Source organism: Pseudomonas neuropathica, from assembly GCF_015461835.1.
In the GTDB taxonomy this organism is placed as follows: domain Bacteria; phylum Pseudomonadota; class Gammaproteobacteria; order Pseudomonadales; family Pseudomonadaceae; genus Aquipseudomonas; species Aquipseudomonas neuropathica.
In genome coordinates this window covers 170,073-226,441 of sequence record NZ_JACOPX010000008.1, presented here as the reverse complement: position 1 = coordinate 226,441, position 56,369 = coordinate 170,073, and the positions used below count along the sequence as shown (strand labels likewise).

The window sequence follows — 56,369 nt, the reverse complement described above, 5'->3', positions numbered from 1 at the left end:
TGGGTGCCTCTTTCTGACGCGCAGAAGCGGCATTAATTCCCAGGGCGTAACTATACAGAGGCTGCAAGCATCAATCTCGTTGTTTTGTGCCCATTTTGCGGGGCTCGCGAAGTATTTATGAATGATAAGATCGCGGCTTTGAGAATTTCGAGGAAAGCGTTGTGCGCAAATTGGTTTGGGTAGTCGCGGCACTGGTATTGGCAGGGTGTGGTGAAAGCAGGAATGTAGAGGCGCCAAAACCACAATCGGCTGCAGTAACCGCGCCGGCGGCGGCCGCTGCACCACAATGGGATCTCGAAGTGCGCGGTGAAACGCCACAGGCTGTCAGCGACCTGAGTGGCTGGCTGATCGAGCACGCCTTCGTGCCTACGGTGATCAAGGACAGCAGCGGCAAAACGCGAATTCTGATTGGTCCGTTCAACTCTCAGGCTGAAGCTGAAGCACGTAAGGTGCAAGTGGATGCAGCGTTGGTGAAGGCCAAGAAACAGAACGTTGAGTCGGTGCTGGTCGAGCATCCGCTCACGCCGTAAACGAACGGGCGGTGACTCTGCCAGTTGATATGGCAGCAGCGGGGCAAGCGATTGAATTGGCTGACGTTCATGGAAAAGAACATTCTCCGGGAAATCGTCGACACCGCCACTGACGGCTTTTACGGCTGGATTGCCGGAGAGTCGGCAGCCGTCATGAAGATTGCGCAGATACCTGATCAAAGAGCGTGGCATACCTCGCGAGTCACTTAACCTGGTGGGGTACAGGCGATACAACAAGTCGGTCATCCGGGCGCAAACAAAAAGGCCTCGAACATCACGTTCGAGGCCTTTATTGTCTGCGCTGCAATCAGCCGCAGGCTTTCATGTTCACCGGGCCGACAAACTCATTACCGCGTCCCATCACGCACGCGACGCTCTGATTACGCTGACGCTCCCAGTCCTGCACCGGGTAAGTCTTGTCCCACGCTTCATACAATTGGCGATCCTGCTTCGACAGGCGCAAGCCGTATTGCTTGCTCATGTAGAAGTACGTGCGGGCAATCATGCCGCGAATTGACGGGCGGGGCATGACCTTCTTCGCCTTGAAGTCGACCTGGGTCAGGCACGAACCGTATTGCCCGGACTGCACGGGCAACCAGCCGTAGCTGAAGTTGCTGCGATCGCCATTGACCTCGCCAATGCTTGGCACCAGGTTATGCAGATCGGCTTCGGCCTTCTGATAGGTCGGGTCGTAACGGGTGCAGTTCTTGCGTCCGCCTTCCTGCCAGCATTGGCGCTGATGACCGAACTGCCAGGCCGGCACAATGTGTTCCCACTCGATGCGTGATGCGCGCTTGGCATTTTTGCGCGGTACGTAACCGCAAGCCTTCAGATCAACTTTGTTGCCAGTGTACTTGCACCCGCAATAAAACTCTGTGGACTGCGGCGCATACAGTTTCCAGGCGACCTTCTTGGCTTCGGTGAATGTGCGGGGTGCGCCAGCCTGGGCACCCATGGCGAAAAACAACAACAGCAAAGCAAAACAGCGGACACTCATTGAATCAATCTTCCTTCGGCACAACCCAAAAAATCTGCACGCCACCGTCGTCGCGATAAGCGAGGGTGACGTTATCGTTCTCGTCGATTTCCTCAAGCAGGCGCTCCCACTCGTCCATCGGCTCGTCCGGAAGACGAAAGATCAGTGCGGCTTTGGCTTTCTGTGCGGTGGGGGAATTGATAATTTTCTGAACGCGCATGCCTATGCGTTCGTAAGCGTCAGGAGCATCAGGGGAGGTGGCCACGAGGTTATCCTTATTAAGCTGTACGTGCATACAGTATTTAACTGTAAGCATTTTCGCAACTGCTTAAAATTCAAGAAAATCCTCTGACAGCGGTTTTCCGGATTTGGTGTAGGTCGTGTCGAGTTTTTTGTAGGAAAAGTGCGAGAGCTTTGTGAGCGTTGCACCACCCGCCCGTCAGGCGAGTGGTGCAGGGTGCCCAATCAAGAAATGACCGGGCGGAAGTCCATCAGTATTCCCAGAACATCCGTTGCAGCTCTTTGCTGTCGTTGGTTTTGGTCAGGGCGACCATTGCCAGGATGCGGGCTTTCTGCGGGTTCAGGTCGTGAGCGACAACCCAGTCGTATTTGTCGTCAGGCTGCTCGGCGTTACGCAGAACGAAGCCGCCAGCGTTGACGTGGGACGAGCGAATGATTTGCACGCCATCCTTGCGCAGCGCTTGCAGGGCTGGAACCACGCGGGAGGATACCGAACCGTTACCGGTACCGGCATGGATGATCGCCTTGGCACCGGATTGCGCGAGAGCCTTGTAGGCGGTATCGCTGACGTTGCCGTAGGAATATGCGATTTCTACGTCAGGCAGGCTCTTGATATTTTTGATATCGAATTCCGAATCCATGGTGTGACGCTTGGCTGGCAAGCGGAACCAGTAGGATTTGCCTTCAACCACCATGCCCAGTGGGCCCCAGGCGCTTTTGAACGCTTCGGTTTTGATGTTGATCATCTTGCTCACGTCACGACCGGACTGGATTTCATCGTTCATGGTCACCAGTACGCCTTTGCCGTGTGCTTCTTTGCTGCTGGCCACGGCCACGGCGTTGTACAGGTTGAGCATGCCATCGGCGGACATCGCGGTACCCGGACGCATTGAGCCGACGACGATGATTGGCTTGTCGGTTTTTTCTACCAGGTTGAGGAAGTAAGCGGTTTCTTCCAGGGTGTCGGTGCCGTGGGTGATGACGATGCCATCGACGTCTTTGCTATCGGCCAGTTCGGCCACGCGACGACCCAGTTGCAGCAGGTTTTCGTTGGTGATGCTTTCCGAGGCAATCTGCATGACTTGTTCGCCACGCACGTTCGCCAGTTTGCTCAGCTCGGGAATGCCGGCGATCAATTGTTCGACGCCAACCTTCGCCGCTTGATAGGTGGCGCTGTTGGCGGCGCTCGCGCCGGCGCCGGCAATGGTGCCGCCGGTGGCAAGTACCACGACATTGGCGAGCTTGGTCTGGGTTTCGACTTCTTTCGCCTGAAGGGCGGTGGGCAGGAGCAGGAGAAGGGCCAAAGCACCCGGGACCAAAGTGTTGAAAGCAGATTTCATTATTTTTCTCTCTAGTAGTGAGACGGTGCTGATGCAGGTTCATCTAGATGCGCCCCGAGCCGATCTGAATGCTCGGGGTGCAGGCTAGGGAGCAGGATCTGTACCAGCCCTACTTTGCTTTGGAAAAATGTTTAACTTGATGATTTACATCAAGATTTTATGAATTTGCAAATGGTGGGGCAAAGCGTTTATCCGGGTTTCCGAACATTGGAGGCTTTCGCGTTCGGTTCACCGAAAGGGGCTACGGCTTTTGTCGAATGAAACCGGTTGCCGGCTCGGGATTCTTTGCTAAAGAAACCGGCCTTGAGGCCGATGGTTGTTCTGGGAAACGCTTTATTAGGGAGTTCACATGTCACTGACGATCGGTTTTTCAAACCCGGGTACAGTCACCATCGGCGGTAAAACCGCAGCGACGATCAATGCAATGAACCAGGCAGAAGCGGACGCTTCCGACGAGGCGCTGGGCGTTGAAAAAGAACCGAGCAAACAAGTCAGGACTGGCGGCCCTGCGCAAGAAGCCAGCCAGGCCGATAGCGCGGACAGCGGCGACAGTCTGAATGTCACCGTGAAAATGCTGCTCAAGCGGATGAAGGAGTTGCAGAAGCAACTGCAGGAGCAGCAACAGCAACTGGCGGCGGCTCAGGCTGCGAGCTATCCGACGCCTGAGGCCAAGTCGCAGGCGGTGATGTCCATTCAGGGTCAGATCGCGCAGACCAGCGGCGCACTCATGGAGGTCGCGGCGGCATTGCTCAAGGAAATGTCCCAGGGCTCCACCAGCGGCAACGTGGTCAACACCACAGCCTGAGCATCGAGGGACGAAGCAACGCATTCGTCCTTTATTCAATACCGATTTCTGATTGTTGACAAATGTCGGCGGGATTCGCATAGTTCGGTCTACGCAAACGTTTGCGCGGCGCTCTCGGGGCACTATGGCCCTGCAGAAAGCCAAGTAGCTTACGCCAGCGCAAGCGTTGCTCACAATAATCATAAGATCGGAGTGAACCCATGAAGCTGCCATTCGCTGGACGTCTTCTTGCTGTCGCTATGCTGGCTGCTACAGCCGCCGCACTACCTGTCTCCTCGGCATTCGCCGAATCCGCCGAAAAACCCAAAGTTGCGCTGGTCATGAAGTCTCTGGCCAACGAATTCTTCCTGACCATGGAAGATGGCGCCAAGGCCTATCAGAAAGAACACTCCGCCGATTTCGACCTGATCTCCAACGGGATCAAGGATGAAACCGATACTGCTGGCCAGACCCGCATCGTCGAGCAAATGATCCTGGCCAAGGTCAATGCACTGGTGATCGCGCCTTCCGATTCCAAGGCCATGGTGCCGGTGATCAAGAAAGCCGTCGATGCCGGCATTACCGTGATCAACATCGACAATCAGCTCGATCCGGCCATCGTCAAAAGCAAAAACATCAGCGTGCCCTTCGTAGGCCCGGACAATCGCAAAGGCGCGCGTCTGGTCGGTGAGTACCTGGCCAAGCAGCTCAAGGCCGGTGACGAAGTCGGCATCATTGAAGGCGTGTCCACCACGACCAACGCTCAGCAGCGTACCGCTGGCTTCAAGGATGCGATGGACGCTGCACAGATCAAGATCGTTTCCCTGCAATCCGGCGACTGGGAGATCGACAAGGGCAACAAGGTTGCCGCTTCGATCCTCAGCGAATACCCGGACGTCAAAGCACTGCTGGCCGGTAACGACAGCATGGCCGTCGGCGCCGTTTCCGCAGTACGTGCCGCTGGCAAGGCCGGTCAGGTTCAGGTGGTCGGTTACGACAACATCAACGCCATCAAGCCAATGTTGAAGGATGGCCGCGTGTTGGCCACGGCTGACCAGTTCGCTGCGAAGCAGGCAGTGTTCGGCATCGAAACCGCGCTGAAAATCATCAAGGGCGAGAAAGTCGACAGCGGCGCCAACGGCGTGATCGAAACACCGGTCGAGCTGGTCACCAAGTAAGTCTTCTGGCGACACAACGGCGCTCGTCCGTCCGGGCGAGCGCATGGAGAGTTTTTATGTCAGTTTCCGCCCCGAACGCTGTCCTCTCGGTCAGCGGTATCGGTAAGACCTATGCGCAACCGGTGCTCACCGGCATCGATCTGACGCTGATGCGCGGTGAAGTGCTGGCGCTGACCGGCGAGAATGGTGCCGGCAAAAGTACTCTGTCGAAGATTATTGGCGGACTGGTCACGCCGACCACCGGCCAGATGCAATTCCACGGCAAGGACTACCGTCCGGGCAGTCGTACACAGGCTGAAGAACTCGGCGTGCGTATGGTCATGCAAGAGCTCAATCTGTTGCCGACATTGTCGGTCGCGGAAAACCTGTTTCTCGACAACCTGCCAAGCAACGGCGGCTGGATCAGTCGCAAACAACTGCGCAAAGCGGCGATCGAAGCCATGGCGCAAGTCGGTCTCGACGCGATTGATCCGGATACGCTGGTCGGCGAGCTGGGGATCGGGCATCAGCAGATGGTTGAAATCGCCCGTAACCTCATTGGCGATTGCCATGTGCTGATTCTCGATGAGCCGACCGCGATGCTGACCGCACGTGAAGTCGAAATGCTGTTCGAGCAGATCACCCGGTTGCAGGCGCGCGGCGTTTCGATCATTTACATTTCCCACCGTCTCGAAGAGCTGGCCCGTGTCGCACAGCGCATTGCCGTGCTGCGCGACGGCAATCTGGTCTGTGTCGAGCCGATGGCCAATTACAACAGCGAGCAACTGGTTACGCTGATGGTCGGTCGTGAACTGGGCGAACACATCGACATGGGCCCGCGCAATATCGGCGCCCCGGCGCTGACTGTTACGGGTTTGAATCGCTCTGACAAAGTGCGCGATGTTTCATTCGAAGTCCGTGCCGGCGAGATCTTCGGGATTTCCGGATTGATCGGGGCAGGGCGCACAGAACTGCTGCGACTGATTTTTGGTGCGGACGTTGCCGACAGCGGCACCATCGCGCTCGGCTCCCCGGCCAAAGTGGTCAGTGTGCGCTCGCCGGTCGATGCGGTGCGCAACGGTATCGCATTGATTACCGAAGACCGCAAGGGTGAAGGCCTGCTGCTGAGTCAATCGATCAGCGCCAACATCGCACTGGGCAACATGCCGGAAATCTCCAGTGGCGGTGTCGTCAACAATGGCGACGAGATCGCTTTGGCGCAGCGTCAGATCGACGCCATGCGCATCCGCAGTTCGAGTCCGACACAATTGGTCTCCGAGCTGTCCGGTGGCAACCAGCAGAAGGTCGTGATCGGCCGCTGGCTGGAGCGCGACTGTTCGGTGCTGCTGTTCGACGAGCCGACCCGTGGCATCGACGTCGGCGCGAAGTTCGACATTTATGCCTTGCTCGGCGAACTGACGCGCCAGGGCAAAGCGCTGGTGGTGGTGTCCAGTGATCTGCGTGAGTTGATGCTGATCTGTGACCGCATCGGTGTGTTGTCGGTCGGCCGGTTGATCGACACCTTCGAGCGCGACAGCTGGACCCAGGATGACTTGCTTGCCGCCGCGTTCGCCGGCTACCAAAAACGTGATGCGTTGCTCAATGAAGCGGCGCCTAGGGATCTCCCATGAAAACTGCATCTCCTGCCGGCAAACGTAGTGGCAACTTCTACGGTCTGGGCACTTATCTGGGCCTGGCCGGCGCCTTGCTGGCGATGATTGCGCTGTTCTCGGTCTTGAGCAGCCACTTTCTGTCCTATAACACCTTCAGTACGCTGGCCAACCAGATCCCTGATCTGATGGTGCTGGCGGTCGGCATGACCTTCGTGTTGATCATCGGCGGCATCGACCTCTCGGTGGGGTCGGTGCTGGCGCTTGCCGCTTCAACGGTCAGCGTCGCCATTCTCGGTTGGGGCTGGAGCGTATTGCCGTCGGCGTTGCTCGGCATGGCAGTGGCAGCACTGGCCGGTACGGTCACCGGTTCGATCACAGTGGCATGGCGGATTCCATCGTTCATCGTCTCCTTGGGCGTGCTGGAAATGGCTCGGGGTCTGGCTTATCAGATGACGGGATCGCGCACCGCGTACATCGGTGATTCGTTTGCCTGGCTGTCGAACCCGATCGCGTTCGGCATCTCGCCATCGTTTATCATTGCCTTGCTGGTGATTATCATCGCTCAGGCCGTGTTGACCCGTACCGTATTCGGTCGCTACCTGATTGGCATTGGCACCAACGAAGAGGCGGTGCGCCTCGCGGGGATCAATCCGAAACCCTACAAGATTCTGGTCTTCAGCCTGATGGGGCTGCTGGCCGGTATCGCTGCGCTGTTTCAGATTTCCCGTCTGGAAGCCGCTGACCCGAATGCCGGTTCCGGTCTGGAGTTGCAGGTAATCGCAGCTGTGGTTATCGGCGGTACCAGCCTGATGGGCGGGCGTGGTTCGGTGATCAGCACATTCTTTGGCGTGTTGATCATTTCGGTCCTGGCGGCAGGTCTGGCGCAGATCGGTGCGACTGAACCGACCAAACGAATCATCACCGGCGCCGTCATCGTGATCGCGGTGGTGCTCGACACTTATCGCAGTCAGCGCGCCAGTCGCCGGGGCTAAGACATGGCAACGATCAAGGACGTGGCAGCCCTCGCGGGGATTTCCTACACGACGGTGTCGCATGTGGTGAACAACACCCGGCCGGTGAGTCGGGAGGTGCGGTTGAAAGTCGAGGCTGCGATCAAGAGCCTCGACTATGTGCCGAGTGCGGTGGCGCGCTCGCTCAAAGCCAAGACCACTGCAACCATCGGCCTGCTGGTGCCCAACAGTCTCAACCCGTACTTCGCCGAGTTGGCGCGGGGCATCGAGGATTATTGCGAGCGTAACGGCTATTGCGTGATCCTTTGCAACTCCGACGACAATCCCGACAAGCAGCGCAGCTATTTGCGCGTGTTGCTGGAGAAACGCATCGACGGTTTGATCGTTGCTTCTGCTGGCGGTGACAGCGGGCTGGCGCAGGGGTTGGCCGGGGTGAAAACGCCGATGGTCATCGTCGACCGAGGTCTGGATGGCGTCGATGCCGATCTGGTGCGTATCGACCACGAATACGGCGCTTACCTCGCGACCCGGCACTTGCTTGAGTTGGGGCACCGCGACATCGCCACCATCGGCGGCCCGGCCAGCACCAGTGTTGCGCAAATGCGTCTGGCCGGTTATTGCCGAGCGCTGAAAGAGGCGGGCGTTGACGTCCGTCAGGAGCGCATGCTGGAAAGCGATTTCACCAGTACTGGCGGGTACAACGCAGCGGCGATTCTGCTCGAGCGCAATCCGCCGAGCGCAATCTTTGCCGGTAACGACATGATCGGCATTGGTGTGCTGCGAGCGGCGGCGGAGCGCAATGTGCGAGTGCCGAGCGAGCTGTCGGTGATTGGTTTCGACGATATCCAGATGAGTCGTTACGTCTACCCGGCACTCACCACGGTGGGGCAATCAATCCTGCAACTGGGCGAGATGGCGGCCGAAGTGCTGCTGCGCAGGATTGCCACGCCGAGCCTGGGCACTGATCAACGGATCGTGACCCCGAGTATTGTCTTGCGCGAATCCACTGCACCGTTGTCCGGCGTGTTCACCGAATACCGCTGAAACCGAATTGACGAGTAATGATGTATGCCAGCAAATGTAGTGGTAATAGGCAGCCTGAACATGGATCTGGTGACCCGGGCGCCACGGCTGCCGGTCGGCGGCGAAACGTTGATCGGTCATTCGTTTGCCACGGTTTCCGGCGGCAAGGGCGCCAATCAGGCGGTGGCCGCAGCGCGTTTGGGCGCGCAGGTGGCGATGGTTGGCTGTGTTGGCAGCGACGATTATGGCGTGCAACTACGCAACGCCTTGTTAGCCGAACAGATCGATTGCCAGGCAGTGAGCACCGTCGATGACTCCAGTGGCGTGGCGTTGATCGTGGTCGATGACAACAGTCAGAATGCCATTGTCATCGTCGCCGGCGCCAATGGCGCCATGACGCCCGCAGTGATCGACCGGTTTGATGCGGTGCTGCAAGCCGCAGAGGTGATTATCTGCCAGCTCGAAATTCCGGATGCCACGGTGGGGCATGCGCTCAAGCGTGCGCGCGCGCTGGGTAAAATTGTCATCCTCAATCCGGCACCGGCCAGTCGTCCACTGCCGGCGGACTGGTTTGCGGCGATCGACTACCTGATCCCCAATGAGAGCGAAGCGACCGTGTTGAGCGGGTTGCCGGTGGACTCGCAGGAAACGGCAGAAAGTGCAGCCAGTCAGTTGATCGCCATGGGGGCGGGCAAAGTCATTATTACCCTTGGTGCGCAAGGCTCGCTGTTCGCCAATGGCCAAAGCTTTGAGCATTTCCCGGCGCCAAGAGTGAAGGCTGTCGACACCACGGCCGCAGGCGACACGTTCGTGGGTGGTTTCGCCGCTGCGCTGGCCAATGGCAAGTCCGAGGCCGAGGCGATTCGTTTCGGGCAGATCGCCGCCGCGTTATCGGTAACCCGCGCCGGCGCACAGCCGTCCATTCCAACCCTATCCGACGTACAGGCCTTTAAACCCGCATGAAAAAGACTCCTCTGCTCAACGTCGCATTGTCGCGGCTGATCGCGTCCCTGGGCCATGGCGACATGGTGGTCATTGGTGATGCCGGGCTGCCAGTGCCGCCGGGTGTCGAGCTGATTGATCTGGCGCTGACTCACGGCATCCCGGATTTCGTCAGCACCCTGAAGGTCGTGCTCAGCGAGATGCAGGTGGAAAGCCATGCACTGGCCAAAGAAATCTTCGACAAGCAACCGACCGCGCTGAATACCCTGGAGCAGTTGAGTGAAGGGGGCGCTCTGGGCCGTCGTGATCTGCTCAGTCACGAGCAATTCAAGGTTCTCAGCCGACAGGCTCGGGCGATTGTTCGTACAGGGGAATGCCAGCCGTACTGCAACATCGTGCTGGTCGCTGGAGTCACCTTTTAACTTTTGATTTCACAAGCACAAGGAATGCGCCATGCAACGCTATGCTCAGAAACTGCATCAATTCATCCGGAGCCTGCTGCTTTTGTCCGTCATAACTGCCACCGGCGCCCAGGCGGCGGAGAAAATCGACCTGATCATCGACACCGACCCGGGTGCGGATGATGTGGTTGCCTTGCTGTTCGCCCTGGCCTCGCCGGACGAACTGAACATTCGCGCGCTGACCACCGTGGCCGGCAACGTGCGCCTCGACAAGACTTCGCGTAACGCACGACTGGCGCGCGAGTGGGCAGGGCGCGAGGACGTACCGGTTTATGCTGGCGCGCCGAAGCCGCTGATGCGCACACCGATCTATGCCGAGAACATCCATGGCAAGGAAGGCCTGTCGGGTGTCACCGTGCACGAACCGAAAAAGGGGCTGGCTGAAGGCAGTGCGGTCAATTACCTGATCGATACCCTGAAAAAAGCCAAGCCGCACAGCATCACGATCGCCATGCTCGGTCCGCAGACCAACCTGGCGCTGGCGCTGATCCAGGAGCCTGAAATTGTTCAGGGCATCAAGGAAGTGGTGATCATGGGTGGGGCGCACTTCAACGGTGGGAACATCACCCCGGTGGCGGAATTCAACCTGTTCGCTGATCCGCAAGCGGCTGAAGTGGTCCTGAAAAGCGGCGTCAAACTGACCTACCTGCCGCTGGACGTGACCCACAAGATTCTCACCAGTGATGCGCGCCTGAAACAGATCGCTGCGCTGAACAACAACGCGAGCAAAATTGTCGGCGACATTCTCAACGAGTACATCAAAGGCGATATGGAGCACTACGGTATTCCGGGTGGCCCGGTGCATGACGCCACCGTTGTGGCGTATCTGCTCAAGCCGGAACTGTTCACCGGTCGCTCGGTGAATGTCGTGGTGGATAGCCGTGAAGGGCCGACTTTCGGTCAGACCATCGTCGATTGGTACGACGGCCTGAAGGCGCCGAAAAACGCCTTCTGGGTGGAAAATGGCGACGCGCAAGGCTTCTTTGACTTGCTCACCGAACGCCTGAAACGTCTGAAGTAAGCCACTCGCCCGCAGGTGCCAGCCTGCGGGTTTACCCTTTCTCTGCGTGTTCGTGTTCGACCTGTTCGGTCGGGTAGCGCTCGAAAATCTGCTTGATGAATTGCTTGGCCGCTTCTGTGCCCAACTCTTTGACCAATAAATCGATACCAATCAGCGCAAGCTCCTCGGTGGTTCCCGGGCTGTAAGAGCTGTGTCCGTCTGCCCATTTGGCATTAATGGCGGCGTCGATGCTGATCGTGGTCATGAGAGCGCTCGAATAGTCGGAAGATCTTGGGTTTGAGTTAACCATTTTGACGGGCATTTGGCACTGCGACTTAGGCATGAGCGGAGCGCTATGCGACACTTGGTCTTTTAAGGCTTCCAAGGATTGTGCTGTGCAGATCGATTTGAACACCCCTGACGGCCTCACGCTCGACGCGGTGCGCCAGTTGCTCGCCTCGGCCAGTGATGACGAACACACGCAGCTGCGCGTGACCAAGGGCGGTATCGCTTACATTTCCTCCGGCGTTACCGGTGGACAGGATATCGACGGCTTGCTGTTTCGCCTGGAAACCTGGGCCAAGGGCTCGGGCTACGTGGGCAATGTCGCGGCCAGTGACGAGGTATGGGTCATGCAGATTTTCAATGCGCTGAAGGACAACTGGCCGAACCCGCCGTATGACTACATCGACGTCTATTGAGCGCCGTTAATATTCAGTCACGATTGATTGATGAAGTGACGCATGCCCCTCAGGCACACTCGGCGTTTTTCCGATCGTGGGGCAGGGTGATGGTGATGGCCTTGGCTGTGAAACCAATCGCTTGAATGGCGGTCGCACGATCTCAGCTTAACCATTTTGAAAACAAGGAGGCTTCATGCCTTTGAAGTTCGCGACACTGGGTGCACTTATGGCCGCTGCCATGCTGGCCGGTTGCAGCACGACCTCCAGCGAGTCGGCAAAGGAATCTGCGGCAACCGAAGCCGGTCACAGCCGCTGTGAAGCATCGGCGGCGGAATTCGCCATTGGCAAGAAAGCTTCGCCAGAGCTTCTGGAGCAGGCGCGCAGCAAAGCCGGGGCGCAAAATGCCCGCTTCCTCAAGCCGAACGACATGATCACGCTCGAGTACCGCTCCGATCGCTTGAACCTGAACACCGACAACAATCTGGTGATCACTCGCGTCAACTGCGGCTGATCACGCGCCACTTTTGTTGCAGGCATAAAAAACCCCGTCACTTGGACGGGGTTTTTTTAGTGCGCGCAGAAATTACTCTGGGCGAACCTGTGCAGCTTGCATACCCTTTTGGCCTTTCTCAGCCACGAAGGAGACGGTCTGGCCTTCTTTCAGGCTTTTGAAACCGTCGGATTCGATAGCTTTGAAGTGTACGAACAGGTCGTCACCGCCACCTTGAGGAGTGATGAAGCCGAAGCCTTTTTCATCGTTGAACCACTTAACGGTGCCGGTTTGGCGATTAGACATGGTGTATCTCCAAGAAACATATATTTTTCAGTACTGTGCTGCTCAGGCCAACTGGGCACACCCGGGTATCATAGTCGAAATGTTCGCTTTGGTAGCCCCCCGGACGTGCTGTTTGCCAATCAGTCGTGTTTTCTTTACTGCCTTTATCGGCTGAAAGCCCCGGTTTACAAGGCTTTTAGCGGAACGTAAAGACGATAAAAAAACCTGTAAAACCTGCATAAAACGTCTGAAAAGACGCAAATTCAGCCCTTTTCAAGGGCGCTGGGCCGAGTCAGGACGCTTTTTTTCTTACTTTTTCGCCGGAGTATTCGCCTTGCATTTGGCGATCTGGCCCAGCGCTTTCTGCTGCAGTTCAGGGGTGGCCTTGTTGTCCATCAGCGCCTGAATGTCGGCGGCAGGATAGGACTTGATGGCGTCAGCGCCACAGGCACAATGAGATTTGGCTGCCGCAGCGCCGATCTGTGGGGTCGCCGCCTGGGTGCATTGCGCCATGTACTTGTCACGCTCGCCTTTCGGCCAGTCGGCGTGGGCGCTCAGCGGCAGCAGCATAACGATAGGGGCGACTACGGCGAACAGGGTATTCAGACGCATGCGAGGATGCTCCTTGTGGGTCAATGTCTTGTTATCTGAGGGCTGAAAGGCCTATCAAGTTCAGCACTCTGGCATAAAAACAGACGATTTGCCTTCTGATCAAACAGAGGCATAAGTGACCGCTCATCTGTGCTAGCATGCCGGGCTCAAGCGTTCTCAGGCGCCGGATCACCTTCAGTCCCGGCCGCGGTCAACGTGCGAATATTTTCGATTTGAATCCCAGTCACTCTGGTTCGGTTTTCCGGTTGGCCGCAAGGCTCCTGCCGCTGTAAGGCAGGCGTTCGTCATTGAATGGCCTGGATCGGATCTTGTACTGGCTCATCCCAACCCACGTGACCTTTGGTAGGGGTCACCACTAGGAGAGGAGGCGCCATGCCAACTATTACTCTTCCCGACGGCAGTCAACGTTCATTCGATCACCCGGTTTCCGTAGCCGAGGTCGCCGCATCCATTGGTGCCGGTCTGGCCAAAGCCACGCTGGCCGGCAAGGTCAATGGCCAACTGGTCGACGCCAGCGACATCATCAGCAGCGACGCGACCCTGCAAATCATCACGCCTAAGGATGAAGAGGGGCTGGAGATCATTCGCCACTCTTGCGCGCACCTGGTTGGCCATGCGGTCAAACAGCTGTACCCGACTGCGAAAATGGTCATCGGGCCGGTCATCGACGAAGGCTTCTATTACGACATCGCCTTCGAACGTCCTTTTACTCCGGACGACATGGCCGCTATCGAACAGCGCATGCAACAGCTGATCGAAAAAGATTACGACGTCATCAAGAAAGTCACTCCGCGCGCCGAAGTGATCGAAGTGTTCAAGGCTCGTGGCGAAGACTACAAGTTGCGCCTGGTTGAGGACATGCCGAACGAGCAGGCCATGGGTCTGTACTATCACGAAGAATACGTCGACATGTGCCGTGGCCCGCACGTGCCGAACACGCGCTTCCTGAAATCCTTCAAGCTGACCAAGCTGTCTGGCGCCTACTGGCGCGGCGACGCCAAGAACGAGCAATTGCAGCGGGTTTACGGCACCGCTTGGGCAGACAAGAAGCAGCTGGCGGCTTACATCCAGCGCATCGAAGAAGCTGAAAAGCGCGATCACCGCAAGATCGGCAAGCGTCTGGGCCTGTTCCACACCCAGGAAGAATCCCCTGGCATGGTGTTCTGGCACCCGAACGGCTGGACTCTGTACCAGGTGCTCGAGCAGTACATGCGCAAGATCCAGCGCGACAACGGCTACCTCGAAATCAAGACGCCGCAAGTCGTTGACCGCAGCCTGTGGGAGAAATCCGGTCACTGGGCCAACTACGCCGACAACATGTTCACCACTCAATCGGAAAACCGCGACTACGCGATCAAACCGATGAATTGCCCGTGCCACGTGCAGGTGTTCAATCAGGGCCTGAAGAGCTACCGCGAGCTGCCGATGCGTCTGGCCGAGTTCGGTGCCTGCCACCGTAACGAGCCATCGGGTGCATTGCACGGCATCATGCGCGTGCGTGCGTTCACTCAGGACGACGCCCACATCTTCTGCACCGAAGAGCAGATGCAGGCTGAGTCCGCCGCGTTTATCAAGCTGACCATGGATGTTTATCGTGACTTCGGCTTTACCGATGTCGAGATGAAACTGTCCACTCGTCCGGAAAAACGCGTCGGTTCCGACGAACTGTGGGATCGCGCTGAAGCTGCACTGGCTGCAGCCCTTGATTCTGCGGGCCTGCCGTACGATCTGCAGCCGGGTGAGGGTGCGTTCTACGGTCCGAAGATCGAGTTCTCGCTGAAAGACTGCCTCGGCCGCGTCTGGCAATGTGGTACTCTGCAGCTCGATTTTAACCTGCCTGTCCGTTTGGGCGCTGAATACGTCTCTGAAGACAACAGCCGCAAACACCCAGTGATGTTGCACCGTGCGATCCTCGGTTCCTTCGAGCGTTTCGTCGGGATTCTGATCGAGCACTACGAAGGTGCTTTCCCTGCGTGGCTCGCGCCAACCCAGGCGGTGATCATGAATATCACTGATAAACAGGCAGATTTTGTTGCAGAAGTTGAAAAAACTCTCAACGAAAGCGGATTTCGTGCCAAGTCCGACTTGAGAAATGAAAAGATCGGCTTTAAAATCCGCGAGCATACTTTGCTCAAGGTTCCCTATCTTTTGGTTATCGGAGATAAGGAAGTCGAGATGCAGACTGTCGCTGTGCGTACTCGTGAAGGTGCTGACCTGGGCTCGATGCCCGTCGCCCAGTTCGCTGAGTTTCTCGCGCAAGCGGTTTCCCGGCGTGGTCGCCCAGATTCGGAGTAATTATTATTAAGCGTGAAATGAGACAAGATAAACGAGCTGCACCGAAAGCCCCGATCAACGAGAATATCTCGGCACGCGAGGTTCGGTTAATTGGCGCTGATGGCGAGCAGATTGGCATCGTCTCGATTGATGAAGCGCTTCGTATTGCTGAAGAAGCAAAGCTTGATCTGGTGGAAATCTCCGCAGACGCAATCCCACCGGTTTGCCGTGTGATGGATTACGGCAAATCGATCTTCGAAAAGAAGAAGCAGGTTGCCGCGGCGAAGAAGAACCAGAAGCAGATTCAGGTAAAAGAAATCAAGTTTCGTCCAGGGACGGAGGAAGGGGATTACCAGGTAAAACTGCGCAACCTGGTACGTTTCCTGAGTGATGGGGACAGGGCCAAGGTATCCTTGCGATTCCGCGGCCGTGAGATGGCCCACCAGGAGCTGGGGATGGAACTCCTCAAGCGGGTTGAAGCTGACCTGCTCGAGTACGGTTCGGTCGAACAGCATCCTAAGATGGAAGGACGCCAGCTGATCATGGTCATCGCCCCGAAAAAGAAGAAGTAATCAACAGGGCACGGCAGGCCTTCTGATTATGTTTATCAACTGAATGCGGAGTATCCGAACATGCCAAAAATGAAAACCAAAAGTGGTGCTGCTAAGCGGTTTCTGAAAACTGCTAACGGTATCAAGCACAAGCACGCTTTCAAGAGCCACATCCTGACTAAAATGTCGACCAAGCGTAAGCGTCAACTGCGCGGTAGCAGCTTGCTGCATCCGTCTGACGTGGCAAAAGTCGAGCGCATGCTGCGCCTTCGTTAATTTAGTCAAGAATAGAGGAAGTAACTCATGGCTCGTGTAAAGCGTGGCGTCATTGCCCGTAAGCGTCACAAAAAAATTCTGAAACTTGCTAAAGGCTACTACGGCGCACGCTCCCGCGTATTCCGTGTTGCCAAGCAAGCGGTAATCAAGGCAGGCCAATACGCCTACCGTGACCGTCGTCAGAAAAAACGTCAGTTCCGCGCTCTGTGGATCGCTCGTATCAACGCTGGTGCTCGTGTTAACGGTCTGTCCTACAGCCGTTTCATCGCTGGCCTGAAAAAAGCGTCCATCGAGATCGACCGTAAGGTTCTGGCTGATCTGGCAGTGAACGAAAAAGCGGTGTTTGCTGCGATTGTCGAGAAAGCTAAAGCCACCTTGGCTTAAGTACCCCCGACAATCACCCGGCCTCACTTCCGTGGGGCCAGGTGGTAAACGTCTTAAATAGGGGAAGAGCCTTCAAGCTCTTCCCCTATTTTGTATCTGGAGTCTGTACATGGAAAACCTGGATGCGCTGGTCTCTCAAGCACTAGAGGCTGTGCAAAGCGCTGAAGATATCAATGCCCTGGAGCAAATCCGGGTTCAATACCTTGGCAAAAAGGGCGAATTGACTCAGGTGATGAAGACCCTGGGGAATTTGCCGGCAGAAGAGCGTCCGCAAGTCGGCGCCCTGATCAACGTTGCCAAGGAACGTGTCACAGGCGTACTCAATGCGCGCATGGCTCTGTTTGAAGAAGCTGAACTGGCTGCCAAACTGTCCGCCGAATCCATTGACGTGACGTTGCCGGGCCGTGGCCAGACCTCTGGTGGTCTGCATCCGGTGACCCGGACTCTGGAACGTGTTGAACAGTTCTTCACCCGCATCGGCTACGGCATCGCCGAAGGCCCTGAGGTCGAAGACGACTATCACAACTTTGAAGCGCTCAACATCCCAGGCCATCACCCGGCCCGGTCGATGCATGACACTTTCTATTTCAACGCCAACATGCTGCTGCGCACCCATACCTCGCCGGTACAGGTCCGCACCATGGAATCGAAGCAACCGCCGATCCGCATCGTCTGCCCAGGCCGCGTGTATCGCAGCGACTCCGATATCACCCACTCGCCGATGTTCCACCAGGTCGAAGGCCTGCTGGTTGATCGCGACATCAATTTTGCCGATCTCAAAGGCACCATCGAAGAATTCCTGCGGGTGTTCTTCGAAAAAGAGCTGGCCGTACGTTTTCGTCCTTCGTACTTCCCGTTCACCGAGCCGTCCGCTGAAGTCGATATGGAATGCGTGATGTGCAGCGGTAAAGGCTGCCGTGTCTGCAAGCAGACTGGCTGGCTGGAAGTGATGGGCTGCGGCATGGTTCACCCGAACGTGCTGCGCATGTCCGGCATCGATCCGGAAGAGTTCTCCGGTTTTGCTTTCGGCATGGGTGTCGAGCGTCTGGCCATGCTGCGTTACGGCGTGAACGACTTGCGTCTGTTCTTCGACAACGACTTGCGGTTCCTCGCGCAATTTCGCTAGTCGTAACGAATTCTTAGGAGAGCAGGATGAAATTCAGTGAACAATGGCTGCGTGGCTGGGTTAGCCCGCAGGTAGATCGCGATGAGCTGGTTGCTCGTCTGTCGATGGCGGGCCTTGAGGTCGATAGCGTGACCCCGGCCGCCGGTGTTTTCAGTGGTGTGGTGGTGGGCGAGGTGCTGAGCACCGAGCAACACCCTGATGCCGACAAGCTGCGTGTGTGCCAGGTCAGCAATGGCGCGGAAACTTTCCAGGTCGTGTGCGGTGCGCCAAACGTGCGTCCGGGCCTGAAGATTCCGTTCGCCATGATCGGCGCTGAGCTGCCTGGCGACTTCAAGATCAAAAAGGCCAAGCTGCGCGGCGTTGAGTCCAACGGCATGCTGTGCTCGCAAGCCGAGCTGCAGATCGGTGAAGGCAATGACGGTCTGATGGAGCTGCCGGTCGATGCACCGGTGGGCGAAGACTTCCGTGTGTACCTGGATCTGGAAGACGCCAGCATTGAGGTCGATCTGACCCCGAACCGCGGCGACTGCTTGTCCCTGGCCGGTCTGGCCCGTGAAGTCGGCGCACTGTATGCCGCGCCGGTCACCCGTCCGGTGGTCATGGCCATTCCTGCCGCGCACGACGAAGTGCGTTCGGTAGAAGTGCTGGCCCCAGCCGCGTGCCCGCGTTACCTGGGCCGCGTTATCCGTAACGTTGACCTGTCCAAGCCAACGCCGCTGTGGATGGTGGAACGTCTACGTCGTGCTGACGTGCGCAGCATCGACGCTGCCGTCGACATCACCAACTACGTGATGCTTGAGCTAGGTCAGCCGCTGCACGCCTTCGATCTCGCCGAAATCAACGGCGGCATCCGTGTACGCATGGCGGAAGAGGGTGAGAAGCTCGTTCTGCTCGACGGTCAGGAAGTCAGCCTGCGTAGCGATACGCTGGTCATCGCCGACCACACCCGCGCGCTGGCGATTGCCGGTGTGATGGGTGGCGAACACAGCGGCGTCTCTGCGACGACTCGCGACGTATTCCTGGAGAGTGCGTTCTTCGACCAAATCGCTGTTGCTGGCAAGGCTCGCTCCTACGGCCTGCACACCGATGCTTCGCACCGCTATGAGCGTGGCGTTGACTGGCAACTGGCCCGTGAAGCCATGGAGCGCGCCACTGGCTTGCTGCTGGACATCACTGGCGGCGAAGCTGGCCCGATCATCGAGACCGTCAGCGAACAGCATCTGCCGTCGATCGCACCGATCACTCTGCGTTCTCAGCGCATCGCTCAGATGCTTGGTATGGAAATGGATTCCGCTCAGGTTGAGCGTTTGCTCGGCGGCCTGGGTCTTGGCATTGTTGCCGACGGTGAAGGCCAGTGGCGCGTCGAAGTGCCAAGCCATCGCTTCGACATCAGTCTGGAAGTCGATCTGATCGAAGAACTGGCGCGTCTGTACGGCTACAACCGCTTGCCGGTTCGTTACCCGCAAGCGCGTCTGGCGCCACAAGCCAAAGCTGAAGCGCGTAGCGATCTGCCGGAACTGCGTCGCCTGCTGGTAGCGCGTGGTTATCAGGAAGCGATCACATACAGCTTCATCGATCCGCGTCAGTTCGAACTATTCAGTCCGGGCGTTGAGCCGCTGTTGCTGGCCAATCCGATCTCCAACGACATGGCTGCCATGCGCTCGTCGCTGTGGCCTGGCTTGGTCAAAGCGTTGCAGCACAACCTGAACCGTCAGCAAGATCGCGTGCGTCTGTTCGAAAGCGGTCTGCGCTTCGTCGGTCAGCTCGAAGGCCTGAAGCAAGAGCCGATGCTGTCCGGCGTGGTTTGCGGCAGCCGCCTGCCGGAAGGTTGGGCGCAAGGTCGCGACACGGTCGATTTCTTCGACGTCAAGGCTGACGTGGAAGCGGTGCTGGGCTTCGCCGGTGCACTGGATTCGTTCACCTTCGCTCCGGGCAAACACCCTGCGTTGCACCCGGGTCAAACCGCGCGCATCGAGCGCGAAGGGCGTGAAGTCGGTTTCATCGGCGCCATTCACCCCGAATTGTCGAAAGCCTTGGGTCTGGATCGTCCAGTCTTCGTTTTCGAGCTGGTTCTGGCTGAAGTGGCACTCGGTAAAATGCCGAAATTCCACGAGTTGTCGCGCTTTCCTGAAGTGCGTCGTGACCTTGCACTGATTGCGCACAAAGACGTCGCGTCCGCGGCCGTACTGGACGTAATCCGTGAAAATGCAGGCGAATGGCTCACGGATCTCAGGCTGTTTGACGTGTATCAGGGTAAAGGTATTGATCCTGATAGAAAAAGCCTTGCAGTTGGCTTGACCTGGCAGCATCCATCGCGCACTCTTAATGACGATGAGGTGAATTCGACGACGCAAAATATCCTCACCTCGCTCGAACAAAGGTTGAACGCCACGTTAAGGAAGTGACGTATGGGGGCTTTGACGAAAGCTGAGATGGCGGAACGTCTGTATGAAGAGCTGGGCCTGAACAAGCGGGAAGCCAAGGAATTGGTAGAACTGTTTTTCGAGGAAATCAGGCACGCTCTTGAAGACAACGAGCAGGTCAAATTGTCCGGTTTCGGCAATTTCGACCTTCGGGACAAACGCCAGCGGCCTGGCCGCAACCCGAAAACGGGGGAAGAAATCCCGATCACGGCTCGCCGTGTGGTCACCTTTCGTCCAGGGCAGAAGTTGAAGGCCCGAGTTGAGGCTTATGCTGGAACCAAGTCATAACGACGAACTACCCGTCATCCCGGGCAAGCGCTACTTCACCATCGGTGAAGTCAGCGAGCTGTGTGCCGTAAAGCCACACGTGCTGCGCTATTGGGAGCAGGAGTTTCCTCAACTCAACCCCGTCAAACGCCGCGGAAACCGCCGGTATTATCAGCGCCAGGACGTGCTGATGATCCGGCAGATCCGCGCGCTCCTTTACGATCAGGGTTTCACCATCGGCGGCGCACGCTTGCGCCTGTCCGGCGATGAAGCCAAAGACGACACGACCCAATACAAGCAGATGATTCGGCAGATGATTGCGGAATTGGAAGATGTGCTGGTGGTTCTCAAGAAATAAAAAGCAGCGTTTGAATACTTCCAGTTTTCAAACGCTTGCGCTATATTCTTGAGCGTTCTTCGAGATGAAGAACAGTTGCAAAACCAGTCGGGGCGTAGCGCAGTCCGGTAGCGCACTAGCATGGGGTGCTAGGGGTCGAGTGTTCGAATCACTCCGTCCCGACCATATAATTCAATGACTTAGCCCAATCTGAAAAGATTGGGCTTTTTCATGCGCAGTGATTTTTGCTCTCTATGGAAGAGTATTCCCCGTCAGCTTCTTCCACTTGCCGTTTTCTGCGCCGAATCGATGCAAAGCGAATAAAAGTTTTTCTGAAAGTCAGCCACCACCTTCTCCTGCTTCCTCGCGTCCGACTCCCTAGGCATATCGTAGGCCTGCCCGATCAGCGCTTTGTACAAACTACCCACATACTCGCTCTCCTTTCCTGCGTTGTCGGCCAGTTCCAGAACGGAAGAGAGGGGCACGCCTCCTTGTCTGGCTTTCATGATGGCTTTGGCCGAATTTTCGACTCGCTGGCACTCTTCCAGGTATTCGCTGGGCAAGGGTGCGCTGTGTGCTGCAAAGCTGAAAGTGAGCAGTATTGCCGTTGTCGCCAGAAACCGATTGAACATGGCGCGCCATCCCTGAATGTTGGCCGGGAACGTTAGCATTCATGGCTCGGCGCTACCATCTGTTCAGCGGCCAAAAGCGGCGGTTCACTGGCTGGGTTTTTTAACATCTGCAGAATCGCTCGAGGTGTTGGCATCCTTCTGTGTTTCGTGTGCTTCGGCACCGGAATTTGATCCTGATGCTTCCTCGCCTTTCTTGTCAGCTTTGTCTTCTTTTGACTCGGATCCGCCTTGGTTTACGCCGGGAATCGCAGTGGCTGGAACTGAGGAGCCGCCTGTTTTTTCAGCCGCAAGGGAAAACAGTGGGCACAGTGAAAGCAGGCTTGCCAATCCGATAGCAATCATTCGCTTGTTCATGAGGTTGTCTTCCAGGTCGGGGATGTACTGCATTGGAAGAACTCACAGGGCGAAGGTGCGGTACATCAGACCAGCGGCATCCGGTCAAGTAAGGTGGCCAGGCGTTATACGTCTCAGAGATCTACGGCGCCAACTGGCTCCATTCAATCCCGAACCGGCCCAAGTACTTGCGCAAACGGTCCGCATCATTCGGTTGCGCCTTGGCCAGGCGCGAGATGCCAAACAAGCGGCGACCGGCATCTGACAGGCTGTCTGCTTGCCGGCAGACCTCAAGCACTGCCCGCAACTGTAAGCGGTCAAACAGATCCATGCTCTCTTCATTCCCTGGCAAATCTTCTGAGTTGCTTCCCACTTGGGTCAGGCCCCAGGCATAACGCAATCGCTCAATCTCTTCCTGCACCTGCGCCTCATCAATTCTCCCGCTATCCGCCAATGTCGCCATGCGCGTGATCGACGCAGACAGTTCGCGGAAATTGCCCAGCCACGCCGCTTCGCTAGAGCTGGCGAAGGCCAGATAGCGGCGGCGTGCTTCAAGGTTGAAGCGCACCAATTGCCCATGCTCACGGGCATGGCGCTGCAACTCGAAATCAATATTCGGCTCGATATCCTCGCGGCGGCCGGCGAGGCCGGGAAGGTCGAACGTCCAGAGGTTGATGCGTGCGTACAAGTCTTCGCGAAACAGGCCTTCAGCGACCCGGCTGCGCAGGTCGCGATGGGTGCCGGCGATGATCAGGAAGTCGCTCTCCACCTCCTTGTCAGAACCCAGTGGAAAGAAGCGTTTCTCTTCAATCGCTTTGAGTAGCATCGCCTGCTCGTCGGCGCCCAGTTCGCCGATTTCATCGAGAAACAGCATGCCGCCATCGGCCGCACGCAGCAGGCCGTCGCGGGCATTCTGTGCACCGGTGAAGGCGCCTTTGCTGTGGCCGAACAAGGTCGACATCGCGCCGTCGCCACGCAGGGTGGCGCAGTTGACTTCAACAAAGCGGCCCTGCATCTGATGGCGGTTGCGTTTGAGTTCGTAGATGCGCCGGGCCAGGAATGATTTGCCGGCGCCGGTCGGGCCGATCAGCAACATGGGGGCTTTTGAACGTTCCGCAACGCGTTCGATCTGCTCGATTGAGCGGTTGAATGCGGCGTTGCGTGTGGCGATCCCGGACTTCAGAAATGCCAGGCCTTCGAGGCGTTTATTGGCAAAGCGTGAGGCGATGCGATCGTATCGCGACAGGTCGAGGTCGATCAGGGCGTGGGTGCCACAGGCGTGCTCGTCTTCGCTCTTGCGCCTGGCGGGGGAGGTCTGGATGAGGCGAGCGGGCAAGTAGCGCGCCTCGGTCAACAGGAACCAGCAGATTTGCGCGACGTGGGTGCCGGTGGTGATGTGGACGAGGTAGTCCTCGTGTTCGGTGTCGAACGCGTAGGCAGTGGTGAAATCGTGCAGCGCGCCGTAGACCTCTTCAAAATCCCACGGATTGCGCAATGCCATCGAGTGCAGGCGCACTTCGGTTTCCGGTGAAACCTGCTGAATGTCGGCGCGCACCCGCTCGGCGAGACTGACGTCGCGGGCGTCGATGCCGTGAATCAGCTCAAGTCGATTGATCAGCACATCCGCCTGCTGGCAGAGGCCCACGCTCGGTCGCCAATGGCTCCAGCGATTGGCGCCTTTACCGACGCGATCAAGGGTGGCTCCGATAAAACCGATGGCGACGGTACGTCTATTTTGCATGCTTATCTCAAAAGATAAAAAACGATATCTAATGATAATTTTTTTACGCCAGGTTTGTCGTCAATTCAAACGATCAAAAAGTCGATAGATAATAAATGTCATTTAAAACAGAGAGTTATGAAGTTTTTTCGAGGGAATTGAAAACCTGGCACGGCCGCTGCTATGTCTATCGCAACGAACAGCAAAACCCAGCGAGACGCCAAGATGGCCAACTCAGATTTATTTAATACGCAGTCGAATAAAGACATGAAAGATCACACTTACCAATTGCTCGAAGTCGCCAACGGCAAACCGATCAAACTCTGGACCGAAGGCGTTCCGGTAGAAAACGAGGCCCGCGAGCAGTTGATGAACACCGCGAAAATGCCGTTCATCTTCAAACATCTGGCGGTCATGCCGGATGTGCACTTGGGCAAGGGCTCGACCATCGGCAGCGTGATCCCGACAGTCGGCGCGATCATTCCGGCAGCGGTCGGCGTCGACATCGGCTGCGGCATGATCGCCGCGCGCACGTCACTGACGGCTGCCGATCTGCCGGACAACCTGCACGGGCTGCGCAGCGCTATCGAGCAAGCAGTGCCGCATGGCCGCAGTTCAAACCGTTCGCGGCGCGACAAGGGCGCCTGGGATGAGATCCCGCAGCAAGCCGATCAGGCCTGGGCGGGGCTGCAGCCACGGTTCAAATTGATCACTGACAAGTACCCGAAACTGGCCAACACCAACAACCGCGGGCACCTCGGTACGCTCGGCAGCGGCAACCACTTCATCGAAGTGTGCCTGGATGAAGCCAACCGGGTCTGGTTCATGTTGCACAGCGGCTCGCGTGGCGTCGGCAATGCGATCGGCAACCTGTTCATCCAGATGGCTCAGGCGGATATGCGTCAGCACATCGCCAACCTGCCGGATCGTGATCTGGCCTACTTCGAAGAGGGCAGTCAGCACTTTGATGATTATGTGGAAGCGGTGGGTTGGGCGCAGGACTTCGCCAAACAGAACCGCGAGCTGATGATGCGCGCGGTGATTCAGGCGACGCGACAGATTATTCGCAAGCCGTTTGAAGTGGCGCTGGAAGCGGTCAACTGCCACCACAACTATGTGCAGAAAGAGCGGCATTTCGGCGAAGAGGTATTGGTCACGCGCAAAGGTGCGGTGTCGGCGAAGAAGGGCGAGTTGGGGATTATTCCAGGCTCGATGGGCGCCAAGAGTTTCATCGTTCGCGGCCTGGGTAACGAAGAATCCTTCAGTTCCTGCAGCCACGGCGCCGGCCGCACCATGAGTCGGACCAAGGCCAAGAATATGTTCACTGTCGAGGATCAGATTCGCGCCACGGCCCATGTGGAGTGCCGCAAGGACGAGGCGGTGATCGACGAGATTCCGATGGCCTACAAGGACATCGACAAAGTCATGCACGCCCAGCGTGAGCTGGTGGAAGTGCTGCACACCTTGCGTCAGGTGGTGTGCGTCAAAGGATGAAGGAAAGCAAATCATGGAATTCGAAGAGCGTCACCCGCTGTGCAATACGATGCGCGCGCGGGTTCTGCAAGAGCTGGCGCGGATAGAGCGCGAGCGCAATGTCAGGGTGTTGTATGCCTGTGAGTCCGGCAGTCGAGCCTGGGGTTTTGCCTCGACCGACAGCGATTACGACGTACGGTTTGTGTACGTGGAGAAGCCCGAGTGGTTCGTTCAGGTCGATGCGCCGCGTGATGTGATCGAACGTCCGCTGGACGATGAACTTGATGTCAGTGGTTGGGAGCTGCGCAAGACCCTCGGATTGTTGCGCAAATCCAATCCGACCTTGCTGGAGTGGCTCGACTCGCCGCTGGTTTATCGCAGTGAAATCGCGCAGGTGGCACAGCTGCGCGAACTCGCCGAAGCGTTCTACAGCCCACCAGCAGCGCGCAATCACTATCTGTCGATGGCAAAGAAGAACTTTCGCGGTTACCTGCAAGGTGAAACCGTGCGTTTCAAAAAGTACTTCTACGTGCTGCGACCATTATTGGCCGTGCGCTGGATCGATCAGGGACGAGGTCGGCCACCGATGACGTTTGCCGACCTGCTGACCACCGTCGACGACCGCGCGTTGCTCGATGAAGTCGACGAATTGCTCGCCCTTAAACGCAATGCCGATGAGAGCGCCTACGGGCCGCGTCGACCGGCGTTGCACGGGTTTATCGCGGCCGAACTCGAGCGCGAAGTGCCCACATTACTCAGAACTCAGGAAGACTCGCGACGGCTGGATCAGTACCTCCGGGATACCGTCGGGCTGTACGCGTAAGGAATGCCATGAAACAGGAAGTGATAGAACTGGACGGTGCCATCGGTGGCGGCCAGGTGTTGCGTAGTGCCTTGAGCCTGTCGATGGTGACGGGCAGGGCGTTTCGCATTAAACAGATTCGTGCCAGGCGCAGCCGTCCGGGATTGCTCAGGCAACATTTGACGGCGGTCATGGCGGCGGCTGAGGTCTGCGGCGCGACGGTTTCCGGTGCGCACTTGGGCTCGCAAGCGTTGAGCTTTGAGCCCGGCGCGATTCGCTCTGGCGAATACCAGTTCGCCATCGGTACCGCCGGCAGTTGCACGCTGGTATTGCAGACCTTGTTGCCGGCACTGTTGCGGGCACCAGAGGCGAGTCGGGTGCGAATCTCGGGTGGCACGCATAACCCGCTGGCGCCGCCGACCGATTTTCTCACGCGCAGTTGGCTGCCGCTGTTGCGGCGCATGGGCGCCAACGTCGAGCTGGACTTGTTGCGACATGGATTTGTCCCGGCAGGCGGTGGTGAGATTGAAGTGAACGTGCAACCGTCGAACCTGACGCGGCTGGACCTGTGTGAACGCGGCAAGGCGGTTTCGCAGCACGCATCGGCGCTCACTGCCGGGCTGGCACCGACGGTGGCCGAACGTGAGTTGAGCCAAGTGGCCAAGCGTTTGAGTCTGCCGTCTGCGGCGCTGCAACATGTCACCCTCGATCCGGCGCGGGGCCCGGGCAATGTGTTGTTGCTGGAGTATGCATTCGAGCACGTCACCGAGGTGTTCAGCGCATTTGGCCAAGTGTCGCTACGGGCAGAAAAGGTCGCCGATGCCGCGATCAATCAGGCCGCCGACTGGTTGCGCAGTGGTGCTGCGGTGGCCGAGCACCTTGCCGATCAATTGCTGTTGCCAATGGCGCTGGCCGGTGGCGGCTCGTTTACCACGCCACGCATGACCGAGCATCTGCACAGCAATATCGCGGTGATCGAGGTGTTTTTGCCGGTTCGCATCGATTGTCGGGAAGAGGGCGCTGATCGATTGCGCGTTGAGGTCATCGCCAACTGATCGTCAGGCCAAGGGCGGTGGGATTTCATCAGAAAATCCCATCGCCCTTTTTTACGTCCGCAAAAAACTCGCGAAAGGCGGCAAATTGCTGGCCCCCGGGCGTTCGCTTCCCCGGCAAAATCGCCTTTTTTCAAAAGGTTAGGTGGGCTCTATGCGGACGATTGTTATCACCGTTGCAACGCTTTCCCTGGCTGTCTTCGCCACAGGCGTGCAGGCGAAAGAGTTAAGCAAAAGCCATCGCTTTGCCTGCACCTGGGGTTCGGATATCGCTGCCGGTGCTCAGCAATCGAAGCTGTCAGGCGTCTCGCTGTATGGCGCGCGCAAACAATTGCAGGTGCGACGATTCCAGCAACCGTGGATGCGTATGACCGCGATGGGAATTACCGAGCAAACCTACAACAGCACGTCGAAGCTCAAACCAGCGGCGGTCAAACAGACCTATTACGAACAATGCGTACGCCACGAACTGGCCCAGCGATAACGCAGAAAGCCCAATCTTTTCAGGTTGGGCTTTTTCATGCCTGACGAAATGTCAGGGTTACTTTTCGCTCTCGCAATTGACCATCCACGACACTCCAAAACGATCGACCAGCATGCCGAAACGCGCCGCCCAGAACGTCGCTTCCAGCGGCATATCGATGCGGCCGTCCTTGGCCAGCGCGTTGAACACGCGCTCGGCCTCGGCAATGCTGTCGACGTTCAGCGAAATCGAGCAGCCACTCATGCCCTGGGTCGGGCGATCGGGTGTGGTGTCCGAGGCCATGATCATCTGATCACTCACTTTCAGGCAGGTGTGGATGATCAGGTTGTGGTGTTCTTTCGGCACGTGTTCGGCGGCGGGTGTTTCGCCGAATGTCATCATCGCTTCGAGCTTTCCTTGCAAGGCTTGCTCGTAAAAGGTGAAGGCCGCGCGGCAATCTCCGTTGAAGATCAGGTAGGGATTGATTCTCATGTCTCTGCTCCCGGCAGTCAGGCGCGGAGCGGGCGGGTGTCGCCGGGTTCCGCGTAGGGCGGTTAAACCATAGCAGAGCGTTGGACGCCGGAAAGGGATGAGTCTTCCAGATTTTTTTGTTCTGAAAAGCACGTCGACGATAACGCGCTCGTCGTTTGAAATTCAGTCGTAGCGCTGGAGTACCATGACGCACAATCATCACCTGCAGAGTCCAAAGCCCCATGCCTGATCTATCGCGTTTCACGTCCTTGTTCGATCAGGCGCAGCGAGCCTTGCGCCTGGTCTGGGGGACATCGCGTGGCTTGTTTCTGGGGCTGGTGCTGGCAACATTGGTTGCCGGTTTGCTGCCGGCACTGGCGGCATGGTTGGGGCAGCGGATTGTCGATGCGGTGGTGGCAGCGATGCAGTTGCACGCGCAGCACGGCAGTGCGCCGCTGTGGCCCGTGTTGCGTTACGTGTTGTTGGAGGCCGGTGTATTGGCGCTGTTGTCCGGCACGCAACGGGCACTGTCGGTGCAGCAATCGCTGTTGCGGGTGCAACTGGGGCAGAAGGTCAATACGCTGATTTTGCAGAAAGCGCAGACCCTGTCACTGGTGCAGTTCGAAAACTCCGAGTTCTACGACAAACTGGTGCGTGTCCGTCGCGAGGCTTCGACCCGGCCACTGGCGCTGGTCATGAAGTCGTTGGGTTTGATTCAAAACCTGATCATGCTGATCAGCTTCGGGGTGCTGCTGGTGCATTTTTCCCCTTGGGCGCTGGCATTGCTGGTGGTCGGTGCGTTACCGGTATTCTTTGCCGAAGCGCATTTTTCCGGTGACGCCTTTCGTTTGTTTACTCGCCGCGCGCCGGAGAGTCGGCAGCAGAATTACATCGAAACCCTGCTGTCCCACGAAACTTATATTAAAGAGGTCAAGCTGTTCGGCTTCGCGCCGCTGTTACTGCAACGCTACCGCGACACGTTCGCCAGGCTGTATGCCGAAGACCGCCGCCTGACGTTGCGACGCGATGGCTGGGGATTTGGCCTTGGCCTGCTCGGTACTGCGGCATTTTATGTGGCCTATGCCTGGGTGGTGATCGATGCCGTACATGGCCAGATCAGCCTCGGTCAGATGACCATGTATCTGGTGCTGTTCAAGCAAGGCCAAAGCGCGGTGAGCAGCAGTCTGAGTGCGATCAGTGGCTTGTACGAAGATGGCCTCTACCTGACCAGTCTGTATGAATACCTGGCCGAACCGGTTCAGGTCGATAGCGGCCACCTGACGGTCGGCGTCTGCCCGGGCGATGGTTTGCGTTTCGAGAACGTCGGTTTCCGTTATCCGGGTGCCAGTCGGCCAGCGCTGGAAAACATTGACCTGCAACTGGTGCCAGGCCAGAGCATGGCGCTGGTCGGCGAGAACGGTTCAGGCAAGACCACGCTGATCAAGTTGCTGACCCGACTCTACCGCCCCGATCAAGGGCGCATCCTGCTCGACGGCAGCGATTTGCAGGATTGGCAGGAGACCGCGTTACGTCGACGCATTGGGGTGATTTTTCAGGACTACATCCGCTACCAGTTCAGCGTCGGAGAAAACATTGGCGTCGGCGATACCCTGGCGTTCAACGACGCGCAACGCTGGCAGGAGGCCGCGGCCCAAGGCATGGCGGCTCCCTTCATCGAAGGGCTAGACAAGGGTTATGCCACGCAGTTGGGACGCTGGTTTGCCGGTGGCCAGGAGTTGTCTGGCGGGCAGTGGCAGAAGATTGCCTTGTCCCGTGCGTATATGCGCCGTGATGCCGATATTCTGATCCTCGATGAGCCAACGTCCGCCCTTGATCCTGTGGCCGAGGCGGCGGTGTTCGAGCATTTCAGCCAGCACAGCGAAGGTCGCATGACGTTGCTGATTTCCCATCGGTTTTCCAGCGTGCGCAATGCCGACCACATCATCGTGTTGCAACAAGGGCAAATTCTGGAGCAGGGCAGCCACGATCAACTGATCGCCGCCGCCGGGCATTACGCGCAACTGTTCGATTTGCAGGCTCGCGGCTACCGTTAAGTGTCCCGCCCGTTGCGCACGGTGGCAGGTCCGGCCACCCGGGGGGCCGGTTTGCTCTGCATCAGGCTGTCGAGCGCCTTGCGGTAATTCTGCCCGCCGAGCGCCATGCTGTTGTTGTGCGTAGCGCCCGGCACCAACAGCAGGCGCTTGGGTTGTTGCGCGGCGTTGAACAGTTGCTCGCTGAAGCGCGGCGGCACGAAAGCGTCAGCTAAACCGTGGACCACCAGCAGCGGCATGTGGATATCAGCGATCTTGTCGATCGAGTCGAATTTCTGCGACAGCAGCCAGCGCACCGGCAGCGAAGTGTTGGCCACCGACGCGGCAACATCCGCCAGCGTGGTGAATGTGGACTCGATCACCAGTCCGCGCACCGGTAATGCAGACTGATCGCGAGCGGCGGCCTGGCCGAGTTCCGCGGCCAGATCGATGGCCACGGCGCCACCGAGGGAGTGCCCGTAGATCAGGCGTTTGGCCGGGTCCGGTTGCAGCAGTTTGAAGCGCTCCCACGCCACCCGCGCATCTTCGTAAACGCTGCTTTCGGACGGCAGATCACCATGGCTCTTGCCGAATCCTCGGTAGTCGATGGCCAGCACTGAATAGCCCGCAGCGCGCAGTTGCTCGATGCGGAACAACTGCCCGGTGAGGTTCCAGCGCACACCATGCAAATAGAGAATGGCCGGCGCATTGGCTTTTTCCGCCGGCCACCACCAGGCATGAATGTTCTGCCCGGCCTTGAAGCTCTTCGGTTGCAGGTCGAGTTCCTGCACGCTGCCGGGCAAGCCGTGATACCAACCGGCAGTGCCCGGTTCGATGCGAAACAGCAGTTTGCGTTCGGTGTGTTCGAGCACGGCACAACTGGTCGGCACGCCGATAATCAGCGCGGCCATGCAGGCAAACGCCAAACGGCGGCGGCGCAGACGCGTCATGAAGGACAGGAACATTAAACGTTTCACCCAGGCGCAGACAAAGAAGGCTTTTTACCAGATGCCTCGGTCTGCGCGTGAGTTTTTCGACCACCGCCCCGGCGCAACAATTACCAAATGCTGCAAAGACTCACACGACTTGCAGAACGATCTTGCCGATATGGTCGCCAGCCTCCATGTGCGCGTGAGCCTGAGCGGCGTCGGCGAGCGGGTAGACCTTGTCGATCATCGGCAGGCAGCGCCCGGCAGCCAGCGCCGGCCATACATGCTCACGCAGTTGATCGGCAATCGCGGCTTTTTCGGCGGCAGTGCGGGCGCGCAACAGGGAGCCGGTGATCACCGCGCGTTTGGCCATCATTGCCAGCAAGTCAAAGTCATTGGCTCGCGCGCCGCCGAGGAAACCGAGCATGACCAGTCGGCCATCCATCGCCAGGGCGCTGACGTTATCGTTGAGGTACGAGCCGCCCATGATGTCGAGGATCACATTGACGCCTTGGCCTGCGGTTTTCTCGGCGATGACTGCCGCGAAATCCTCATCGCGATAATTGATCGCTTCGCCACCGAGATCGCGAATCGCTGCGCATTTGTCCGGGCTGCCGGCAGTGGCGAAAGCTTCTATGCCGAACTCGCGGCACAGCATCAGTGCGGTCGTGCCGATGCCGCTGGTGCCACCGTGAATCAGAGCGCGCTGACCACGACTGGCGCCGCCGAGGCCGAACAGGTTGGCCCACACGGTAAAGAATGTTTCCGGGATTGCGGCGGCGTGCACCCAGTCCAGACCGTGTGGAATCGGCAGAGTCTGGCCGGCGGGGACGGCGCAGTATTCGGCATAACCACCGCCGTTGGTCAGCGCGCAGACTTTGTCGCCCACGGCGAACTGGCTGACACTGGCTCCGAGGGCCACGATTTCGCCGGCGACCTCCAGCCCGGGAATCGGGTTCATGCCGGGTTTCATCGGGTATTTACCGGCACGCTGCAAGGCGTCCGGCCGGTTGATCCCGGCGGCGTGTACGCGGATCAGCACCTCGCCTTCTGCGACGGTTGGAAGCGCCACGCGTTTGGGTTGCAAGACCTCGGGGCCACCGGGTTCGCTGATTTCGATGCGGGTCATTTCGTTGGGCAGGGACATATCGATTCCTGTTGGCATAAGTTCTGTAGATGGGAGCGTGCTGTGCAAGCAATGATTCCCTTCAATTTGCACAGCAGCGCGACTCAGTAGGGGCGGGCAGCCATTTCATGGCTTGCTCCAGCAGCAGCGCCACGACGATCGCGCCAGCGGCAATGACGAACAACAGCGCGTGATGACCGCCGCTGGCATTGAACAGCGCTGAATAGGCAAATCCGGCCAGCGCCTGAAAGGTGGCGAATGACACCGTGGCACGGCTCCAGGCGATCTGCTGGCGATGGTGTTCCGGCACCAGTTCATGCACCCGAGCCAGCGCCAGCGGCACAATGCCGGGCGGAAATGAACCGAGAATCACCGCCAGCAACGCCAGCGCCAGAAACGAGTGAGTCATTGCCAGCAACCCAAGGACAATCGCCTGCACTACCAGCACCAGGCGAATGCCGAGCCGCGCACCGAGCTGATCGGCCAAAAAGCCATAACTCACCGGGCCGACAATCGCACCCAAGCCGTACATCACCCACACCAATGCGCCGATATGCGCCCCGGCACCGAGTCCACGTGCCACGTAATCCACCAGAAACACCATGGCCGGCACCAGGCCGGCGGCCATGAAGGCGTATTGGGCGAACAGCAAATACACACCGCGAGGTGTCGGTTCTGCGGACACCGTTTCTTGCGCAACGACCGGGTGCAGGAAATCAGACGGCCAGCCAAACCAGCTCAGCGCCGTCAGCACCAAGGCCAAAGCCCCCAGGCCCAGCCATGTCGCTTGCAAGCCGAGGCTCAACAGCGGCGGCACCAGCGTCCCGGAACCGGCAATGCCAAGACCGATGCCGAGAAAGATCGCGCCACTGGCCAGCCCTTTACGCGCCGGCGGAACATGCGGCAGAACCGTCGCGGCTACCAGCACCATGATCGCACCACCGGCAATCCCCGACAGCAGCCGCCAGCCGAAGAACCAGCTCACCGACAACGGAAACGCGCAGGCAAAAAATGCCGCCGTGACCACCAGCATCATCAATCGCAAGGCATTTTTATTGCCGAGCTGGCGCGCTGTCGGCCGGCCGAGAAGCGCGCCGATCAGATAGCCCACCAGATTGGCCGCACCGAGGTAGACCACATCGTTGGCGCTGAACCACTGCGCCTCAATCAGCGAAGGGATCAACGGGGTATAAGCGAAACGCGCCAGCCCGATGCTGACCAGGCTGGCGCAGAGCCCGGCGAAAATCGGCAGCCAGATACCGGTGGAAGTTGAAGTGCGCATGATAGCGATCTCGCGGAAGGTTTATGGCGTTCAGCATATCGGCTATTGTTGCTGCGTTAATGCAGCGATTTAGCGTCGCTGCGATGCGAATTTGCATCAACTGGAGGCAGCATGAATTGGGATGACGCACGGGTATTTCTGGCCGTTTGCCGCGAGTCGACGCTACGTGGCGCTGCACGGGTTTTGGGGGTGGATCAGGCCACTGTCGGACGACGGATCACAGCACTGGAAAAGTCCCTGAGCGCGACGTTGTTCCTGCGCACCTCCGACGGCTACGCGTTGACCGCTGTCGGTGAGGCGGCGCTCAGGAGCGTGCAGAAAATGGAGCATTCGGCACTGGAGCTGGAGCGGCAGATTCAGGGCCTGGATGATCGCCTGACCGGCACGGTGCGCGTCAGTACCACGGATTCGCTGGCGATCGACTTTCTGATCCCGGCCATCGCCCGTTTGCACGAGCAGCACCCGGACGTACGAGTGCAACTGGATGCGTCCACGCAGATCCTCAGCCTGGCCAAGCGCGAGGCGGATATCGCGGTGCGCAACACCCGGCCGGACAATCCTGATCTAATCGCTCGGCGAATCGCCCGATGGCCGGTGGGCTTGTTCGCCTCTCAGGCCTATATAGACGCCAATGGCGTGCCGCAACCAGACACCGCGTTTGAGGGGCATGATCTGGTGGTCTATCAACCGTATCTGCAAAGCAAAAAGGACCTGACCCTGGTGTCGGAGCCGCTAAGTCGCGGCCGCATCGTCGCCAGCCTCAGTTCCAGCCTGCTCGTCCGCCGGTCAATTGCCGCAGGGTTGGGTGTAGGAGAAATCCCGGTGTACATGGGCGAGCGCGATGGCCTGATCAGGCTCTGGCCGGAGCGCACTCGACCATTGCCGTACGAAGTGTGGTTGGTGACCCACGCGGACTTGCGGCATACCGCGCGGGTGCGGGCGGTGATTGAGCAGATTGTCGACGTGTTCGCGTCGGAGAATGACTAGGCAGATGTTCTTTTGGCAGGGCTACAAGCTCTGACGAAACGGCCTACATCAGAGGCAGAATCTCCCAGCTTGTGAGGAGGTTGGATGGGGCCTATTGTTTCGTCATGTCGGTGAGGGGCGCAGGGCTCGCACTGATGTTGATACCAGGGACGGTATCGGTAAACCCAGGAAGGTGTCGAATTGAGAACCACGGAATTCAGTCAAAACCCAATCAGTGACCTTGCGAGCAAAGGTCGGAATACTCAAGCCATGAACGCTATCAGTCGTGAAGAATTCAATGCCAGGATCGAGACCATTGAGAGCAGGATGGACGCTCGGGTCGAAGGTGTGTCGGCGAGAATCGATGCTTATCTTTTGACTCAGGCGGAGAGGGACAAACGATACGATCTGATGTGGGACGGCGTACAACAAATCGCCGAAGACTCAAAAGAAGCCATCAAACACGCCTCGACAGTGAAGGCGCATTACTGGGCGACGACCGCCGTCCATTTTCTCGGAATGATCACCGTCGTCGTAGGGGCGCACTTTGCCAATCAAGCAGCGGTATTAACCACCTTGCAGACGACACTCGCGGCTATCCAGATCGGCAAGGATATAAGTGCACCAAGACCTGCTTCGCAACAAGTACCCGAATCACCACAATAGAAAACGGCCTTCAAAGAAGGCCGTTTTTCGTGAGCATTGAAACACCGCATCATGGCATTTCTGGCAGCTCCTGCGGCCGCAAGTCGAACACCAGCACCTCGGCATCGACACCATTGCTCAAGGTCAGCAACTGTTCTTCGCGAACCCGTACGCCGTCACCTTCCTGCAAGGGCTGGCCATTGAGTTCAACACTGCCGCGCGCCACATGCACGTAGGCATAACGGTTGGCTGGCAGCTCCAGCGTGGCAGTTTCTTTACCGTCGAACAGCCCGGCAAAGACCCGTGCGTCCTGACGCACTTTCAGCGAACCGCCGTTGCCGTCCGGCGAGATGATCAATTGCAGGCGACCGCGTTTTTTCTGTGCGCTGAAATGCTCCTGTTGATAGCGCGGTTTGGCACCGCTGACTTCCGGCACGATCCAGATCTGCAGGAAATGCACCGGTTTGGTCGCCGAATGGTTGAACTCGCTGTGCGCTACGCCGCTGCCAGCACTCATCAGTTGCACATCGCCTGGGCGGATCACCGAACCGGTGCCCAAGGTGTCTTTGTGTTCCAGTGCGCCTTCCAGCACGTATGAAAAGATCTCCATGTCGCGATGCGGGTGCTGGCCGAAGCCTTTGCCGGCAGCGACTCGGTCATCGTTGATCACCAGCAGGTCAGAGAAACCTTGCTCACGCGGGTCACGGTAGCTGGCAAAGGAAAAGGTGTGAAAGGACTTCAACCAGCCATGATTGGCGAGGCCACGATCGGAGGCTTTGCGAAGGGTCAGCATGATGAAATCTCCTTGCGGGACGTGAATTCGTCCGAGTGAGGAGAAGGTTACTGTTTACTGTATTGCGTAATAAGTAGATGAAAATTGAAAGACTGTCCCTGTCAGGTTGACAGTTTTGCGATAGCCTTCACACAAAACTTTTGCGCTCAAACGGCTACAGTTGGCCATAATGTCTGGTCCGTATCATGTCTCTCTGATTGAAGTGATGTCTTCCCATGAAAACCGTGGCAATGGTGCTGTTTCCCGACTTTCTTCTGCTCGACATGGCCGGGCCATTGGAGGTTTTTTCGGTTGCCAATCGCTACCTGAAACCCGATGCGCATTATCAATTGATCACCCTTGGCACCGAAGAGGGCCCGCTGCGGGCGTCAAATGGTGTGATGGTGCAGGCCGACCGGACTATCGAAGACAACAGTGAACATTATGATCTGCTGTTGGTGCCGGGCGGCCCAGGTGCCTACAACCAACAGTTTCCGTCGTTGTTCGCCTGGCTCAAGGGTGCTGTTCAGCGCGTCGACTATTACGGTTCGATCTGCACTGGCGCTTTTGTCCTGGGGCACGCCGGTTTGCTTGACGGTTACCGTGTAACCACGCACTGGAACTACACCGAACGCCTGATCAAGGGGTTCCCGAACGCCCATGTCACGACCGATCAGATCTATGTCGAGGATCGCGACCTGATCACCTCGGGAGGCGTTACCGCGGGTATCGATATGGCGCTTGCCGTGATCGCCCGCGATCACGGCAAGAAGCTCGCGCAGGATGTGGCCAAAGTCCTGCTGGTGGTGATGAAACGCCAGGGCGGGCAGGCGCAGTTCAGCCCGTTGATGGCTGCCGTGGCACCGCAGGAAACGCCGATTACCCGCGCGCAGAGTTACGTGCTGGAACACCTCGACGAAGCCTTCACGGTCGAGCGCATGGCGGCGATTGCCAATATGAGCGCGCGGCACTTCGCGCGGGTGTTCACTCGCGACATCAACATGACGCCGATGGAGTTTCTGCAAAGTGCGCGCATCGACTGCGCACGAAACTTGCTGGAAACCAGCGATCTACCCCTTAAAACCGTGGCTTACAAAAGTGGTTTCGGCAGTGTGCGGCACATGCGTTCGCTGTTCGCTGAAAAGCTCGGCCTGACGCCCGCGCAATACCGCGAACAGTTCAGCTAGAGCGCTGTTGTCCGTCTGGCGCACCCGTATGTCCGAATTGAGTCTCGTGTAGCGGTTGTCGCGTCATCTGAGGCTGCCAAGATAGTTGGCATGGATAGCCTCATCGATTTGAACACGGCGTCGGTGCTGCATTTCGGCCCCTACGCCTTCCACCTGCGCCAACGGCTGATACTCGACGGAGATCGGCCTTTGCGCATGGGCGGTCGTGCGCTGGACATTTTGCAGGTGTTGGTCGAGCGTGCCGGGCGAGTGGTCAGGAAGGAGCAATTGATTACCCTGGTTTGGCCAACGTCGGTGGTCGAGGAGATCAACCTGCGCGTGCACATCGCCGCGCTCAGGCGCGCCTTGGGTGACGGCGAAAACGGTCAGCGCTACATCGTTAACGTGCCGCAATGCGGTTACAGTTTTATCGCCCCGGTGCGCTGCGACAGCGTCGCGCAATTGGTCTTCGAGGGGCTGCGAACGCCCGAGCATAATCTGCCGGCGCGACTGACCCCGGTCGCCGGGCGCGACTCGCTGGTCGGCGGGCTGGTGCGGCAAATGCCACTGTGTCGGTTGATGACCGTCACGGGGGCGGCCGGGGTGGGGAAATCCACTGTCGCGTTGCGGGTCGCGGAACTGCTGTTGCAGTACTACAGAGACGGCGTGTGGCAGATTGATCTGAGCTTGATCGACGACGACACACCGCTGCTCGATCAGGTACTACGCACCCTTGAAAGCGATTTGCCCGGACTGTCCACTCGCCATGCGTTGCTGCTGCTGGATAACTGTGACCACCGTCGCGCTGCTTGCCGGGCAGCGGTTGAAACGTTGCTCGAGGCTGCTCCCCGGCTGTCGGTTCTCGCCACCAGCCGCGAGGCCTTGCAGGTCGGTCTGGAAACCCTTCAGGGCGTGCCACCGCTGACCCTGCCGAAACGTTCCGCAGGCGATTGCATCACTGAAGCCATGGGCCATTCTGCGGTGCAGTTGTTTGTCAGCCGCGCTCGCGCACGACAGCATGATTTCCGCCTGCGTGAACAGGATGTCAAAGCCGTCCTGGAGATCTGTCGCCAACTCGACGGTTTGCCGCTGGCGATCGAACTGGCGGCGGCGCAGATCGATGCCTTGGCATTGGTCGGCTTACAGGCGCAAATGAGCAATGGTCTGCAAGTGCTCAGCCATGGCCGGCGCACCGCGGTACCGCGGCATCAATCGATGCAGGCAGCACTCGACTGGAGCTATCAATGCTTGAGCGAGCAGGAGCAACGCGCGATGCAGCGTTTATCGGTGTTCAAAATGGCGTTTACCCTGGAGGCGGCGCTGGCGGTGATCAGTTGCCCGCAACTCGCATCATCGCAGCTTGCCGCGATCATTGAAGGCCTGGCGTGCAAGTCATTGCTGGTGATGGAGCGGGGCGGCAGCACAGGCCGATACCGAATGCTCCGCACCACTCGCTGCTATGCGCGCAAGCAACTGGAGTGTAGCGGTGAAGGGATTGATCTCGAGCGCCGGCATACGCGTTATATCAACCGGATTCGCCGGGCTTCAGGCGTGCCCGTGCTCGCGTAAATCGTCGATCAGCAGGCGCACCTTGCGCAAATCCGGGGTCGCGTAGCCCTCGTTGAAGCGCTGATAGATCGGCGTGAGCAAATCCAGCGCCTCTTGGCAGCGCGATTGGCGCTGCCAGAGTTGCGCCAGTGACGTGGCACTGCGCAGCTCCCAGGCGAGCGCACCTTGGCTGCGGGCGATGGTCAGCGATTGTTGCAGGAGTGTTTCGGCTTCCTGAAGAACCTCTTCGCGAGCAGGCTTGCTCTCCCATGGGGTCTGAGTACACCCAAAATCCCTGTGAGAGCGAGCCTGCTCGCGAAGGGCCCCGTCCAGACAATCCGGATCGTCTTTCAATAACGCAGCAGCCCGCGCCCGCAAAACCTCCGCCGTGCTCCATCCCGCATCACCACTCAGCGCTCGTTCAAACAGTGCTTCATCCACAAAGCGGTCATCCAGCGTCACCATGATTTCCCGAATCAGCCCACTGCTGTCCTTCGGCACAGGCGTGCTGGTTTGTGTGTCGATCACCTGCGCGTAATGTCGCGCCCACGTGTTGAACAGCAGCACCGAATGCTTCTGCGATTGTTCCAGCAGCAGTTGCAACAGCGCCCGTGCGTTCTGCTGATCGCCGTTGTAATGAGCGATCAGGCAACTGGCCAGTGCCAGGGTGTAACAAATCGAGGTGCCATGGTCGATCTGCACGGCAATATCCAGGGCCAATCGCGCCGTATGCCACGCTTGCTCCGGCAATCCCTGCATCCATAGCACTCGCGCCAGCACCGTCAGCGACGCGACGCTCTGGTCGTATTGCACGCCAAAACCGTGAGTGAAGCGGTTGACGTGGCCGCTCTGTGCCATGCGCTGCAGCACCTGCTCGGCATGAATGCGCGCCTGCGGCTGATCGCCGGCATAGTGCAGGGCCAGCACGCGCAAACGGTGGGTACTCAGTGACAACAACGGGTCGCCGTGCACGCCGAGGCGATCGAAGTGCTCACTCTGCGCCAGCGCCATGCGGTAGTGCCCGCAACTGAGGTTGACCGCCATGTGTCCGGACACCGCGCGCAATTGCCCGGCGACGTCGTCGTGTTCGAGGGCCAACTGGCGAGCCTCGACGAACGCCTGGATGGTTTCCGGGGTGCCTCCCCACGTGTGATAACAGGCACTGCCGAGGGCCAGTTTCAGAGAGATTTTCAGACGGGGGCAGGATTCGCCGAGTTCATCGAGCAGGCTCAGCGCCCGCCGCACATAGCCGCCGTACTCCTTGAGCAGCGACAACTCTTGCCACAGAGGCGCCGACGCTGCTGTCAGGCGAATCCCCAGACTACCCGGGCCGACACCGTTCAGGCTCCAGTCCAGCGCCGCGCGCAGGTCTTCCAGCCCTCGGGCGTAACGCTCGATCCACAAAGCCGTCGGCGTCATTTCCCAATCGCTTTGCGCCTGTTGCATCAATGCCAGGCAGCGTTCGGCGTGGCGTTCGCGGGTTTCTTCGCATTCGGCGGCGTGCTCGAGTTTCTCCAGTGCATAGCGGCGGGTCGTGTCGAGCAGACGATAGAACACCTCTTCGTCACCGACTTCGACGCTGAGCAGGGATTTCGCCACCAGTTGGGTGATCGATACACACACCACCCCCGGATCGATCTGTTGGCCGACGATGACGGCCGCCGCCGACTCCAGGGTAAACCCTCCGCAAAACACGCTCAGACGGCGCAGGCAGGTTTGTTCGCACCGGTCGAGCAGGTTGAAACTCCAGTCCAGCGTGGCGCGCAGGGTGAGATGGCGCTCAAGACTGCTTTGATTACCCGCTGCCAGCGGTGGCAAACGGCCCTGCAACTGGCTCAGCAAACCTTCCAGGCCCAGTTCGGCGACCTGCGCTGCCGCCAGCTCCAGCGCCAATGGAATACCGTCGAGTCGGTGGCAGATCTCGATTGCTTGCGGCAACTGCGTATCGCTCAGTTCAAAGCTTTCCTGCGCGGCCGTGGCCCGTTCGATGAACAGTTGCAGCGCCGAATAATCCAGCGCTTGCTGACGATTCAATGTCGCGCTCATCAATGGGTATTCGAGCGAATCGAGACGCTGCACGAATTCGCCTTCCGCCCGCAGGCTCTCGCGGCTGGTGGCGAGGATATGCACCTTCGGCGCGCCGCGCAGAATGCTTTCGCTGAGCATCGCGACGGCATCGATCAGGTGTTCGCAGTTGTCGAGCAATAACAGCATCTGTCGCTGTTGCAGGCCATTGACCAGCGCCGCCAGCGGATCGCCTTCGGGGAGTGCCAGATCGAGCAGGGCGGCCAGGTGTGAGCAAATCAGCCGCGGATCGTTGAGCGGTGCCAGGTCCACCAGCCGAATACCGTCGCGGTAATGCCCGATCAACTGCTCGGCCACGCGCAAGGCCACCGTGGTCTTGCCGATCCCGCCGGGGCCGACCAGGGTGATGCAGCGTTGGCGCGGTAACTGCGTCATCAAGCTGTCGACGAGCGCCTGGCGACCGAGCATTCGCGTGCGCCGCAAGGGCAAATTGTGCCGACCGCCAGCATCGCCCACAGGACGCTCCTCCATGGATTGCGGTAGAACCGGGGCGACGAAACTGTAACCGCGTTGCGCCACGGTGATGATGTAACGCTGGCCGGCCTGACCGTCACCGAGGGCTTTGCGCAGTGCCGCCATGTGCACCCGCAGGTTGATGTCCTCGACCACGCTGTCCGGCCAGACCCCGGCCATCAGTTGCTGCTTGCTCACCACTTCGCCGGCATGGGCCAGCAGAATCAGGAGGATGTCCATCGCCCGTCGACCCAGGCGCAATGGCTGATCGCCTTCGAGCACCAGGCGTTGGCCGGGATGAATCCGATAGGGGCCAAAACCGAGGGCCTGATTCGGGGAAAGACTCAACAGCTCACTCCTGCGGTGCTGCGGCGGACAGAGCGGAGTAGGGCCGGGCGCGTGCGCAGGCCTTCTATTCCGGGGTGTCCCGGCATAATCCTCAGGTTTGAGCGTCAGTGCAACGGGGACCGCGATCAAAACATGGCGGGTTGTGAACGCTGGGCTTTGGGTTCACGCATGATCTGGCAGCGCCAGGCAAACGGATTAATGCCCTCGCTGCGGGTAAACATATGGCAGAAGTGCGCCTGATCGCAGAACCCGCATTCCAGGCTGATTTGCGTCAGGCTCAGGTCGGTGTGCTGGATCAGCAGCTTGGCTCGCGCGAGACGCTGGGTGCGAATCCAGTCCTGCGGCGACACCCCGGTGCTGCATTTGAAGGCGCGGGAAAAGTGACTGCGCGACAGCGAGCAGGCGCGGGCCAGTTCGGTGACCTCGAGACTTTCGCCGAGGCGTTCGAGGATCAGTTGTTTGACCTGTCGTTCGCGTTGCGGACTGAGTCCGCCGACCCCGGTCTTGCGTGGTTCGTTGGCAGGGGCAAGGGCGACGCTGTGCTGTAAGTGAGCCATGGCCAAAGTCCGTGTTGATGGGGAATGCACGGTTGGCGCATCCCCTCAGGTCAAAAAAACAACGCTGCGCAGAGGGTTTCATTGTTGGCCGAGGGCGGGAGGCTGACGAGTTAATCGTTGTTAATTCCAGCGCATTGGCCTGAACTCAGCACATCCCTGCAAGTCTGCGCCCCGCGGTTTGCGGCACGATGACTGCAAGCACCGAGGGGGCGCCGCAATCGGCAGGTCCAAGGGGAATCAAATGAAAGGCATCCTTAAAGCAGCGACGGCGCTGACGTGCGCGCTGGTGATTTCCGGTGCCATGGCGCAGGCACCACAGCAGGGCACTCAGGCGCCGGGCTATTTCCGCCTGGCCGTGGGGGATTACGAGGTCACCGCGTTGTTCGATGGCTACAACGACCTGTCGCCGAAGCTGTTGCAGGGCATGAGTCAGAGTCAGATTCGCGCACTGCTGGCACGCCGTTCGATTGAAACCCCGGGTGTCCAGACGGCGTTTAATGCCTTTCTGGTCAACACCGGCAAGCAACTGATTCTGGTCGACAGCGGCGCCGGACAATGCATCGGCGCCACCGCCGGGCAGCTCGTGGCGAATATGCAGGCGGCCGGCTACCAGCCAGAGCAGGTCGATACGATTTTGCTGACGCACCTGCACCTTGATCATGTCTGTGGTCTGGTCGATGCACAGAAACAACCGTTGTTTACCCATGCCACGGTGTATGTCGCCAAGGCTGAAGCGGATTACTGGCTCGATCCGGCCGCACTGGCCAAAGCTCCGGCCGGTGCCAGAGAGTTTTTCAAGATCGCCCAGGACTCCACTGCACCCTACGTCGCCGCCGGGCGTTTCAAGACCTTCGCCGCGGGCCAGTCGCCATTGCCGGGATTAGTCGAGGCGACACTGGAAGCCGGACATACGCCGGGCAGCACCACCTACCGTTTCACCTCGCAGACTCAGAGCATCGTCTTCATGGGGGATCTGGTGCATAACCTGGCAGTGCAGTTTGAGCATCCGGAAGTGTCCATCGGCTTTGACGTCAACAGTGCGCAAGCGATCAACGCGCGTCAGGCGGTCTTCAGCGCGGCGGTCGCCAGCAAGACGTGGGTGACGGCGGCGCACCTGCCGTTCCCGGGCATCGGTCACATTACCGCGCAGGGCAAACATTTTCAGTGGGTGCCCGTGGAATACGGTCCGTACAAGCGCGCGGCCAAGGTGCCGTTAATCGAGTAAAGTGCGCAGCGCCCACCCGCAAAAGCCGCTGACACCGAAAAGGAAAACATGCCCATGAACCGTAACGATCTGCGTCGCGTCGACATGAACCTGCTGGTGATTTTCGAAGCGCTGATGTTCGAAAAGAACCTGACCCGCGTCGCCGAAAAACTGTTCATGGGGCAACCGGCCGTCAGCGCTGCGTTGGGGCGTTTGCGCGATCTGTTCGACGATCCGTTACTGCTGCGCAACGGTCGCGGCATGGAGCCGACCGCGCGGGCGCTGGCGATTCTCAAAGAGCTGCAACCGGCGATGGACGTCATCTCTGGCGCAGTCAGCCGGGCCAAGGAGTTCGAGCCGGCGAGCAGTTGCGAAGTGTTTCGCATCGGCCTGTCGGACGACGCCGAATTTGGCCTGTTTCCACCGTTGTTGCGTCAGCTTCAGCAAGAGGCGCCGGGGATTGTCGTGGTCGTGCGCCGCGCCAATTACTTGTTGATGCCGGCACTGTTGGCCTCTGGGGAAATCTCAGTGGGCGTCAGTTACACCACTGAGTTGCCGGCCAACGCCAAGCGCAAAAAACTGCGCGACATTCCCTGCAAAGTCCTGCGCGGCGATGACCGCCCGGGGCCGCTGACCCTCGACGAATACTGTGAGCGCCCGCACGCGATGGTGTCGTTCTCGGGCGACTTGAGCGGCAATATCGACATGGACCTGGCCAAGGTCGGTCGTACCCGCCGCGTGGTGTTGGGCGTGCCGCAATTCAGCGGCCTGCGCGCCTTGCTCGCTGGCACCGAGATGATCGCTACCGTGCCGGATTACGCGGCCTGCGCCTTGGTGGAAGGCTGTGCGTTGCGTGCTGAAGATCCACCGTTCCCGATTGATGCGGCGCAATTGTCGATGGCGTGGAGCGGGGTGCATGACAACGATCCGGCGGAGAAATGGCTGCGTTCGCGGATCAGCCAGTTCATGGCGGCGCCGCTGGATATCCCCCCGGTCGAGCGCTTCGAAAGCAAGGCCTGAATTCGCCGGGCAGGGTTGTGAAAGTCCACGAATGTTCCGCCATTGTCACCTCGCCATTCGTCGGAAAAGGCTCTGCACCTGTCAGATCTGACAGGTGACGATTGTCGATTTTCCAGCCTTTAATCACTCCGTCGCCCAATCCCCCGGAAGGAGTGTTTTGTCATGCTTTTACAGCTCAAAAAACAGATCGCAACGCTGGCGCTTGCTGAGCCGGATATCACCGGTCGTACGCATCCGATACTTCCCTCGGGGGAATGGGGGATCAATCGCGCTGCGGCGCTAGGGGTTTTTCCGGACCATGGATTACAGGTCTACCTCAGCCCATGGACGACCAAGAATAAAGGCGACTTGGTGGTGCTCAGGAAAGGCTCTGTCGAGGTGGATCGGTACACCGTCCGTGATCAATCAGAATCTGATCAGCGTGCGACCCTGTTCGTTGCTCCGCGGCATCTTGCTTCGGGCTCCCATGAAATCGACTATTGGGTAAAGCGATTAGGCCTGGATCCCGCCGAGACGTACACGCCGCCATTGAAAATATTCGTCAAGCTGGAAATTCCCGGCGGACAGGATACGGAGGAGGGGCCGGGGCATTCCAATCTGTTCATGTTCATTCCGCCGGAATTTGTCTCCGGTGGAGTGGACAGCGAGAACATTCCGGTGGATCCGGATGATCCGGATAATCCGGAGGCGCCGAAAGCGGGTGTGCCTATCGTCATTCGACACGCATCCGGTAGCGGCGAACCCTATCCTGAGATTGCCGTGGGCGACCAGCCTCAGATCAGTTGGGGTGGCATTTTTATCTGGGGCGACCCGGTGACGGCGGAGCAAATCAGTGATCCGGTGAAAAATCCCATCACTGTTTACGTCAAGCGGGCAGTTATAGAAAAGGCAGGTGATACCGATGCGGTGGGCCTGGCCGTGAGCTTTCGCGTGCGCGATATCGTCCATAACTATTCGGAGGACTGGTGTAAAGAAACCCGGATCATGGTTTCGCTCAACACCAATCGGCTGGTTGCCCCTATTGTCAAGGATGCGCTCAACAATGTGCTCGACCTTGACCTGTTGGGTAATAAAAATATCTTCGTTCAGGTCTGGGCAACCCCAAGCCAATTCAAACATAAGGACTGGATTGAAGTAAAAGTCAGCGGTACCACCGCCGATGGCGAAACCGTCACATTCACTGCGCCGAAGCAGGAGGTCGACAATCTTCCCCACACCTATGAGTTCGAGTTCGAGAATGCCGATCTGCGCAGGCTTGTCACAACCCAGGTGATTTTTTCTTATGAGGTCGAGCGCGAAGGAATTCCCGATCCGCTGCAATCCAAAGGCCAGTTCGTGCAAGTCAACGGTGAGGCCACGCGCCTGGATGCCCCTGTTGCTGAAGATGAAAACCAGGGCGCCATTGATCCTGACCTGGCACGTACCCGGATTCTGATTCGCTCTGATTCGGTGTTCAACTATGGCGATGCGTTTGAACTGGTGTGGTTCGGTAAACGTCCGGATGGCAGTGTCTATATCCCGGAATTCGAAAGGTATACACCGAGCCGGGATGAAATCGCCGACCCGGTCGGTTTTTTCCTCACTGTCGAAGGCTTGCACTTGAAGACCATTGAGGGCGGAACACTGGTGCTGTCGTTCGTCCATCTGAGTGTGGATGGGAACGACGACATTGTCAGGCGCGTGTCGCGCCCTGCAGCACCGCTGAACGTGGGCGAGCCAGAATTCGAGTTGGTCAAACCGATCGTGCTGGGCGAAAACAATGGCTCTCTGGAGCCTGATGATTTACCCAACGGCGTTGGTCGGCTCACCGCTCCCAAATCCATCGTCACGCCGACGAAACGCGGCGATAAGGTGACTTACAAATGGGAAGGGGAACAATCAGGCAAGACCAGCGACTTCATCGACATTACTGCGCTCAACGAGAACAGCGACGTGCCATTCCGACTCAGCGAGAAGTTTGTTGCCGAGCATATCGAGCCAAATCGCGGTGCCAGGATCACGGCCAGTTACGAAATCTGGCGCAAAGAAACCGACACGATCAGTTATTCCAACCCTCTCGTGTTCTCCGTCGGTGAGTCCACGCAATTGCTGGATCCGGCCCGCGTAGTGCAGGCGCCCGATGACATTCTCGATCCGGCCAATGCTCCGGACGGAGCGACCGTCGAGATACCGGCCAATGACCCCGAAAATGCCGGTGATCACTTTTATATGACCTGGGAATCGTCAGATGGAGTGGTCAAGCACACCGATGACAAAGCGGTCAGTGGCAATAACAAGGGCAAACCGATCGAGTTCACTGTTGACCTGTCCGTTGTGCAGGCCAGCCTGAACAAAAAAGTGACTGTCGATTATCGGGTCGAGTTGTTTGAAGGTGGCGAGGCGCAAGGCAGACCTTATGAGTTTGACGTGCAAGCGCAAGAGTTCCGGCTGCCGGTTGCCACCTTCAGGGAAGCCACGGGGGCGCAGAAGGATCAGTTGAACCCGGACGATGTCTACCCCAACGGCGCAACGGTGGTGATCCCGGCGACGGCTCAACTGAAGACCGACGATGAAATCACCGTGACCGTGGTCGGCAAAACTACCACCCCTTACACCCACACGGTTCTGGCAGCAGAGGCCGACAAAGAACTCAGCGTGATCAAGGCGGCCCACGCGGTGATCAGCGCTAACCTCGATGACAGCATCGCGTTGAGTTATGAGGTAAAGCGCAAGGCGGGAGGGACCGATGGCCCGTCGGTGCCGACGGTTTACGATGTTCGCCGGGTCATTGGCAGCGGTACCCTGAAGATTATGGGAGCCCGTTATAACCGCAGTACTTATCGCGCATCCAGTGCCACTCGTGTACTGAGCGCATTCAACGCCACCACGGGGCAGCCGCTGCAAGCGCAGTGGAAGTACGCTTCGGACACAGAGTGGATGACCGCAGCCACCTGGCGCGACACCTCACCGCAGCTGCCGCTGCAAGTGCGCACTGCCGATGATCTGGTCACGCTCAACTCGGCGAATATCATTGGCAACGGGATCGATACCACGGTCACAGGTTTCGCGGCTTTCGTCGCTCACCGGGATGTCGGGGATGTCGCTGGTTGGGGCAACGCTGCGTACGGCGCCAATATTCCTCCGACCATCATCACCATGGATGACATCGTTGAGGTGAGCTGCACGCGCAGTGCTTATGCAGCTCGCCGCGCCAATAGCGCAGTTGTCGCCTGGGGAACCGCCGCCGAGGGCGGAAGCATGAGCGGTATAGATCCGCTGGGTTTTGTCGAAGTCATCGGTAATGCGACCGCGTTCACCGGGTTGAAGACTACCGGGCAGGTGTTTGCCTGGGGCACAGCAGCCGATGGAGGTAGTGTTCCAGCAGAAATCAGCGCACTGACGGATATTGTTCGAGTGGTGGCGGCGGGTCAGGCTTTTTCAGCAAAACGAGCCGCCGGTAATGTTGTGGCCTGGGGTCTGGCGGCAAACGGTGGGAGAGTTCCGGGTGAGATTGCAGGCTTGACCGATATCGACAATCTGATCGGCAGCTTTGGTGCCTTTGCCGCGCATCGTGGCAATGGACGGATTGTCGGCTGGGGCCACGCCACCTATGGCGGCGTTGTGCCGGCTGAAATTGCGTCCCTGACCGACATCATCGAATTGAGCTGCGCCAATGCGCAGGCCTTCACCGCAAGGCGCGCGACCGGGCAGGTGGTGGCGTGGGGGACGGCCGCGTACGGCGGGACGATTGACGCGCTGATTGGCGGGCTCACGGACATTGTCGAGGTCAGTTCCACCTGGCGCGCATTCGCAGCACGCCGAGGCAACGGTCATGTAGTGGCGTGGGGCACTCCCGCGGAGGGTGGTCTGGTGCCTGCCGAAATCGCAGCGCTTGATGACATTGTTCAAGTGTGTGGTTCCTCCATGGCTTTTGCCGCGTTGCGCAAGAACGGCACAGTGGTCGCCTGGGGGAATGCGACCGTAGGTGGCGACACCTCGACGGTCGTCACTGAGCTGACTCAGGTGCAAGCGCTATACGACAACACTCATGGATTTACTGCGCTAACCGTTGACGGCCGCGTCGTGACCTGGGGACATGCCGATGGCGGCGGGGACAGCAGCGCCGTACAGGAGCGGCTGAGGGGCAAGGTGTCTTATCACGCCACTCCGACCTCCAGAGGCCGGGCACTTCTGGCCAGTCGCTGGGCCGAGCTGAATACCGAGCGTTGAACGCCTGCCATTGAGCCTTCCTTCAACCCCGAAATACGGTGCTCGACAGAGCACCGTGTGAGGTGTCGCCATGCGCAAAGAAACCAACGCCCCGCTTAAACCGTCAGTAGACGAAGCGCCCGGCGATGTACTTGATCCTGCAGACATTCCGGCCAAAGGCGTGACTGTGAGAATCAAACCCTATACCGGCATGGCCTACCGTGATCGTGTGTATCTGTTTGTTGGTGAGGAATACACCGATGACATCCCGATTGCTTCGACCGCTGTTGGAAACGACGTCACATTTACCGTGCCCGGCAGTGCACTGATCGCCGACGCGAACGACATCGTCTTGATTGAATACAAAGTGCAGTTTTATGGCGGCGATCTGGTGGATTCGCAGCCACTGCATCTCGTATTGCAGTCGGGCTTTGACGCAAAAGCGACCCTCGATCTGAGCGCACACAACCACGTGGTGTCAGTAGACAAACCGCCGGTCAAGTTACCCGCCGCCGCCCGAATGACGCGACTGGCGCAGTGGGGGAGTGGCCCCTATCAATACACCAGCAGCGACCCGGCCATTGCCAGTGTCGATGAGCAGACGGGCGAAGTCAGCGCCCGACGCAATGGCGACTGTACGATCAGCGCCACCGACAGCCAGAGCCAGACCCGAACCTACCCGTTGACTGTGAAGGGCATTGTTGAAGTGCACTTCCTTACCCACAGTGCGGATTTTCAAGGGATGCTCACACTGTGCGAAACAGCAAAATTGCAGCCGGTCACGCTGACCCAGATCAAACGCATGTGGACGCTGTACTTCCCCGACGCCGGCCCGGTGACCGATTACCTTGAGTGGCTGAATTATCCCGTATGGACCGGCGAAGATCTGGGTGGCGGTACCGCGTGGACTTATGACCTTAACGGCGATTCTTTCAATGACAATGCCAGTGCGCACAACAAGGACACGTATTGGCAGGTCCTCGGGGTTAGTGCGACTCAAGCGAAGCGTCAAAAGGGCAGGGGGTAGAAGCCATGCAAGGCGCACGGAGGCAGATAACCCGATACCTGCTGGCATTGCTGTTGCTCAGCGGTCCGATCCTCGCCGCCACCGGCCCGGAAACCGCGCAGTTGCTCAACAGACGCTATCAGAACACCACGGCAGAATGCCCAGGCGCCAACCCGGCGTATTTTTGCAGCGGGGTGCTGGTGCGCGGTAGTGATCCGGCTCTTGAGTTCTGGAAACACGGTGAGGTCGCCACGCAACTGGGGGCCGAGGCTTTGGTTTATCTGCGCAGTGACTTGGGGACTCGCACCTTGTCATCAGCCAACGGCGTTGTCTTCAGTGATTCATTCACTGCCATAGGTCTGGGTAAATCGCTGAACGTGTTATGTGCCTATCCATTCGAACTGGCACTGGATGACGATAGACCGGACTTTGGTTGCGGCGCAGTGACGTCAGGACGTGACAGCAGTTCTTGCGCTGCCCAAGGCGTGACCGATGCCGAGAGCTGGTTGACGCATTTTCATCAGCAGGATTTACAAACAGCAAAGCAGTGTTCATTGAGCAGCCTTGACCCGGCACAGTTCAGGGCCAGCCTGCTGGCACATCAGGGCATTGATAACGAATGGTCGGCTCGGTCGATGCAGGTGCAGTTGCGCAACTGGGATGTCAGTGCACCGAAACAACTGCCGCTACAAGGCCTGTACTACGACATGACGCAACCCGCCGCGTTACTCGGCGCGCAGAAAGATCAGCGTGATTACTTCATCGCGACCGGCGACTGGCTGCCCATCATGCGTACGGACCTGATGTACGGTCCCGATGCCGTGTTCGGTTTCGATCTCAAGGAGCAGGTTTACAGTGGCTATGAAGTGGCGGCGCGACTCAATGCTCGTTACGCCGATACGTCGATGGCATGCCGGGGCAATACCGCCGCTTACAACTGCAACGGTGTGCTGATCCGCACCACCGACGCCTCACCGAACTTTCATGCCTGGAACCCAAGCCCCGGTTCGATCGAGCGCAATGGTGTGTCTTTTTCCTATCTGCGGGCGGATGTGCATTTGCCCCGTCTTGCATGGGCAAAAAATGAAGGCCTGATCATGAAAGAACTGGCCTTTCCGACGGCATATCCGCTGACGTTACGTTGCTCTTTCCCCTTCGATGGTGCCACTTTTTATCGAAGCGACAGCTGCAACGGTCATTCTGAATCTCCCGAAAAAAGCAAACCGTGCGATGAGCAAGGAATCAGTGGTGTGGATGCGGTTATCACTCATTTTTACGCACAGCCCAGTCGATATCACGGCTGCAGTCTCAGGGGTACCCAGGCCGAGTTCGCGGTGAGTGTTGAGGCCCGATCCAGGTTGACTGCGGCGGATCAGGGAATACACAACGAAGTCATTATCGCCAACTGGCCTCAGGACATACCTGCGCAACTGCCGCTGGAAGCGTTCTTTTATGTCGCGGCCTCGGGACGCCCGAAGGCTCGGTTTTTTCAGTGGGATTACTTCCAGCAGACAGGACGCTTTCTGCCCATCGTTCAAGTGAGCTGGAACACGACGAGCAGCAGCTATAGGTTCGATTACGATCCTGCCGATCAATGGTTGAGTCCGGAACAGCCGGCATTGACCCGTGGTAACGCTCAGTGAACACGGCGGCCAATGCACTCGACGAACTCAGACCCGTCCATGGCGGCACCGCGGATATCCCAGCGGTTTAAATCCCTGACAAAATTCCAGCAAGCACGCAAAACCCCTGTGGGAGCGGTGTTTCAAAAATCCTGGCACGCCGTGGAACTGAGCACACCCATCCAATTTCCTCCCACCCAACCCCGGCATGATTCACCCAATAATTATTCACGGGTGAGTCCATGCACGTTTCTCAACGGGATGAACAGGCACGCGACATCGGTTTGCTGTTCCTGCGGGTCAGCGGCGGGTTGTTTTTGCTGTGGGTGCACGGCTTGCCCAAGCTGCTGGATTTCACCGCGCAACTGCAACTGATCGAAGACCCGTTCCACCTCGGCGCCCACCTCACCCTGATTCTGGCGATCTTCGCCGAAGTCCTCTGTCCGCTACTGATCGTCGCCGGGGTGCTGGCGCGATTGGCGTGCTTGCCTATTCTCTTTGTGCTGCTGGTAGCACTGCTGGTCGTGCATCCGCAATGGAGTGTGGCCGAAGGGCAGTTCGGCTGGTTGCTGTTGATCCTGTTTACCACTGTGTTGATCGCCGGGCCGGGACGGCTGGTGATTCCTGTTCGTTTGCCCGGAGTGCTGCGTTATGCCTGAAGTCCTCGATCCACAAACGCCGGGGGCCGATGAGACGGTCACGCTGATCATCAAGCACCGGGTCAAGGCCGGTTTCGAGTCAGCGTATGAGGCCTGGCTGCGCAATATCGTCCGCGTCGCGAGCCAGCGTGAAGGCCATTTGGGCGTGGACGTGGTGCGCGGCAAGCGCGGGCGTCTCGATTTTTACACTTGCGTGCTGCGTTTCAGCTCCACTGAAGCGATGCAGGGGTGGCTGGAGTCGCCGCAGCGTCAGGCACTGGTCGCCGAAGCGGCGCCGATGCTGGCTGACGGCGATCAGACTGAAGTCGCGCCGATCAAGGAGTTCTGGTTTACACCACTGGCCGATGCCGCTTCGCCGCCGCCGCGCTGGAAGCAAGCGGTCGTCACGCTACTGGTGATTCTGCCGCACACCTTGCTGGTGCCGCTGATCTGGGGGCCGCTGTTGGCGCTGCATCCGCTGCTTTCCAACTACGTGGTCGCCACGTTCCTGATAACCCTGACCATCGTCCTGTCGGTGGTCTACGTGGTAATGCCGCCGGTCACCCGTTTGTTTGCGCCGTGGCTCGAAGCCAGCCAGGCCCATGAACACCTCGATTCCCAAGAGACCTCGCCACGCTGAGCGCGCGGGGTTTGCTTCTTTTCACTTTGCTTGAGGAACTGCGATGAGCGCCGATCTGATTTTATTCAATGGCCAGTTTCATACCGTAGACCGCACCAAACCGCTGGCCAGTGCCGTGGCCATCACCGACGGCCGCTTCGTCGTCGTTGGCAACGACAACCAGGCCATGGCCCTGCGCGGGCCGAACACGCAAGTGGTCGATATGCATGGCCGCTGCGTTATTCCGGGTCTCAACGACTCGCACTTGCACTTGATCCGTGGCGGTTTGAACTACAACCTCGAACTGCGCTGGGAAGGCGTGCCATCGCTGGCCGACGCGCTGCGCATGCTCAAGGATCAGGCTGACCGCACGCCAACCCCACAATGGGTGCGCGTGGTTGGTGGCTGGAACGAATTCCAGTTCGCCGAAAAGCGCATGCCGACCCTTGAAGAAATCAACCAGGCTGCGCCGGACACACCAGTGTTCATCCTGCACCTGTATGACCGCGCGCTGCTCAATCGCGCCGCCCTGCGCGTGGCCGGCTACACCCGCGACACGCCGAACCCGCCGGGTGGCGAGATCGTTCGCGATGCCAACGGCAATCCGACCGGCATGCTGGTCGCGCGGCCTAACGCGATGATCCTCTACTCGACGCTGGCCAAGGGGCCGAAGTTGCCGCTGGAATATCAGGTCAACTCGACCCGCCAGTTCATGTGCGAACTCAATCGCCTCGGCCTGACCAGTGCGATCGATGCGGGCGGCGGTTTCCAGAACTACCCGGACGATTATCAGGTGATCGAGCAACTGGCCAAAGACGACCAGTTGACCGTGCGCATCGCCTACAACCTGTTCACCCAGAAGCCGAAAGAAGAGCTGAGCGATTTCCAGAACTGGACCGGCAGCGTCAAGTTGCATCAGGGCGACGACTTCCTGCGCCACAACGGCGCCGGGGAAATGCTGGTGTTCTCGGCAGCCGATTTCGAAGACTTCCTCGAACCGCGCCCGGACCTGCCGCAAACCATGGAGGAAGAGCTGGAGCCGGTGGTGCGCCATTTGGTCGAACAGCGCTGGCCGTTCCGTTTGCACGCGACCTACAACGAATCGATCAGCCGCATGCTCGACGTGTTCGAGAAGGTCAATCGCGACATTCCGTTCAACGGTCTGCCGTGGTTTTTCGACCACGCTGAAACCATCACCCCGCAAAACATCGAACGGGTGAAAGCACTGGGCGGCGGCATTGCGATTCAGGATCGCATGGCGTTCCAGGGCGAATACTTTGTCGACCGTTACGGCAAACAAGCCGCCGAAGCGACGCCACCGATCAAGCGCATGCTCGCCGAAGGCGTACCGGTCGGCGCCGGCACCGACGCCACGCGGGTGTCCAGCTACAACCCGTGGACTTCGCTGTACTGGATGGTCAGCGGTCGCACCGTCGGCGGTCTGGCCTTGTACGAAGAAGGTCTGCCGCGCACCACCGCGCTGGAACTGTTCACCCATGGCAGTGCCTGGTTCTCCTCGGAGCAGGGCAAGAAGGGCCAGATCAAGGTCGGCCAATTGGCGGATCTGGCGGCGCTGAGCGCGGACTTCTTCCATGTCGAGGAAGAAGCAATCAAGTGGATCGAATCGGTCCTGACCGTGGTCGGCGGCAAGATTGTTTATGCCGCTGGCGACTTCGAAGACCTCGGCCCGCGCTCGATTCCAGTGCTGCCGGACTGGTCGCCGGTGGTCAAAGTCCCAGGCCACTGGCGGCCAAATTCGCCATTACAGGCGCAGGTTCACCAGTGCAGCGGGCCGTGTGCAGTGCACACCCACAGCCATGAAAAGGCGCGGATGTCGAACGCACCGGTCAGCGATTTCGCCGGTTTCTGGGGCGCGTTTGGCTGTTCCTGCTTCGCCTTCTGATTTCCCCTAAAGCGTCGGCCATCCGGTCGGCGCTTCACGCTTCATCCATCCGTCCATCAGGAGTTTTCCCATGAGCGTTCCTTACACACGTCTGAACAAAGATGATGCGGTTGTATTGCTGGTCGATCACCAGACCGGTCTGATCTCGCTGGTCCAGGATTTCACTCCGAACGAATTCAAAAACAACGTGCTGGCGCTGGGCGACATCGCCAAGTTCTTCAAGCTGCCGACCATCCTCACCACCAGCTTCGACGCAGGCCCGAACGGCCCGATCGTGCCTGAGCTGCGCGAGCAGTTCCCGGATGCGCCATTCATTCAGCGCCCGGGCCAGATCAATGCCTGGGACAACGAAGACTTCGTCAAAGCGATCAAAGCCACGGGTCGCAAGCAACTGATCATCGCCGGTGTGGTGACTGACGTTTGCGTAGCGTTCCCGACCTTGTCAGCGATTGCTGAAGGCTATGAAGTGTTTGTCGTGACTGACTCGTCCGGCACCTTCAACACCACCGTGCAGCAGGCAGCGTGGGCGCGGATGTCGGCGGCGGGTGCCCACCTGCTGAACTGGTTCTCGGTGGCGTGCGAGCTGCAGGGTGACTGGCGCAACGACATGGAAGGTTTGGCGCATTTGCTGTCGGAGCGTCTGCCGAACTACCGCAACCTGATCAACAGCTATACCAAGTTCACTGCCAAGTAATCGGCTGATCTCGAAGAGCCCCTCACCCTAACCCTCTCCCGGAGGGAGAGGGGACTGACCGAGGGGTTCTTTCGAGGTACACCGACCTGCGATACCGAATCGAACTCAGGTCTTGAAGTGCCCGGAGATCGACTCCCTTTCCCTTCGCGGTCTCGGGGAGAGGGGACTGACCGAGGGGGTTTTTCGGGGTACACCGACCTGGGGAATCGAGTCGAACTCCGCACTTGAAGCAAACGGAGATCGGCTCCCTTTCCCCCTCGCCCCCTTTGGGGGAGAGGGCTGGGGTGAGGGGGTAGGCTTTTGATCTTGAAATCCCCGCATCAGCGCTTCTGCAACCATCCCAAAAACCCACCTTTCCTCACCGCCACCGGTTTAGCCATCAACGCGAGGCGACTGTTCTGCTGACGCACCGCCTGCAACTTGTTCAACGCCCGACCCACCTCCGTGCGCTGCTCCATGCACTGACGAGTGAGGTTCTTGTCGAGTCGATAAATGATGCTCGACGTCAACGCCGTGAACGTCGCCTGCGACGGCGTATCGGCGAGAATACTTTGCTCACCCATGACCTCACTCGGCCCCATCCGCCCGGCCTCGACCTGGCTGTCGCCGTCCGGCACCGTCGCACTGACCACCCCGGTGGCAATCACGAACAGACTCTCTGGAACCTCGTCCAGATCCAGCACCACCTGGCCCGCCGAGTACTGCTGGGCAACCATCGATTCCGCCAGGCGATCGCGCTCATCACTGCTCAGCGAGCGGAAGATTTTCACTTCATCGAGCAACGCGCGAGCACGAGTCGAGGGTTCGATCACGCCATCCGGATGCCGCGAAATCCCCGCCGCTTCCAGATGCCGGTGGGCGAGGTCGAACAGTTGATTGCGTACTTCGCTTTTCTTGCCGAGTTCGGCGATGAACCCGCTGGCGACGTATTCCGACATGGTTTCGCCGGCCTCTTTCAGCACGGCTTTCGGCGCTGGCGTCAGCAACAGCGAACTGCTGCCCTGCAAGGTGCGATCAAGCGCATCGAGTACCCGGCGCGGGCGGATGTGATTCGGCACCTGAATGCTGATCGACACGCCATGCATGTTGTTCGGGCGACTGAGGTTGACGATCTTCGCCTTGGCCGCCACCGAGTTCGGCACCACGGCCATGGTTCCGGCGCTGGTCAGCAGGTGCGTGGCGCGCCAGTCGATGTCGAAGACCTTGCCCTCGACGCCGTCGATCACCACGAAATCATCCACCTGATACGGCTTGGTGGTGTTGAGCACGATCCCGGAAAACACATCGGCCAAGGTGCTTTGCAGCGCCAGACCGACAACGATGGCGACCACGCCGGAGGTTGCCAGCAAACCTTTTACCGGCAGCTCCAGCACATAACCGGCCGCGGCAACGGTGGCGACCAGAAAGACCAATGCGCCAATCACGTCTTGCAGCAAACGGCCGCTGTGGCCGATGCGGCGCATCAGCGCCAGGCCGATGACTTCGGTCAGTACCCGCGCGGCGTACAGCCACCAGAGAATCCCCAATGCCGTCGCACCCAGTTGCGCCACGCGATCATCGGTGAATTGTGGTGCTTGCAACGGACTGACGCCGGCGTTGATCACCAGCGCCGTGAACGCCAGAAACAGCACCAGCCGTACACCGACTCTCGGGGCGCGATGGCTGAAGGGCGAGAAGTGCCAGAGCACCGCGTCGAGCATCAGCAGGGCGGCGCTCCAGGACAGCAGGTGAGTGTAGAAAAGGTTCATGACCGAAGCTCCGCAATGTCTGCCGATACAAAGATCGCAGCCTGTGGCAGCTCCTACAGAAGAACGTATTCCAAAGTAGGAGCTGCCGCAGGCTGCGATCTTTTGCTGTTATGGATTCAGATGGGTTTT

General features: G+C 58.7%; 55 protein-coding genes and 1 tRNA gene (1 of these 56 only partly in view). 38 read left to right on the top strand and 18 right to left on the bottom strand.

All coding sequences use genetic code 11. The features are described 5' to 3' along the window. Positions 1–161 precede the first annotated feature (161 nt). Entirely contained in the window at positions 162–530 is a 369-nt protein-coding gene (locus H8F23_RS13785; RefSeq protein WP_194934729.1) for an SPOR domain-containing protein, read from the top strand. A 307-nt stretch (positions 531–837) separates the two neighbouring features. Here H8F23_RS13785 and H8F23_RS13780 read toward each other — a convergent pair whose 3' ends face one another. The 3 genes from H8F23_RS13780 to H8F23_RS13770 form a co-directional block, all read right to left on the bottom strand. After that, positions 838–1,527 (bottom strand): endonuclease, encoded by a 690-nt coding sequence (locus H8F23_RS13780; protein WP_093432123.1) that lies wholly within the window; start codon positions 1,525–1,527, stop codon positions 838–840. 4 nt (positions 1,528–1,531) lie between these two features. Next, positions 1,532–1,801, bottom strand: a complete 270-nt coding sequence (locus H8F23_RS13775; RefSeq protein ID WP_371748305.1) for a DUF1654 domain-containing protein — start codon at positions 1,799–1,801, stop codon at positions 1,532–1,534. 196 nt (positions 1,802–1,997) lie between these two features. Next, entirely contained in the window at positions 1,998–3,086 is a 1,089-nt protein-coding gene (locus H8F23_RS13770) for an asparaginase (RefSeq protein WP_034152752.1), read from the bottom strand. A gap of 349 nt (positions 3,087–3,435) precedes the next feature. Between H8F23_RS13770 and H8F23_RS13765 the strand changes: the two genes are divergently transcribed. The 8 genes from H8F23_RS13765 to H8F23_RS13730 all read left to right on the top strand — a co-directional run bounded on the left by H8F23_RS13765 (position 3,436) and on the right by H8F23_RS13730 (position 11,058). After that, positions 3,436–3,891, top strand: coding sequence for a hypothetical protein (locus tag H8F23_RS13765; RefSeq protein ID WP_095047639.1), 456 nt, complete (start codon positions 3,436–3,438; stop codon positions 3,889–3,891). Positions 3,892–4,091: 200 nt separating this feature from the next. Continuing rightward, positions 4,092–5,048, top strand: coding sequence for a sugar ABC transporter substrate-binding protein (locus tag H8F23_RS13760; protein WP_016984936.1), 957 nt, complete (start codon positions 4,092–4,094; stop codon positions 5,046–5,048). A gap of 56 nt (positions 5,049–5,104) precedes the next feature. Then, positions 5,105–6,658 (top strand): sugar ABC transporter ATP-binding protein, encoded by a 1,554-nt coding sequence (locus H8F23_RS13755; protein WP_194934728.1) that lies wholly within the window; start codon positions 5,105–5,107, stop codon positions 6,656–6,658. Continuing rightward, a complete protein-coding gene (locus tag H8F23_RS13750) occupies positions 6,655–7,632 on the top strand; it encodes an ABC transporter permease (RefSeq protein ID WP_093432140.1) in 978 nt (325 codons plus the stop codon). Before H8F23_RS13755 ends, H8F23_RS13750 begins: the two co-directional genes overlap by 4 nt. A gap of 3 nt (positions 7,633–7,635) precedes the next feature. Beyond that, positions 7,636–8,655: a LacI family DNA-binding transcriptional regulator gene (locus tag H8F23_RS13745; RefSeq protein ID WP_186624928.1), complete on the top strand. Its 1,020-nt coding sequence runs from the start codon at positions 7,636–7,638 to the stop codon at positions 8,653–8,655. A 24-nt stretch (positions 8,656–8,679) separates the two neighbouring features. Beyond that, positions 8,680–9,597, top strand: coding sequence for a ribokinase (rbsK, locus tag H8F23_RS13740; RefSeq protein WP_194934727.1), 918 nt, complete (start codon positions 8,680–8,682; stop codon positions 9,595–9,597). Continuing rightward, on the top strand, positions 9,594–9,998 hold the full coding sequence (rbsD, locus tag H8F23_RS13735) for a D-ribose pyranase (protein WP_194934726.1): 405 nt from the start codon (positions 9,594–9,596) through the stop codon (positions 9,996–9,998). Before rbsK ends, rbsD begins: the two co-directional genes overlap by 4 nt. A gap of 31 nt (positions 9,999–10,029) precedes the next feature. After that, entirely contained in the window at positions 10,030–11,058 is a 1,029-nt protein-coding gene (locus tag H8F23_RS13730) for a nucleoside hydrolase (RefSeq protein ID WP_194934725.1), read from the top strand. A 31-nt stretch (positions 11,059–11,089) separates the two neighbouring features. Here the strand turns inward: H8F23_RS13730 and H8F23_RS13725 are convergent, their stop codons facing one another. Then, a complete protein-coding gene (locus H8F23_RS13725) occupies positions 11,090–11,302 on the bottom strand; it encodes a hypothetical protein (protein ID WP_093432151.1) in 213 nt (70 codons plus the stop codon). 130 nt (positions 11,303–11,432) lie between these two features. Between H8F23_RS13725 and H8F23_RS13720 the strand changes: the two genes are divergently transcribed. Then, a complete protein-coding gene (locus tag H8F23_RS13720) occupies positions 11,433–11,738 on the top strand; it encodes a hypothetical protein (RefSeq protein ID WP_007913485.1) in 306 nt (101 codons plus the stop codon). A gap of 175 nt (positions 11,739–11,913) precedes the next feature. After that, positions 11,914–12,231 (top strand): I78 family peptidase inhibitor, encoded by a 318-nt coding sequence (locus H8F23_RS13715; protein WP_093432154.1) that lies wholly within the window; start codon positions 11,914–11,916, stop codon positions 12,229–12,231. A 72-nt stretch (positions 12,232–12,303) separates the two neighbouring features. Here H8F23_RS13715 and H8F23_RS13710 read toward each other — a convergent pair whose 3' ends face one another. Both H8F23_RS13710 and H8F23_RS13705 read right to left on the bottom strand, forming a co-directional pair. Further along, complete coding sequence (locus H8F23_RS13710) at positions 12,304–12,516, bottom strand: cold-shock protein (RefSeq protein WP_003179963.1); 213 nt, start codon at positions 12,514–12,516, stop codon at positions 12,304–12,306. A 288-nt stretch (positions 12,517–12,804) separates the two neighbouring features. After that, a complete protein-coding gene (locus tag H8F23_RS13705; protein WP_186624924.1) occupies positions 12,805–13,107 on the bottom strand; it encodes a hypothetical protein in 303 nt (100 codons plus the stop codon). Positions 13,108–13,479: 372 nt separating this feature from the next. Here H8F23_RS13705 and thrS point away from each other — a divergent pair, with 372 nt between their 5' ends. The 9 genes from thrS (at position 13,480) to H8F23_RS13660 (ending at position 20,931) form a co-directional block, all read left to right on the top strand. Then, positions 13,480–15,402 carry a threonine--tRNA ligase gene (thrS, locus tag H8F23_RS13700; RefSeq protein WP_007913488.1) on the top strand — a complete coding sequence of 641 codons (1,923 nt, stop codon included), beginning with the start codon at positions 13,480–13,482 and terminating at the stop codon, positions 15,400–15,402. Further along, complete coding sequence (gene infC / locus H8F23_RS13695) at positions 15,402–15,953, top strand: translation initiation factor IF-3 (RefSeq protein WP_171057393.1); 552 nt, start codon at positions 15,402–15,404, stop codon at positions 15,951–15,953. Before thrS ends, infC begins: the two co-directional genes overlap by 1 nt. 60 nt (positions 15,954–16,013) lie before the next feature. Then, complete coding sequence (gene rpmI, locus H8F23_RS13690; RefSeq protein WP_002553160.1) at positions 16,014–16,208, top strand: 50S ribosomal protein L35; 195 nt, start codon at positions 16,014–16,016, stop codon at positions 16,206–16,208. Between the two features lie 27 nt (positions 16,209–16,235). Beyond that, positions 16,236–16,592 carry a 50S ribosomal protein L20 gene (gene rplT, locus H8F23_RS13685; protein WP_007913489.1) on the top strand — a complete coding sequence of 119 codons (357 nt, stop codon included), beginning with the start codon at positions 16,236–16,238 and terminating at the stop codon, positions 16,590–16,592. A gap of 109 nt (positions 16,593–16,701) precedes the next feature. Then, complete coding sequence (gene pheS, locus H8F23_RS13680) at positions 16,702–17,718, top strand: phenylalanine--tRNA ligase subunit alpha (RefSeq protein ID WP_003226365.1); 1,017 nt, start codon at positions 16,702–16,704, stop codon at positions 17,716–17,718. A 26-nt stretch (positions 17,719–17,744) separates the two neighbouring features. Further along, positions 17,745–20,123 carry a phenylalanine--tRNA ligase subunit beta gene (gene pheT, locus H8F23_RS13675; protein ID WP_194934724.1) on the top strand — a complete coding sequence of 793 codons (2,379 nt, stop codon included), beginning with the start codon at positions 17,745–17,747 and terminating at the stop codon, positions 20,121–20,123. Positions 20,124–20,126: 3 nt separating this feature from the next. Then, positions 20,127–20,429: an integration host factor subunit alpha gene (gene ihfA, locus H8F23_RS13670; protein ID WP_002553164.1), complete on the top strand. Its 303-nt coding sequence runs from the start codon at positions 20,127–20,129 to the stop codon at positions 20,427–20,429. Then, positions 20,410–20,766 carry a MerR family transcriptional regulator gene (locus H8F23_RS13665; protein ID WP_003179985.1) on the top strand — a complete coding sequence of 119 codons (357 nt, stop codon included), beginning with the start codon at positions 20,410–20,412 and terminating at the stop codon, positions 20,764–20,766. Before ihfA ends, H8F23_RS13665 begins: the two co-directional genes overlap by 20 nt. Positions 20,767–20,854: 88 nt before the next feature. Next, a tRNA-Pro gene (locus tag H8F23_RS13660) sits at positions 20,855–20,931 on the top strand. Between the two features lie 86 nt (positions 20,932–21,017). Here H8F23_RS13660 and H8F23_RS13655 read toward each other — a convergent pair. The 3 genes from H8F23_RS13655 to rtcR all read right to left on the bottom strand — a co-directional run bounded on the left by H8F23_RS13655 (position 21,018) and on the right by rtcR (position 23,451). Next, positions 21,018–21,416 carry a hypothetical protein gene (locus H8F23_RS13655; RefSeq protein ID WP_228759225.1) on the bottom strand — a complete coding sequence of 133 codons (399 nt, stop codon included), beginning with the start codon at positions 21,414–21,416 and terminating at the stop codon, positions 21,018–21,020. Positions 21,417–21,461: 45 nt separating this feature from the next. Continuing rightward, a complete protein-coding gene (locus H8F23_RS13650) occupies positions 21,462–21,731 on the bottom strand; it encodes a hypothetical protein (RefSeq protein ID WP_095047771.1) in 270 nt (89 codons plus the stop codon). A 121-nt stretch (positions 21,732–21,852) separates the two neighbouring features. After that, positions 21,853–23,451: an RNA repair transcriptional activator RtcR gene (gene rtcR, locus H8F23_RS13645; protein ID WP_194934723.1), complete on the bottom strand. Its 1,599-nt coding sequence runs from the start codon at positions 23,449–23,451 to the stop codon at positions 21,853–21,855. A 246-nt stretch (positions 23,452–23,697) separates the two neighbouring features. Here rtcR and H8F23_RS13640 point away from each other — a divergent pair, with 246 nt between their 5' ends. The 4 genes from H8F23_RS13640 (at position 23,698) to H8F23_RS13625 (ending at position 27,241) form a co-directional block, all read left to right on the top strand. Continuing rightward, positions 23,698–24,924 (top strand): RtcB family protein, encoded by a 1,227-nt coding sequence (locus H8F23_RS13640; RefSeq protein ID WP_194934722.1) that lies wholly within the window; start codon positions 23,698–23,700, stop codon positions 24,922–24,924. A 13-nt stretch (positions 24,925–24,937) separates the two neighbouring features. Then, a complete protein-coding gene (locus H8F23_RS13635) occupies positions 24,938–25,726 on the top strand; it encodes a nucleotidyltransferase domain-containing protein (RefSeq protein ID WP_194934721.1) in 789 nt (262 codons plus the stop codon). An 8-nt stretch (positions 25,727–25,734) separates the two neighbouring features. Continuing rightward, positions 25,735–26,760 (top strand): RNA 3'-terminal phosphate cyclase, encoded by a 1,026-nt coding sequence (gene rtcA, locus H8F23_RS13630; RefSeq protein ID WP_194934720.1) that lies wholly within the window; start codon positions 25,735–25,737, stop codon positions 26,758–26,760. 151 nt (positions 26,761–26,911) lie between these two features. Continuing rightward, positions 26,912–27,241: a hypothetical protein gene (locus tag H8F23_RS13625; protein ID WP_093439361.1), complete on the top strand. Its 330-nt coding sequence runs from the start codon at positions 26,912–26,914 to the stop codon at positions 27,239–27,241. A gap of 57 nt (positions 27,242–27,298) precedes the next feature. Here H8F23_RS13625 and H8F23_RS13620 read toward each other — a convergent pair whose 3' ends face one another. Beyond that, positions 27,299–27,712, bottom strand: coding sequence for a VOC family protein (locus tag H8F23_RS13620; protein ID WP_194934719.1), 414 nt, complete (start codon positions 27,710–27,712; stop codon positions 27,299–27,301). A 221-nt stretch (positions 27,713–27,933) separates the two neighbouring features. Here H8F23_RS13620 and H8F23_RS13615 point away from each other — a divergent pair, with 221 nt between their 5' ends. Further along, positions 27,934–29,745: an ABC transporter ATP-binding protein gene (locus H8F23_RS13615; RefSeq protein ID WP_194934718.1), complete on the top strand. Its 1,812-nt coding sequence runs from the start codon at positions 27,934–27,936 to the stop codon at positions 29,743–29,745. On the opposite strand, the gene H8F23_RS13610 is transcribed toward H8F23_RS13615, so the two are convergent. From H8F23_RS13610 to H8F23_RS13600, 3 genes are all read right to left on the bottom strand, one after another. Next, entirely contained in the window at positions 29,742–30,686 is a 945-nt protein-coding gene (locus tag H8F23_RS13610) for an alpha/beta hydrolase (protein ID WP_194934717.1), read from the bottom strand. The genes H8F23_RS13615 and H8F23_RS13610 overlap by 4 nt on opposite strands. Before the next feature lie 112 nt (positions 30,687–30,798). After that, a complete protein-coding gene (locus tag H8F23_RS13605; protein ID WP_194934716.1) occupies positions 30,799–31,797 on the bottom strand; it encodes an NAD(P)H-quinone oxidoreductase in 999 nt (332 codons plus the stop codon). Positions 31,798–31,858: 61 nt separating this feature from the next. Then, the gene (locus tag H8F23_RS13600; RefSeq protein ID WP_194934715.1) at positions 31,859–33,058 is read right to left on the bottom strand and encodes a YbfB/YjiJ family MFS transporter; all 1,200 of its coding nucleotides are present in this window, start codon (positions 33,056–33,058) and stop codon (positions 31,859–31,861) included. Between the two features lie 111 nt (positions 33,059–33,169). Here H8F23_RS13600 and H8F23_RS13595 point away from each other — a divergent pair, with 111 nt between their 5' ends. Together H8F23_RS13595 and H8F23_RS13590 are read left to right on the top strand one after the other, a co-directional pair. Next, the gene (locus tag H8F23_RS13595; protein ID WP_194934714.1) at positions 33,170–34,045 is read left to right on the top strand and encodes a LysR family transcriptional regulator; all 876 of its coding nucleotides are present in this window, start codon (positions 33,170–33,172) and stop codon (positions 34,043–34,045) included. Positions 34,046–34,294: 249 nt separating this feature from the next. Further along, positions 34,295–34,690, top strand: coding sequence for a hypothetical protein (locus H8F23_RS13590; protein WP_194934713.1), 396 nt, complete (start codon positions 34,295–34,297; stop codon positions 34,688–34,690). Between the two features lie 49 nt (positions 34,691–34,739). Here the strand turns inward: H8F23_RS13590 and H8F23_RS13585 are convergent, their stop codons facing one another. Then, positions 34,740–35,462, bottom strand: coding sequence for a pirin family protein (locus H8F23_RS13585; protein WP_093439338.1), 723 nt, complete (start codon positions 35,460–35,462; stop codon positions 34,740–34,742). A gap of 215 nt (positions 35,463–35,677) precedes the next feature. On the opposite strand from H8F23_RS13585, the gene H8F23_RS13580 reads away from it, so the two are divergent. Then, positions 35,678–36,628 (top strand): GlxA family transcriptional regulator, encoded by a 951-nt coding sequence (locus H8F23_RS13580; protein ID WP_194934712.1) that lies wholly within the window; start codon positions 35,678–35,680, stop codon positions 36,626–36,628. A gap of 90 nt (positions 36,629–36,718) precedes the next feature. Beyond that, positions 36,719–38,176: an ATP-binding protein gene (locus H8F23_RS13575; RefSeq protein WP_194934711.1), complete on the top strand. Its 1,458-nt coding sequence runs from the start codon at positions 36,719–36,721 to the stop codon at positions 38,174–38,176. Here H8F23_RS13575 and H8F23_RS13570 read toward each other — a convergent pair. Both H8F23_RS13570 and H8F23_RS13565 read right to left on the bottom strand, forming a co-directional pair. Further along, positions 38,153–41,041, bottom strand: coding sequence for an ATP-binding protein (locus H8F23_RS13570; RefSeq protein WP_194934710.1), 2,889 nt, complete (start codon positions 41,039–41,041; stop codon positions 38,153–38,155). The two genes, H8F23_RS13575 and H8F23_RS13570, sit on opposite strands and share 24 nt — an antisense overlap. Before the next feature lie 125 nt (positions 41,042–41,166). Beyond that, positions 41,167–41,598 (bottom strand): helix-turn-helix domain-containing protein, encoded by a 432-nt coding sequence (locus H8F23_RS13565; RefSeq protein ID WP_093439325.1) that lies wholly within the window; start codon positions 41,596–41,598, stop codon positions 41,167–41,169. A 241-nt stretch (positions 41,599–41,839) separates the two neighbouring features. Between H8F23_RS13565 and H8F23_RS13560 the strand changes: the two genes are divergently transcribed. The 9 genes from H8F23_RS13560 (at position 41,840) to ycaC (ending at position 54,492) form a co-directional block, all read left to right on the top strand. After that, complete coding sequence (locus H8F23_RS13560; RefSeq protein WP_194934709.1) at positions 41,840–42,823, top strand: MBL fold metallo-hydrolase; 984 nt, start codon at positions 41,840–41,842, stop codon at positions 42,821–42,823. A 54-nt stretch (positions 42,824–42,877) separates the two neighbouring features. Next, on the top strand, positions 42,878–43,822 hold the full coding sequence (locus H8F23_RS13555; protein WP_194934708.1) for a LysR family transcriptional regulator: 945 nt from the start codon (positions 42,878–42,880) through the stop codon (positions 43,820–43,822). 162 nt (positions 43,823–43,984) lie between these two features. After that, the gene (locus H8F23_RS13550; RefSeq protein WP_194934707.1) at positions 43,985–48,031 is read left to right on the top strand and encodes an RCC1 domain-containing protein; all 4,047 of its coding nucleotides are present in this window, start codon (positions 43,985–43,987) and stop codon (positions 48,029–48,031) included. Between the two features lie 70 nt (positions 48,032–48,101). Continuing rightward, entirely contained in the window at positions 48,102–49,037 is a 936-nt protein-coding gene (locus H8F23_RS13545) for an Ig-like domain-containing protein (protein WP_194934706.1), read from the top strand. Positions 49,038–49,138: 101 nt separating this feature from the next. Then, positions 49,139–50,659 (top strand): hypothetical protein, encoded by a 1,521-nt coding sequence (locus tag H8F23_RS13540; RefSeq protein ID WP_228759224.1) that lies wholly within the window; start codon positions 49,139–49,141, stop codon positions 50,657–50,659. A 221-nt stretch (positions 50,660–50,880) separates the two neighbouring features. After that, positions 50,881–51,297 carry a DoxX family protein gene (locus H8F23_RS13535; RefSeq protein ID WP_194934704.1) on the top strand — a complete coding sequence of 139 codons (417 nt, stop codon included), beginning with the start codon at positions 50,881–50,883 and terminating at the stop codon, positions 51,295–51,297. Then, a complete protein-coding gene (locus H8F23_RS13530) occupies positions 51,290–51,916 on the top strand; it encodes an antibiotic biosynthesis monooxygenase (protein ID WP_194934703.1) in 627 nt (208 codons plus the stop codon). Before H8F23_RS13535 ends, H8F23_RS13530 begins: the two co-directional genes overlap by 8 nt. Before the next feature lie 43 nt (positions 51,917–51,959). After that, positions 51,960–53,798 carry an amidohydrolase gene (locus H8F23_RS13525; RefSeq protein WP_194934702.1) on the top strand — a complete coding sequence of 613 codons (1,839 nt, stop codon included), beginning with the start codon at positions 51,960–51,962 and terminating at the stop codon, positions 53,796–53,798. 70 nt (positions 53,799–53,868) lie between these two features. Then, on the top strand, positions 53,869–54,492 hold the full coding sequence (ycaC, locus tag H8F23_RS13520) for an isochorismate family cysteine hydrolase YcaC (RefSeq protein WP_007913541.1): 624 nt from the start codon (positions 53,869–53,871) through the stop codon (positions 54,490–54,492). A gap of 320 nt (positions 54,493–54,812) precedes the next feature. Here the strand turns inward: ycaC and H8F23_RS13515 are convergent, their stop codons facing one another. Together H8F23_RS13515 and H8F23_RS13510 are read right to left on the bottom strand one after the other, a co-directional pair. Continuing rightward, positions 54,813–56,240: a mechanosensitive ion channel family protein gene (locus H8F23_RS13515; RefSeq protein ID WP_194934701.1), complete on the bottom strand. Its 1,428-nt coding sequence runs from the start codon at positions 56,238–56,240 to the stop codon at positions 54,813–54,815. A gap of 108 nt (positions 56,241–56,348) precedes the next feature. After that, on the bottom strand, positions 56,349–56,369 hold the end of the coding sequence (locus tag H8F23_RS13510; protein WP_194934700.1) for an alpha/beta hydrolase. It continues 1,002 nt past the right edge of the window; the window shows 21 of its 1,023 coding nt (coding positions 1,003–1,023); its start codon lies beyond the right edge, outside the window; its stop codon occupies positions 56,349–56,351.

Coding starts and splice junctions, on each gene's coding strand:
- H8F23_RS13555 (WP_194934708.1), top strand. CDS start 42,878: ATGAACCGTAACGATCTGCGTCGCGTCGACATGAACCTGCTGGTGATT.
- H8F23_RS13575 (WP_194934711.1), top strand. CDS start 36,719: ATGGATAGCCTCATCGATTTGAACACGGCGTCGGTGCTGCATTTCGGC.
- rplT (WP_007913489.1), top strand. CDS start 16,236: ATGGCTCGTGTAAAGCGTGGCGTCATTGCCCGTAAGCGTCACAAAAAA.
- H8F23_RS13545 (WP_194934706.1), top strand. CDS start 48,102: ATGCGCAAAGAAACCAACGCCCCGCTTAAACCGTCAGTAGACGAAGCG.
- H8F23_RS13760 (WP_016984936.1), top strand. CDS start 4,092: ATGAAGCTGCCATTCGCTGGACGTCTTCTTGCTGTCGCTATGCTGGCT.
- H8F23_RS13560 (WP_194934709.1), top strand. CDS start 41,840: ATGAAAGGCATCCTTAAAGCAGCGACGGCGCTGACGTGCGCGCTGGTG.
- rpmI (WP_002553160.1), top strand. CDS start 16,014: ATGCCAAAAATGAAAACCAAAAGTGGTGCTGCTAAGCGGTTTCTGAAA.
- H8F23_RS13745 (WP_186624928.1), top strand. CDS start 7,636: ATGGCAACGATCAAGGACGTGGCAGCCCTCGCGGGGATTTCCTACACG.
- rtcR (WP_194934723.1), bottom strand. CDS start 23,451: ATGCAAAATAGACGTACCGTCGCCATCGGTTTTATCGGAGCCACCCTT.
- H8F23_RS13780 (WP_093432123.1), bottom strand. CDS start 1,527: ATGAGTGTCCGCTGTTTTGCTTTGCTGTTGTTGTTTTTCGCCATGGGT.
- H8F23_RS13705 (WP_186624924.1), bottom strand. CDS start 13,107: ATGCGTCTGAATACCCTGTTCGCCGTAGTCGCCCCTATCGTTATGCTG.
- H8F23_RS13595 (WP_194934714.1), top strand. CDS start 33,170: ATGAATTGGGATGACGCACGGGTATTTCTGGCCGTTTGCCGCGAGTCG.
- H8F23_RS13620 (WP_194934719.1), bottom strand. CDS start 27,712: ATGAGAATCAATCCCTACCTGATCTTCAACGGAGATTGCCGCGCGGCC.
- H8F23_RS13600 (WP_194934715.1), bottom strand. CDS start 33,058: ATGCGCACTTCAACTTCCACCGGTATCTGGCTGCCGATTTTCGCCGGG.
- H8F23_RS13665 (WP_003179985.1), top strand. CDS start 20,410: ATGCTGGAACCAAGTCATAACGACGAACTACCCGTCATCCCGGGCAAG.
- H8F23_RS13605 (WP_194934716.1), bottom strand. CDS start 31,797: ATGTCCCTGCCCAACGAAATGACCCGCATCGAAATCAGCGAACCCGGT.
- rbsK (WP_194934727.1), top strand. CDS start 8,680: ATGCCAGCAAATGTAGTGGTAATAGGCAGCCTGAACATGGATCTGGTG.
- H8F23_RS13610 (WP_194934717.1), bottom strand. CDS start 30,686: ATGTTCCTGTCCTTCATGACGCGTCTGCGCCGCCGCCGTTTGGCGTTT.
- H8F23_RS13770 (WP_034152752.1), bottom strand. CDS start 3,086: ATGAAATCTGCTTTCAACACTTTGGTCCCGGGTGCTTTGGCCCTTCTC.
- H8F23_RS13525 (WP_194934702.1), top strand. CDS start 51,960: ATGAGCGCCGATCTGATTTTATTCAATGGCCAGTTTCATACCGTAGAC.
- H8F23_RS13750 (WP_093432140.1), top strand. CDS start 6,655: ATGAAAACTGCATCTCCTGCCGGCAAACGTAGTGGCAACTTCTACGGT.
- H8F23_RS13765 (WP_095047639.1), top strand. CDS start 3,436: ATGTCACTGACGATCGGTTTTTCAAACCCGGGTACAGTCACCATCGGC.
- H8F23_RS13615 (WP_194934718.1), top strand. CDS start 27,934: ATGCCTGATCTATCGCGTTTCACGTCCTTGTTCGATCAGGCGCAGCGA.
- H8F23_RS13655 (WP_228759225.1), bottom strand. CDS start 21,416: ATGCTAACGTTCCCGGCCAACATTCAGGGATGGCGCGCCATGTTCAAT.
- H8F23_RS13710 (WP_003179963.1), bottom strand. CDS start 12,516: ATGTCTAATCGCCAAACCGGCACCGTTAAGTGGTTCAACGATGAAAAA.
- H8F23_RS13640 (WP_194934722.1), top strand. CDS start 23,698: ATGAAAGATCACACTTACCAATTGCTCGAAGTCGCCAACGGCAAACCG.
- H8F23_RS13590 (WP_194934713.1), top strand. CDS start 34,295: ATGAACGCTATCAGTCGTGAAGAATTCAATGCCAGGATCGAGACCATT.
- H8F23_RS13715 (WP_093432154.1), top strand. CDS start 11,914: ATGCCTTTGAAGTTCGCGACACTGGGTGCACTTATGGCCGCTGCCATG.
- ihfA (WP_002553164.1), top strand. CDS start 20,127: ATGGGGGCTTTGACGAAAGCTGAGATGGCGGAACGTCTGTATGAAGAG.
- pheT (WP_194934724.1), top strand. CDS start 17,745: ATGAAATTCAGTGAACAATGGCTGCGTGGCTGGGTTAGCCCGCAGGTA.
- H8F23_RS13585 (WP_093439338.1), bottom strand. CDS start 35,462: ATGCTGACCCTTCGCAAAGCCTCCGATCGTGGCCTCGCCAATCATGGC.
- rbsD (WP_194934726.1), top strand. CDS start 9,594: ATGAAAAAGACTCCTCTGCTCAACGTCGCATTGTCGCGGCTGATCGCG.
- H8F23_RS13565 (WP_093439325.1), bottom strand. CDS start 41,598: ATGGCTCACTTACAGCACAGCGTCGCCCTTGCCCCTGCCAACGAACCA.
- H8F23_RS13550 (WP_194934707.1), top strand. CDS start 43,985: ATGCTTTTACAGCTCAAAAAACAGATCGCAACGCTGGCGCTTGCTGAG.
- H8F23_RS13535 (WP_194934704.1), top strand. CDS start 50,881: ATGCACGTTTCTCAACGGGATGAACAGGCACGCGACATCGGTTTGCTG.
- ycaC (WP_007913541.1), top strand. CDS start 53,869: ATGAGCGTTCCTTACACACGTCTGAACAAAGATGATGCGGTTGTATTG.
- H8F23_RS13625 (WP_093439361.1), top strand. CDS start 26,912: ATGCGGACGATTGTTATCACCGTTGCAACGCTTTCCCTGGCTGTCTTC.
- H8F23_RS13650 (WP_095047771.1), bottom strand. CDS start 21,731: ATGAACAAGCGAATGATTGCTATCGGATTGGCAAGCCTGCTTTCACTG.
- thrS (WP_007913488.1), top strand. CDS start 13,480: ATGCCAACTATTACTCTTCCCGACGGCAGTCAACGTTCATTCGATCAC.
- rtcA (WP_194934720.1), top strand. CDS start 25,735: ATGAAACAGGAAGTGATAGAACTGGACGGTGCCATCGGTGGCGGCCAG.
- H8F23_RS13775 (WP_371748305.1), bottom strand. CDS start 1,801: ATGCACGTACAGCTTAATAAGGATAACCTCGTGGCCACCTCCCCTGAT.
- H8F23_RS13635 (WP_194934721.1), top strand. CDS start 24,938: ATGGAATTCGAAGAGCGTCACCCGCTGTGCAATACGATGCGCGCGCGG.
- H8F23_RS13515 (WP_194934701.1), bottom strand. CDS start 56,240: ATGAACCTTTTCTACACTCACCTGCTGTCCTGGAGCGCCGCCCTGCTG.
- pheS (WP_003226365.1), top strand. CDS start 16,702: ATGGAAAACCTGGATGCGCTGGTCTCTCAAGCACTAGAGGCTGTGCAA.
- H8F23_RS13580 (WP_194934712.1), top strand. CDS start 35,678: ATGAAAACCGTGGCAATGGTGCTGTTTCCCGACTTTCTTCTGCTCGAC.
- H8F23_RS13530 (WP_194934703.1), top strand. CDS start 51,290: ATGCCTGAAGTCCTCGATCCACAAACGCCGGGGGCCGATGAGACGGTC.
- H8F23_RS13755 (WP_194934728.1), top strand. CDS start 5,105: ATGTCAGTTTCCGCCCCGAACGCTGTCCTCTCGGTCAGCGGTATCGGT.
- H8F23_RS13725 (WP_093432151.1), bottom strand. CDS start 11,302: ATGACCACGATCAGCATCGACGCCGCCATTAATGCCAAATGGGCAGAC.
- H8F23_RS13730 (WP_194934725.1), top strand. CDS start 10,030: ATGCAACGCTATGCTCAGAAACTGCATCAATTCATCCGGAGCCTGCTG.